This window comes from Mangrovibacterium marinum, assembly GCF_003046625.1.
In the GTDB taxonomy this organism is placed as follows: Bacteria; Bacteroidota; Bacteroidia; order Bacteroidales; family Prolixibacteraceae; genus Mangrovibacterium; species Mangrovibacterium marinum.
In genome coordinates this window covers 171,674-229,344 of the sequence record NZ_QAAD01000005.1, presented here as the reverse complement: position 1 = coordinate 229,344, position 57,671 = coordinate 171,674, and the positions used below count along the sequence as shown (strand labels likewise).

The 57,671-nt window shown below is 44.6% G+C and carries 48 protein-coding genes (2 of these 48 running past the window's edge); 33 read left to right on the top strand and 15 right to left on the bottom strand.

Features of this window, described 5'->3' with window-relative positions:
- Positions 1 to 589: the 3' portion of a PepSY-associated TM helix domain-containing protein gene (locus C8N47_RS06730; RefSeq protein WP_107821773.1), read on the top strand. The gene continues 521 nt to the left of window position 1, outside the view; the window shows 589 of its 1,110 coding nt (coding positions 522–1,110); its start codon lies beyond the left edge, outside the window; its stop codon occupies positions 587 to 589.
- Between the two features lie 58 nt (positions 590 to 647).
- On the opposite strand, the gene C8N47_RS06725 is transcribed toward C8N47_RS06730, so the two are convergent.
- On the bottom strand, positions 648 to 2,846 hold the full coding sequence (locus tag C8N47_RS06725; RefSeq protein WP_107821772.1) for an amino acid permease: 2,199 nt from the start codon (positions 2,844 to 2,846) through the stop codon (positions 648 to 650).
- A gap of 471 nt (positions 2,847 to 3,317) precedes the next feature.
- On the opposite strand from C8N47_RS06725, the gene rpmB reads away from it, so the two are divergent.
- The 3 genes from rpmB to C8N47_RS06705 are packed head-to-tail and all read left to right on the top strand — an operon-like array spanning position 3,318 to position 3,914.
- The gene (gene rpmB / locus C8N47_RS06715; RefSeq protein WP_107821770.1) at positions 3,318 to 3,560 is read left to right on the top strand and encodes a 50S ribosomal protein L28; all 243 of its coding nucleotides are present in this window, start codon (positions 3,318 to 3,320) and stop codon (positions 3,558 to 3,560) included.
- Positions 3,561 to 3,571: 11 nt separating this feature from the next.
- Positions 3,572 to 3,754 (top strand): 50S ribosomal protein L33, encoded by a 183-nt coding sequence (gene rpmG / locus C8N47_RS06710; RefSeq protein ID WP_107821769.1) that lies wholly within the window; start codon positions 3,572 to 3,574, stop codon positions 3,752 to 3,754.
- A 7-nt stretch (positions 3,755 to 3,761) separates the two neighbouring features.
- Positions 3,762 to 3,914 carry a DUF4295 domain-containing protein gene (locus C8N47_RS06705; RefSeq protein WP_107821768.1) on the top strand — a complete coding sequence of 51 codons (153 nt, stop codon included), beginning with the start codon at positions 3,762 to 3,764 and terminating at the stop codon, positions 3,912 to 3,914.
- 124 nt (positions 3,915 to 4,038) lie between these two features.
- Here C8N47_RS06705 and C8N47_RS06700 read toward each other — a convergent pair whose 3' ends face one another.
- Together C8N47_RS06700 and C8N47_RS06695 are read right to left on the bottom strand one after the other, a co-directional pair.
- Positions 4,039 to 4,803, bottom strand: coding sequence for a TIGR03915 family putative DNA repair protein (locus C8N47_RS06700; RefSeq protein WP_107821767.1), 765 nt, complete (start codon positions 4,801 to 4,803; stop codon positions 4,039 to 4,041).
- Positions 4,804 to 4,806: 3 nt separating this feature from the next.
- Positions 4,807 to 6,114 (bottom strand): putative DNA modification/repair radical SAM protein, encoded by a 1,308-nt coding sequence (locus tag C8N47_RS06695; RefSeq protein WP_107821766.1) that lies wholly within the window; start codon positions 6,112 to 6,114, stop codon positions 4,807 to 4,809.
- Positions 6,115 to 6,230: 116 nt separating this feature from the next.
- Between C8N47_RS06695 and C8N47_RS06690 the strand changes: the two genes are divergently transcribed.
- The 3 genes from C8N47_RS06690 to rimO all read left to right on the top strand — a co-directional run bounded on the left by C8N47_RS06690 (position 6,231) and on the right by rimO (position 9,504).
- Positions 6,231 to 6,998 (top strand): XRE family transcriptional regulator, encoded by a 768-nt coding sequence (locus tag C8N47_RS06690; RefSeq protein ID WP_107821765.1) that lies wholly within the window; start codon positions 6,231 to 6,233, stop codon positions 6,996 to 6,998.
- A gap of 150 nt (positions 6,999 to 7,148) precedes the next feature.
- The gene (ftsY, locus tag C8N47_RS06685) at positions 7,149 to 8,045 is read left to right on the top strand and encodes a signal recognition particle-docking protein FtsY (protein ID WP_245915679.1); all 897 of its coding nucleotides are present in this window, start codon (positions 7,149 to 7,151) and stop codon (positions 8,043 to 8,045) included.
- Positions 8,046 to 8,208: 163 nt separating this feature from the next.
- Positions 8,209 to 9,504, top strand: a complete 1,296-nt coding sequence (gene rimO, locus C8N47_RS06680) for a 30S ribosomal protein S12 methylthiotransferase RimO (RefSeq protein WP_107821763.1) — start codon at positions 8,209 to 8,211, stop codon at positions 9,502 to 9,504.
- Positions 9,505 to 9,612: 108 nt separating this feature from the next.
- Here the strand turns inward: rimO and C8N47_RS06675 are convergent, their stop codons facing one another.
- Entirely contained in the window at positions 9,613 to 10,620 is a 1,008-nt protein-coding gene (locus C8N47_RS06675) for an alpha/beta hydrolase (protein WP_146161450.1), read from the bottom strand.
- Between the two features lie 261 nt (positions 10,621 to 10,881).
- Here C8N47_RS06675 and C8N47_RS06670 point away from each other — a divergent pair, with 261 nt between their 5' ends.
- From C8N47_RS06670 to C8N47_RS06655, 4 genes are all read left to right on the top strand, one after another.
- A complete protein-coding gene (locus tag C8N47_RS06670; RefSeq protein WP_107821761.1) occupies positions 10,882 to 13,608 on the top strand; it encodes a 2-oxoglutarate dehydrogenase E1 component in 2,727 nt (908 codons plus the stop codon).
- Positions 13,609 to 13,624: 16 nt separating this feature from the next.
- On the top strand, positions 13,625 to 14,863 hold the full coding sequence (odhB, locus tag C8N47_RS06665; protein ID WP_107821760.1) for a 2-oxoglutarate dehydrogenase complex dihydrolipoyllysine-residue succinyltransferase: 1,239 nt from the start codon (positions 13,625 to 13,627) through the stop codon (positions 14,861 to 14,863).
- Between the two features lie 165 nt (positions 14,864 to 15,028).
- Positions 15,029 to 16,123, top strand: coding sequence for a sensor histidine kinase (locus C8N47_RS06660; protein ID WP_107821759.1), 1,095 nt, complete (start codon positions 15,029 to 15,031; stop codon positions 16,121 to 16,123).
- Positions 16,104 to 16,832: a LytR/AlgR family response regulator transcription factor gene (locus C8N47_RS06655; RefSeq protein WP_107821758.1), complete on the top strand. Its 729-nt coding sequence runs from the start codon at positions 16,104 to 16,106 to the stop codon at positions 16,830 to 16,832. Before C8N47_RS06660 ends, C8N47_RS06655 begins: the two co-directional genes overlap by 20 nt.
- A 4-nt stretch (positions 16,833 to 16,836) precedes the next feature.
- Here the strand turns inward: C8N47_RS06655 and bamG are convergent, their stop codons facing one another.
- Both bamG and C8N47_RS06645 read right to left on the bottom strand, forming a co-directional pair.
- Positions 16,837 to 18,108, bottom strand: a complete 1,272-nt coding sequence (gene bamG / locus C8N47_RS06650) for a BamG family beta-barrel-assembly machinery protein (protein WP_170111317.1) — start codon at positions 18,106 to 18,108, stop codon at positions 16,837 to 16,839.
- Positions 18,098 to 19,441, bottom strand: a complete 1,344-nt coding sequence (locus C8N47_RS06645; RefSeq protein WP_107821756.1) for a DUF4270 family protein — start codon at positions 19,439 to 19,441, stop codon at positions 18,098 to 18,100. The genes bamG and C8N47_RS06645 overlap by 11 nt, the downstream gene beginning before the upstream one ends.
- A gap of 412 nt (positions 19,442 to 19,853) precedes the next feature.
- Between C8N47_RS06645 and C8N47_RS06640 the strand changes: the two genes are divergently transcribed.
- Genes C8N47_RS06640 through C8N47_RS06630 form a run of 3 tightly spaced genes read left to right on the top strand, consistent with a single transcriptional unit; the run spans position 19,854 to position 22,187 of the window.
- Positions 19,854 to 20,873, top strand: coding sequence for a Kelch repeat-containing protein (locus C8N47_RS06640; protein ID WP_170111316.1), 1,020 nt, complete (start codon positions 19,854 to 19,856; stop codon positions 20,871 to 20,873).
- Between the two features lie 37 nt (positions 20,874 to 20,910).
- Positions 20,911 to 21,210, top strand: coding sequence for a DUF4907 domain-containing protein (locus C8N47_RS06635; RefSeq protein ID WP_170111315.1), 300 nt, complete (start codon positions 20,911 to 20,913; stop codon positions 21,208 to 21,210).
- 11 nt (positions 21,211 to 21,221) lie between these two features.
- The gene (locus C8N47_RS06630; protein ID WP_107821753.1) at positions 21,222 to 22,187 is read left to right on the top strand and encodes a D-2-hydroxyacid dehydrogenase; all 966 of its coding nucleotides are present in this window, start codon (positions 21,222 to 21,224) and stop codon (positions 22,185 to 22,187) included.
- Positions 22,188 to 22,211: 24 nt separating this feature from the next.
- Here the strand turns inward: C8N47_RS06630 and C8N47_RS06625 are convergent, their stop codons facing one another.
- On the bottom strand, positions 22,212 to 22,421 hold the full coding sequence (locus C8N47_RS06625; RefSeq protein ID WP_107821752.1) for a hypothetical protein: 210 nt from the start codon (positions 22,419 to 22,421) through the stop codon (positions 22,212 to 22,214).
- 271 nt (positions 22,422 to 22,692) lie between these two features.
- Between C8N47_RS06625 and C8N47_RS06620 the strand changes: the two genes are divergently transcribed.
- The 5 genes from C8N47_RS06620 (at position 22,693) to C8N47_RS06600 (ending at position 26,606) form a co-directional block, all read left to right on the top strand.
- Positions 22,693 to 23,283 (top strand): thioredoxin family protein, encoded by a 591-nt coding sequence (locus tag C8N47_RS06620; protein WP_107821751.1) that lies wholly within the window; start codon positions 22,693 to 22,695, stop codon positions 23,281 to 23,283.
- A gap of 106 nt (positions 23,284 to 23,389) precedes the next feature.
- Positions 23,390 to 23,968 (top strand): porin family protein, encoded by a 579-nt coding sequence (locus tag C8N47_RS06615; RefSeq protein WP_107821750.1) that lies wholly within the window; start codon positions 23,390 to 23,392, stop codon positions 23,966 to 23,968.
- Positions 23,969 to 24,034: 66 nt separating this feature from the next.
- Complete coding sequence (locus C8N47_RS06610; protein ID WP_146161449.1) at positions 24,035 to 24,559, top strand: hypothetical protein; 525 nt, start codon at positions 24,035 to 24,037, stop codon at positions 24,557 to 24,559.
- A 71-nt stretch (positions 24,560 to 24,630) separates the two neighbouring features.
- Positions 24,631 to 25,794: a pyridoxal phosphate-dependent aminotransferase gene (locus C8N47_RS06605; RefSeq protein ID WP_107821748.1), complete on the top strand. Its 1,164-nt coding sequence runs from the start codon at positions 24,631 to 24,633 to the stop codon at positions 25,792 to 25,794.
- 341 nt (positions 25,795 to 26,135) lie between these two features.
- A complete protein-coding gene (locus tag C8N47_RS06600) occupies positions 26,136 to 26,606 on the top strand; it encodes a hypothetical protein (RefSeq protein WP_146161448.1) in 471 nt (156 codons plus the stop codon).
- Between the two features lie 60 nt (positions 26,607 to 26,666).
- Here C8N47_RS06600 and C8N47_RS06595 read toward each other — a convergent pair whose 3' ends face one another.
- The gene (locus tag C8N47_RS06595; RefSeq protein ID WP_170111314.1) at positions 26,667 to 26,846 is read right to left on the bottom strand and encodes a hypothetical protein; all 180 of its coding nucleotides are present in this window, start codon (positions 26,844 to 26,846) and stop codon (positions 26,667 to 26,669) included.
- A gap of 240 nt (positions 26,847 to 27,086) precedes the next feature.
- Here C8N47_RS06595 and secA point away from each other — a divergent pair, with 240 nt between their 5' ends.
- Together secA and lgt are read left to right on the top strand one after the other, a co-directional pair.
- Positions 27,087 to 30,395: a preprotein translocase subunit SecA gene (gene secA / locus C8N47_RS06590; protein ID WP_107821745.1), complete on the top strand. Its 3,309-nt coding sequence runs from the start codon at positions 27,087 to 27,089 to the stop codon at positions 30,393 to 30,395.
- An 83-nt stretch (positions 30,396 to 30,478) separates the two neighbouring features.
- Entirely contained in the window at positions 30,479 to 31,300 is an 822-nt protein-coding gene (gene lgt, locus C8N47_RS06585; RefSeq protein ID WP_107821744.1) for a prolipoprotein diacylglyceryl transferase, read from the top strand.
- Between the two features lie 17 nt (positions 31,301 to 31,317).
- Here lgt and C8N47_RS06580 read toward each other — a convergent pair whose 3' ends face one another.
- Both C8N47_RS06580 and C8N47_RS06575 read right to left on the bottom strand, forming a co-directional pair.
- Positions 31,318 to 32,364 carry a DUF6340 family protein gene (locus tag C8N47_RS06580; RefSeq protein WP_146161447.1) on the bottom strand — a complete coding sequence of 349 codons (1,047 nt, stop codon included), beginning with the start codon at positions 32,362 to 32,364 and terminating at the stop codon, positions 31,318 to 31,320.
- A gap of 51 nt (positions 32,365 to 32,415) precedes the next feature.
- Positions 32,416 to 34,482: a hypothetical protein gene (locus C8N47_RS06575; RefSeq protein ID WP_107821742.1), complete on the bottom strand. Its 2,067-nt coding sequence runs from the start codon at positions 34,480 to 34,482 to the stop codon at positions 32,416 to 32,418.
- A 185-nt stretch (positions 34,483 to 34,667) separates the two neighbouring features.
- On the opposite strand from C8N47_RS06575, the gene C8N47_RS06570 reads away from it, so the two are divergent.
- Positions 34,668 to 37,541 carry a TolB-like translocation protein gene (locus C8N47_RS06570; protein ID WP_107821741.1) on the top strand — a complete coding sequence of 958 codons (2,874 nt, stop codon included), beginning with the start codon at positions 34,668 to 34,670 and terminating at the stop codon, positions 37,539 to 37,541.
- Here the strand turns inward: C8N47_RS06570 and C8N47_RS06565 are convergent.
- Positions 37,515 to 38,558 (bottom strand): metallophosphoesterase, encoded by a 1,044-nt coding sequence (locus C8N47_RS06565; RefSeq protein WP_170111313.1) that lies wholly within the window; start codon positions 38,556 to 38,558, stop codon positions 37,515 to 37,517. The genes C8N47_RS06570 and C8N47_RS06565 overlap by 27 nt on opposite strands.
- Positions 38,559 to 39,582: 1,024 nt before the next feature.
- On the opposite strand from C8N47_RS06565, the gene C8N47_RS06560 reads away from it, so the two are divergent.
- The 10 genes from C8N47_RS06560 (at position 39,583) to C8N47_RS06515 (ending at position 48,485) form a co-directional block, all read left to right on the top strand.
- Positions 39,583 to 40,029 (top strand): helix-turn-helix domain-containing protein, encoded by a 447-nt coding sequence (locus tag C8N47_RS06560; RefSeq protein WP_107821739.1) that lies wholly within the window; start codon positions 39,583 to 39,585, stop codon positions 40,027 to 40,029.
- Positions 40,030 to 40,066: 37 nt separating this feature from the next.
- Positions 40,067 to 40,846, top strand: coding sequence for a dihydroorotate dehydrogenase electron transfer subunit (locus C8N47_RS06555; RefSeq protein ID WP_107821738.1), 780 nt, complete (start codon positions 40,067 to 40,069; stop codon positions 40,844 to 40,846).
- Complete coding sequence (locus C8N47_RS06550) at positions 40,834 to 41,745, top strand: dihydroorotate dehydrogenase (RefSeq protein ID WP_107821737.1); 912 nt, start codon at positions 40,834 to 40,836, stop codon at positions 41,743 to 41,745. Before C8N47_RS06555 ends, C8N47_RS06550 begins: the two co-directional genes overlap by 13 nt.
- 20 nt (positions 41,746 to 41,765) lie before the next feature.
- Entirely contained in the window at positions 41,766 to 43,070 is a 1,305-nt protein-coding gene (locus C8N47_RS06545; RefSeq protein ID WP_170111312.1) for a serine hydrolase domain-containing protein, read from the top strand.
- A gap of 75 nt (positions 43,071 to 43,145) precedes the next feature.
- On the top strand, positions 43,146 to 43,604 hold the full coding sequence (locus C8N47_RS06540) for a hypothetical protein (RefSeq protein ID WP_107821735.1): 459 nt from the start codon (positions 43,146 to 43,148) through the stop codon (positions 43,602 to 43,604).
- 178 nt (positions 43,605 to 43,782) lie between these two features.
- Positions 43,783 to 45,081 carry a dihydrolipoamide acetyltransferase family protein gene (locus C8N47_RS06535; RefSeq protein WP_107821734.1) on the top strand — a complete coding sequence of 433 codons (1,299 nt, stop codon included), beginning with the start codon at positions 43,783 to 43,785 and terminating at the stop codon, positions 45,079 to 45,081.
- A gap of 7 nt (positions 45,082 to 45,088) precedes the next feature.
- Entirely contained in the window at positions 45,089 to 47,134 is a 2,046-nt protein-coding gene (locus C8N47_RS06530) for an alpha-ketoacid dehydrogenase subunit alpha/beta (protein ID WP_107821733.1), read from the top strand.
- A gap of 10 nt (positions 47,135 to 47,144) precedes the next feature.
- A complete protein-coding gene (locus C8N47_RS06525; protein WP_107821732.1) occupies positions 47,145 to 47,654 on the top strand; it encodes a flavodoxin in 510 nt (169 codons plus the stop codon).
- 81 nt (positions 47,655 to 47,735) lie between these two features.
- Positions 47,736 to 48,206, top strand: coding sequence for a methylglyoxal synthase (locus C8N47_RS06520; protein ID WP_107821731.1), 471 nt, complete (start codon positions 47,736 to 47,738; stop codon positions 48,204 to 48,206).
- A 99-nt stretch (positions 48,207 to 48,305) separates the two neighbouring features.
- Positions 48,306 to 48,485 carry a hypothetical protein gene (locus C8N47_RS06515; protein WP_107821730.1) on the top strand — a complete coding sequence of 60 codons (180 nt, stop codon included), beginning with the start codon at positions 48,306 to 48,308 and terminating at the stop codon, positions 48,483 to 48,485.
- A 403-nt stretch (positions 48,486 to 48,888) separates the two neighbouring features.
- Here the strand turns inward: C8N47_RS06515 and C8N47_RS06510 are convergent, their stop codons facing one another.
- Both C8N47_RS06510 and gyrA read right to left on the bottom strand, forming a co-directional pair.
- Positions 48,889 to 50,070 (bottom strand): tetratricopeptide repeat protein, encoded by a 1,182-nt coding sequence (locus C8N47_RS06510; RefSeq protein ID WP_170111311.1) that lies wholly within the window; start codon positions 50,068 to 50,070, stop codon positions 48,889 to 48,891.
- 78 nt (positions 50,071 to 50,148) lie between these two features.
- Positions 50,149 to 52,647, bottom strand: coding sequence for a DNA gyrase subunit A (gyrA, locus tag C8N47_RS06505; protein WP_107821728.1), 2,499 nt, complete (start codon positions 52,645 to 52,647; stop codon positions 50,149 to 50,151).
- A gap of 279 nt (positions 52,648 to 52,926) precedes the next feature.
- Here gyrA and C8N47_RS06500 point away from each other — a divergent pair, with 279 nt between their 5' ends.
- On the top strand, positions 52,927 to 55,449 hold the full coding sequence (locus C8N47_RS06500) for an ATP-dependent Clp protease ATP-binding subunit (RefSeq protein WP_107821727.1): 2,523 nt from the start codon (positions 52,927 to 52,929) through the stop codon (positions 55,447 to 55,449).
- Positions 55,450 to 55,562: 113 nt separating this feature from the next.
- On the opposite strand, the gene C8N47_RS06495 is transcribed toward C8N47_RS06500, so the two are convergent.
- Positions 55,563 to 56,609, bottom strand: coding sequence for a mechanosensitive ion channel family protein (locus C8N47_RS06495; protein ID WP_107821726.1), 1,047 nt, complete (start codon positions 56,607 to 56,609; stop codon positions 55,563 to 55,565).
- Positions 56,610 to 56,669: 60 nt separating this feature from the next.
- Positions 56,670 to 57,671, bottom strand: partial view of a SpoIIE family protein phosphatase gene (locus tag C8N47_RS06490; protein ID WP_107821725.1) — the 3' portion only. The gene runs 888 nt beyond the window's last position; 1,002 of the gene's 1,890 nt are visible here — the last part of the coding sequence; its start codon lies off the right edge, out of view; it ends in the stop codon at positions 56,670 to 56,672.

Genomic DNA, 57,671 nt, shown 5'->3' with positions numbered 1-57,671 from the left:
GGGTCGTTTCAAGCTCTTCTGGGATTTGCACAATGTCCTGGGGCTTTACTCGTTCATTTTTTTGCTTCTCGCCTCGCTAACGGGCATGATGTGGTCGTTTAACTGGTATCGAAATACGGTTTTCAAAGCCCTTGGTGTCGAGGTAAATAATAGGAGTGGGCACCGGGCAGCCCGTGCAGGAAGCAAGCTCGCTGAGCCGGAAATAAGCAGTATGCATTGGCAAACAGCCCTAAACGAGCTGAAGCAAGCAAATCCTGATTTTCGCTCAATTCGCGTACAGGAGGGCAAAGCCAGCGTTAGGCTGGAAAGTCATCCTACGAGCCGGGCCAGCGATCAGTACCAATTTAACAACGATGATGGCCAGCTGACAAAAGTTGTTCGATACAGCGAGTCGGCAAAAACGGCTAAAATATGGGGCTGGATTTACGATCTTCACCTGGGGAAATACTTCGGAATCTGGTCGAAAATACTGGTTTTTGTGAGTTGTCTGTTTGGGGCATCGTTACCAATAACCGGTTATGTTTTATACATTAAGCGTTTGGTTAAACGAAAGGGCAGGAGACGACCACTCGTTTTAGCCGCTGAATGATTTTTTAACAAGATGGACTGACAGAATATTGAAGAACAGGGAAATGCGAAGAGAAACATCAGGCCAGAATGTTTTCTGCTCCCGAGTCGCGGATAAACAGACAAGTTGTACTGGTATCTTCTACCATATCTTCCATAAAGTCGAAACTCGGCTCGGGTGTAAGACCAAAAATATTGAGGTCGGCCTCGGGAGCATCTTTTGCAAAATCGATAAAGCTTCCGATGTGTACCGTTATCTCTGTTTTGGGCAAGCGCGCCAGGTCAATCAATTCGGACATAAACTGAAAAGCCTGCTTTTCCTGTTCTTCATTTTCAACAACCATGATTAGCCGTATTCGGGCATTCCAGTTCATTTTTAGCTTGTAAGCAATTAAGATCGACAGGTCCAGATTCCCAATATCCCAGGTGATTTTCCAGTGCGGCGCTCGGTTACGAATCCAAACATTGATCAGCTGTCGTTGGCCCACACCTGTTTTATTGTTCGGGTAATAAATTAAAATGCCCAGTTGTAATCTTGACGACTCGCGGATAACCTGGCGGTAATCCTGCTCAAAGAAGTCTTTGTCCAAAATATTCAGAAAGACAATATTGGGCTTGAAAAAGGATCCCTGGTAGGCTTGATTAGCCAAGTTTACCCCCTCGGCAAATTTCGAGGTTTGAATAACAGCCCAGCTGGAAAAAACACCTTTACGATAAAAAGCTTTGGATAACTCGTTGATTTTAGACCGGAATAAATCGTCATTTTCGCCCTCGCTTATTCCCAGTAATTTAATCGATCCTTTAGGAAAGCTAATGTTAACCAGAAAGGAGAAAATTCCTTTCACCGCGGTAGGGTCGCTGACCGGGACGAGCAGGTTGGGTTTCCAGGCACGTTCCTGCCGAAAAGAAAGCATTGCAGTGTGTTTGGCGGCCCACTCGGCAAAGGATATGAAGAGGCCGCTTCGCACATCTTCGAAGGGAGTAATTAATTTTCGCTGCGACAATATGCCGTAAAAAAGAATAACAAGCGCTATGGATACCAGACTTATAGATGGATTGATGATAAACATGGCGAGTACCGAGCTTAGCAAGCCCGACCATGGAATCCAGTGCGAAACAATGAACAAAGGCCTGAAACTGATCAGGCCAAGTTTTTGTTCTACAATCACCACCAGGTTAATCATCGCATAGGTAATCAAAAAGAACATGGTAACCAGGGGAGCCACAGCATTCAAATTGCGGAGCAGCATTGTTATAAAAACGATGATGCCCGTTACAAACATGGAATTTTGCGGTTGGCCGGCGCTGTTTTGCTTTTTCAACCAGTCACTCCCGGGCAGAACAGCATGACTGCCCATAGCATAAAGTATGCGGGAAGCCCCCACCATGGAGGCCAAAGCCGATGAAAATGTTGCTCCCAGGATACCCGCAATTACCAGTGGTGGAAAAAACGATTTTTCGATGATGATGTTGTAGTTGCTCAGTAGTTCCTGTTCGCTGGCCGATCGGCCAATCCAATAGGCTAAACCGATATAGATCACAAAGCTGATTGCAATGGCCCACAGGGTGCCAATAGGAATGCTTTTGCGGGGATTTTTCAATTCTCCCGACATATTGGCTCCGGCCATAATACCGGTTGCCGCCGGGAAAAACACAGCAAATACAATCCAAAAATCGGAGCCCGAAAATTGATTTTCACTCGATCCTCTGAATGTTCCCCAACGCAATGTTTCTGCAGCGGAATAGTGCATCGAGCCATCATAAGCAGCGATCACAACAACCACCAGCGAGGCAACGATAACAGCCATAATCAGATATTGCGTACGGATGGCCAGATCGGCGCTTTTGTACGATATGCCATAAATCACAGCGAAAACAATAAGATCGACCGCAAATGCCGGGTGGTCAGGGTAAATAGAGAGCCAACCTTCGCGAAAACCAAAAATATACATGGTAATTGCCAGTCCCTGCGAAATGTACAGCGGTATTCCCAGGCTGCCGCCAACCTCGAGCCCGAGTGATTGCGAAATGATTGCATAAGCACCACCTGCTCCGATCCGGATATTGGTGGTGATTGATGACATCGACAGAGCTGTAGTTAAGGTGATGGTGAACGAAAGAATGATGATGATCCAGGCCCCCAGCAATCCGGCGTTGCCAACCACCCACCCGAGCCGTAAATACATGATGACCCCAAGTATGGTGAGCAGTGTTGGGGTGAAAACCCCTCCAAAGGTGCCGAATTTTTTAACTTTATATTCTTGCTCTTCTTTTTGCATCCCCGAAAATGTGTTGTTTTAACCTTCCATAAAAGCAAACGGCTAGGGAAGACTGTCTTTCACTAAAATAGCGTATTCGTGGTAGACGTAAAATAGCCTAAAACATATTTAAAAGCAGTCGAACTGAGGCGCTTTTCAATGCACAAAAAAGCTGTCTTCAAGTCCCTCAATCGCCAGGATGAACATAGCTCGCTGCAGGATTGGTTAAACATTGATTTTTCAGTGCTGACAATCTCCCGGAAATTCAATAATCCGGAAGACGGGATTTCCAAAAAATTTGTTGCCCCGGATGCTATTCATCCTAATTTTTCGCATTTTTACCAACAAATTGAGGCACTGATAAGCCAGCTTTCGGAAATAGTTGCAAAAAAGCTGAAAAAAAATAAGGTAACAGTTTGATTATTTCAGGAAAAAGCGCTTATTTTGCGAACTGTTTGAAAAACGTGTGTGATTCTGTAAAAAATAAAGACAATGTCAAGAATTTGTCAAATAACCGGAAAAAAAGCAATGGTGGGAAACAATGTTTCTCACTCGAATAGAAAGACCAAACGTCGGTTTAACCCGAACTTGTTCAATAAAAAATTCTACCTTCCCGAAGAGGATCGTTGGGTTACGTTGACTGTATCGGCTGCCGGATTGCGTACCATTAACAAAAATGGATTGAGTGCAGCATTGAAAAATGCTCAGGAAAAAGGTTTGATCAAAACTATTTAACACCTTAGAAAATGGCAAAAAAAGGAAATAGAGTTCAGGTTATCTTGGAATGTACTGAGCAAAAAGAATCCGGAGTTCCGGGTGCTTCTCGCTATATTACAACTAAGAACCGTAAGAATACAGCAGAACGTTTGGAGTTGAAAAAATACAACCCATTCTTGAAAAAAGTAACTGTTCACCGCGAAATTAAATAATTAAGATATGGCTAAGAAAGCAGTTGCATCATTGCAAAAAGGAGCTGGTAAAGGTTATGCAAAAGTAATCAAGATGACAAAGTCATCTAAATCCGGCGCATACACATTTCAAGAAGGTATCGTTCCTAACGAAATGGTTAAAGACTATTTTAAGAAGTAATATATACTTTGCTTTAAAAGGAAAGCTCTCACTTAGTGGGAGCTTTTTTTATTCCCCGATCGATTAATGGAGTAGATAGCCATCGGAAGACAATGACGCTCGCGATGCCGTGATGGATCGAACACTAGTGTTTCTCGGGAAGGAATTTCCAATACCGCCGGGGCATCTGCTGGCGTTGCAGCTTCGAATTTTTCCGTTCCTCAATATTGATGTGTGTAAAGTAGTTCTTCCACAGCGCCTGATAGCTGGCTTCCTCCTCTTGGATCAGACTTTCGGAAAGTTTGCCATCATAAGTCGAAAAGCTTTTTTCACTCAGTGTAATTTCTGATACATTTTCCAGATTGTAGAAGAAGCCGTAATCCCGCTTTAAGTCGTAAATCAGCCATTTTTGATCGGCAAAACGTTCCCGAAAGTGCTTAATGGCATAAGGCAGCACATCAAATTGCGGCTCGATTGGCGCAAAGTAAACATCATCGCGCGTTTGCTGAAACCGCACAAACTGCAATACTCGCATAGCCTCCTTCTGCACAAGCCGCTCAATTTTTTTAAGCGCCAGCACATCGGCATCTGCATAGTCCGTATCGATGCGCTTCTGCGCCCCAAAAACTCGCTTCAGGAACCGGAAGAGGCGCATTTCAATGCCTTCGTCCTCCGAAAGAAAAGCCAGCATGGGCAGCTCCCGGTTTCGGGGATGAAGCTTTTTCTGGAGCCCATCCCAAACCCGTTTCGACTTTATCATATCGGTGTCAATCAGTAACCGCTCCGAAAATAAACTCCCCTGAAAAGCATCTTCTTTGCAAATTGTTGTTGGCTCAAGCTTTTGTGCATAACATTCAAAAACTACGGTCAAAAAACCAGCAAACGTCCCGTCGTATAAAATAATTGCCATTGTTTAATGCTTATAATGAAATGATAGTTGCGATGCCGTTTCTACCGGCTCCGGCCAATGAAACAAGCTTAGCTGGCTGTTGTCGGCCTTGCGGTGTTTCGTTTTGCTCTCGTGGATAAGATGAGTGCGCAGAATAGTCGGGTCCCAGTCGCGATGGCGTGCAGGCAGTTCGTTGCATGTAATAAAATATTGCGCACGCTTCATAACAACGCCAATTTTTTTCAGGTGAAGGCTGTTCAGTCGGCGGAAACGTCGTGCATCGACAATCATTCGGGCCGACTGCACGCCAATGCCCGGCACACGCAATATCATTTCGTAGTCGGCCCGGTTGATGTCGATTGGGAACAAGTGCAGATTTCGAATAGCATAAGCCAATTTCGGATCGATTTCCAAATCCAGAAACGGTTGCTCCGGCGAGAGGATTTCGTCGGCCCGAAAGTGATAAAAACGCATCAGCCAATCGCTTTGATACAAGCGGTTCTCACGAACCAGCGGAGGTGTCTTTAAGGCGGGGAGTCGCTTGTCGTATTCATTAACCGGCAAGTAGCCCGAATAATACACCCGCTTTAAGGACTGCTGATTGTATAAGCCCGATGCCAGCGAAAGAATTTGCCGGTCGCTCTCGGGTGTGGCACCTACAATTAGCTGAGTGCTTTGCCCGGCGGGGCTGAAACGCTCGGTATGGCGGTATTTCTTTCGTTCCTCTTTATAAAGTTGAATCTCATTCCGAATTTGATTCATGGGGTGCAGTACCGAATTGAAATCTTTTTCAGGAGCCAGTCGTTGCAACTGCCGTTCAGTTGGGATTTCAATATTCACACTCAGCCGGTCGGCGAAGAGCCCGGCTTGCCTGATCAACTCCGGATCGGAACCCGGAATTGCTTTCAGGTGAATGTAGCCACTGTAGTGCTCTTCCGTTCGCAACTTCTGCGCCACAAGCATTAACCGCTCCATCGTGTAGTCTGCATTCTTGATGATTCCGGAGCTTAGAAAAAGCCCCTCAATATAATTTCGCCGGTAAAATCCGATTGTCAGATCAATAACTTCCTGTACGGTCATGGTGGCTCGGGGGCGATCGTTTGTTCGTCGGTTGATGCAGTAGGCGCAGTCGTAAATGCAGTGGTTGGTCATCAGAATTTTGAGTAGGCTAACACACCGACCGTCGTCGGTAAAGCTGTGGCAGATTCCTGCTGCCGAAGCACTGCCAATCCCTCCGGCATTCGTTCGTTTGTTGCCGCTCGATGCACAGGATACGTCATATTTAGCAGCATCTGCTAATATTTTTAGCTTGTCAAGAACCGATTTATTCATTTTGCGCTATTTTTACCGTATTGAATTTGAAAAATCCGCCTCGAAAATACTAAATATTTTAGCATGGCTAATATGTTTAGCAAAAAAAGAAGAGGTGAACTAAAAATATTAGCGCTATGAATTATCTCCCGGTCAACCTTAAATTTTTGCGTCGCGAGCATGGTCTTACGCAGCAGGATCTGGCAAGCAAGTTGGGCCTGAAACGGTCGCATATTGGCGCTTATGAAGAGGGAAGAGCCAGTCCGAAAATTGCGATGTTGCAGCAAATGGCAGCAACTTTCGAATTGAGTCTCGATCAGTTGATCAGTACTGATTTAAGCGTAAGAAACAGTGCGAAGGGCACGCAGGATACGAGCTTGAGGATTCTTTCGGTCGTTGTGGATTCAGCAAACGAGGAAATGATCTCGCTTGTTCCGGCCAGGGCTTCAGCAGGCTATCTGAATGGCTACGCCGACCCCGAATACATGGAGCAGCTACCGGCCTTCAACATGCCTGTTCCGGAACTTTCGCGCGGAAAAACCTACCGGGTATTTCAACTAAAAGGGGATAGTATGCTGCCTGTGCAGGACGGTTCTTATGTATTTTGCGAGTTTGTTGAGTCGATTGCCGACATGAAAGATGGCCAAACTTATGTGCTGATAACCCGCGACGAAGGACTGGTCTACAAGCGAATTTATCATCAGGAAGAGGGTCGGTTGTTGCTGAAGTCGGATAATCCCGACTATGAAGCCTACCAGGTTGAAATGAATACTGTGCTCGAGATCTGGAAGGCCGACGGGGTGTTGAGCTTCAATTTACCTCGGGCTAATCACCTCGAGATAAGCCGGCTTTCGGATATTTTAGCGGAAATGAAAAACGAAATTCGCCGCCTCGGCAATGGCTGATTGATTTTAAAATCAAAAACTTAGCTTAAGCGTTAATTTCCTTCCTGTTATTCGGCATAATTTTGTAAATTGGCGCCTTCAAAACAAACGTAAAATATGGGTCTTTTCGGATTATTTTCTAAGGCAAAAAAAGAAAGCCTCGATCAGGGTTTGGCGAAAACCAAAGAAAGTGTATTTCAGAAGCTAAGTCGTGCCGTTGTTGGTAAATCAAAGGTTGACGACGAGGTTTTGGATAACCTGGAAGAAGTGCTGATTACTTCGGATGTTGGTGTTGACACAACCCTGAAAATTATTCGCCGGATTGAGGAGCGTGTTGATCGCGATAAATATCTGGGAGTTTCGGAGTTGAACCGCATTTTGAAAGAAGAAATTGCGGCTTTGCTGGAAGAAAATAATACAGTGGACGTTTCCGACTTTGAGCTGCCACAAAGCAACGAGCCTTATGTGATAATGGTTGTCGGTGTAAATGGTGTGGGCAAAACAACCACCATTGGCAAGCTGGCATACAACTTCAAAAAAGCCGGCAAGAAGGTTATTTTGGGTGCTGCCGACACCTTCCGTGCAGCTGCCATCGATCAGCTGGAGGTGTGGGCGAAACGTGTTGATGTGCCTATTGTACGTCAGGATATGGGCTCCGATCCGGCATCGGTTGCTTTCGATACACTGAAGTCGGCCAAAGCCCAGGGAGCCGATGTGGTGATTATTGATACGGCCGGCCGTTTGCACAATAAAATCAACCTGATGAACGAGCTTTCGAAGATCAAAAAAGTGATGCAAAAGGTTGTTCCCGGCGCTCCTGACGAAGTTCTGCTGGTGCTCGACGGCTCTACCGGCCAAAATGCCTTTGAACAAGCCAAGCAATTTACCCTGGCTACCGAAGTTACCGCCCTGGCCCTGACCAAACTCGACGGAACAGCGAAAGGTGGTGTTGTGATTGGTATCAGTGATCAATTTAAGATTCCGGTAAAATATATTGGCATCGGAGAAAAGATGGAGGATTTGCAGATCTTCAACCGCGTTGAATTTGTCGATTCGCTTTTCTCATAATTGCCCCCAAAATCAACCATCCGATAAAATCGCCCCAACACCCCGTTTAAATGTGCGTGTGAGTCCGGAGCAGATGCCGGGTATGCGCATGGTGATGATCAGCTTTGAAAACCAGAGCTGATTTTGATTGTTGTAGAGGACGATAAAAATTTGACATTAAAATATGAAGAGAGGAAAAGTAAACATCATGACACTGGGCTGTTCGAAAAACCTGGTTGATTCGGAAATGTTGCTGAATCAGTTGGATCTGAATGGCTTTAAGGTAGTGCATGATTCGGAGGAGGATGATGCCAATATCGTTATTTTGAACACCTGCGGTTTCATTGCCGATGCGAAGGAAGAATCGGTCAATACCATCCTGAATTTTGCAGACGCCCGCAAAGCCGGGAAGTTGGATAAACTATTGGTAATGGGCTGCTTGTCGGCAAGGTACAAGGACGATTTAACCAAGGAAATTCCGGAAGTAGATAAGTTTTACGGTAAGTTCGACTTCAAGGAAATCATTAAAGATCTGAACGCGAACTTCTACGAGCAAAAAATGTATCATCGGGTAAAAACCACACCGGCACATTTTGCTTACCTGAAGATTAGCGAAGGTTGTAACCGTCATTGCTCATTCTGTGCTATTCCGCAGTTTACCGGCAACCATAAGTCGCGCGACATGGAAAGTTTGGTCCAGGAAGCCAAAGAGCTGGCTGACAATGGCGTAAAAGAACTTTTAGTTATTGCACAGGATTTGTCGTATTACGGAATCGACCGCTACGGCGAGAGCAAGCTGGCTGAACTGATTGACCGGCTGGCGGATGTTGAAGGGCTGGAGTGGATACGCCTGCATTATACATATCCGTCGAAATTCCCGATGGACGTGCTGCGCGTGATGCGCGAGCGCAAAAACGTGGCTAAATACCTGGACATTCCTTTGCAGCACATTACCGATAAAATGTTGGGAATGATGCGTCGCAAAATCAATAAAGAAGAAACGATTCAGTTGATTGATAAAATTCGCGAAGAGGTGCCTGGAATCGCCTTGCGAACCACCTTTTTGGTTGGTCACCCCGGCGAAACCGATGAGGATTTCCAGGAGCTGAAAGCTTTCGTTCAGGAATATCCGTTTGAACGAATGGGCGTTTTTGCTTATTCGAGCGAGGACGATACTTATGCCTTCAAAATGTACAAAGACGACATTCCGCAGGAGGTAAAAGAAGCCCGCGCCGATGAACTGATGGAAATGCAGCAAGCCATTTCGGCTCGTTTTAGCCAGCAGCAAATTGGTAAAGAGTTGCGCGTGTTGGTTGATCGCGAAGAAGAGGATTATTTTGTTGCACGCACGGAGTATGATTCACCTGAAGTAGATTGTGAGGTGCTGATCGATAAATGTAATGACATTCAGGTTGGTAACTTCTACTCAGTGAAGATAAACGATGCAACGGAATTTGATCTGTTTGCTACAAAAATATAAGGGAAACTTCCCCCTTTTTCAGAAAACGGCAAAGCTCTTTGGGTCTTGCCGTTTCTGTTTTATACCGATTGTTTCGGCTGACAACGAGCACGATGTTCTGGCCCAGCATCAGTTGTCTTTCGGTTCGATGTGCAGAATCTGCTCTCCAAACCGGATTGCTGCCGCTTCAACTTCTTTTTGAGCCTTCGAATACATTCCGCAACCAATTACATGTGCCCCGGCATCAAAGGCTTGCTTTTGTTTCAATTCCGCAGCTGTTCCCAGTTCGTCGAACATCCGTAAGGCAGCATCAACACGAACCACCGGATCCTGCTGCTCTTCATCCTGATAATAGTACCCCAGGAAGACAGGTGCCTGAACTTGCTTAAATACTTTATCCTTCATCGTTGCATCAACCAACTGTTGCAAATAAACAATAGCCTCGAGCCGGTAAAAACAATTCCAGTATTTGCACTCTTCATCATCCGCATTGTCGTTGGTGTAGCGATATTTGCCGTGGTAAACCTGCCGTGCAATCTGCAATCCCCATGGTCCGGAGAGCAGAAAAGCAGCCGGGTTATTAATAGCCACATTGGGCGATAGCAGAATCAGTCCGTCCACCAACTCGGGAAAATCAGCAGCCAGTTTCAGCGACAGTGTTCCGCCCGTTGAAGTGCTCATGATAACTACTTTTTTACCCAGAATGTGGGCTATCTGCAGAGCTTCCTTTGCCGATTCATAGAGGCTGTCGGGTACCATATCCAACAACGGTTCGGGCACCTCCAGCCCATGCGAAGCCAAACGGGGGAGATACGCATTCATGCCGAAATAAGCTGCAAAATTCATGTGTGTGGGAAAGCCTTCCATGCGCGAAGCTGAAAAACCATGCAGGTAAAGCAGACACCAGTCGGTTTGTTCGTTTGCGCTGTCGTTAGTCCATACGATCGCGGATTCGTTATCGGGCTTTACTGGCAAGGCGCTTTCGTGGTCGGCAATTGCCTGTTCAATTTCATTTAGCCCATATTCAACTGAGGGCAAATCGGTCGTCATGGCTGGTTTAGGTGGCCGAGGCCCCACAACGTACAGAAATACCAGAAATAGAACCATAGCCAGGAGAATGCGCAGAAATCGTTTCATTGGAAATATTTTTTCAACAGCGAATAAATAACGACACAAAAGTGCTAAAATTATTATTCCCTCGCGTTTTTACAGATTAATGTCAGAAAACAAGAGCACTATTTCGTGTTATTTTGCACGATCAGGGATGAATTGCTGCAAAGAATGAAAAAATCAAATTCGTGGCAGAAATCAACACATTTGTTAAACTTTCAAAACTACCATTTGTTAATCTTTGAGAACTTTTTATAACATAAGGTCGGAATTAGCTAACACTACAAAATGGATAACTATTCTCAAGTAGGAAATCAGGAAATTGCCGCCGTAGATGAACTTTACCAGGATTATCTGAGAGATCCGGAAAGTATCGACGAAAGTTGGAGGCATTTTTTTAAAGGCTTTGAATTAGCACGAAAAAACTATCAAAGCAAGTCGGAATTCTCAGGAAGTGATATTGATAAGGAGTTTGCCATTCTTAATCTGATCCACGGCTACCGCCAGCGTGGCCACTTATTCACGAAGACCAACCCAGTACGTGCCCGCCGGAAGTACAAACCGACCCTGGACATTGAAAATTTTGGCCTGGAGAAAAGTGACCTTGAAAAAGTATTCCAAGCGGGAAATAGCATTGGAATAGGGCCAGCTAAACTGAAGGACATTGTTGCACATCTTGAAGCGACTTATTGTAATTCTATCGGCGTTGAATATATGTACATCCGCCATCCGGAGATTGTTGACTGGATGCAACACAAGATGGAAAGCTCCAAAAACTCGCAACCGTTTACCGATGAAAAGAGGAAACATATCTTTTATCATCTTAAAGTTGCCGTAGGCTTCGAAAGTTACATCCATAAAAAATTTGTCGGACAAAAACGTTTCTCCCTTGAAGGTGCCGAAAGCCTTATTCCGGCGCTGGATGCGGTTATTGAACATGGTGCCGATCTGGGGATCAGTGAGTTTGTCGTCGGCATGGCTCACCGCGGGCGTTTGAATGTACTGAGCAATATCATGAAAAAACCGTATCAGAATATCTTCAAAGAGTTCTACGGAACTGAATACGAAGAAGATATTATGATGGGGGATGTGAAGTACCACCTCGGTTTCGAAAATATAATCCAGACAGACGCCGGGAAAGATGTAAAACTGAGCCTTGTACCGAATCCTTCGCACCTGGAAACGGTAGCCGCCCTGGTCCAGGGAATGTCCCGCTCGCGCATCGATGAACTCTACAACCGCGATTATTCCAAGGTAGCACCAATCGTCATCCATGGTGATGCAGCCATTGCTGCTCAGGGTATTGTGTACGAGGTGACGCAAATGTCGCAACTAAAGGGCTACAAAACCGGTGGCTCAATTCATCTGGTGATTAATAACCAGGTTGGGTTCACCACCAACTACCTGGATGCCCGCTCGAGTACCTATAGTACCGACGTAGCCAAGGTTACGCGTTCTCCGGTTTTTCACGTCAATGGCGACGATGTGGAAGCCTTGATTTACACCATCAAGTTGGCTATGGAATACCGCCAAAAATTCAATTCCGATGTGTTTATCGACATTTTGTGCTACCGCAAATACGGCCACAACGAAGGCGACGAGCCTCGTTTTACGCAACCCTTGTTGTATAAGGCCATTGCAAAACACAAAAATCCGCGCGATATCTATGCCGAAAAGCTTGTTGCGTTAGGAATAATGACGAAAGAACAAGTCAATGAAGAAGTTGTTGCTTTCGATAATTATCTGGACGACATGTATCATGAGTCGGAAAAGATTGAGAAGCTGAAAATCAAAAAATTTCTGGTTCATGAATATGAGAAATATCGTAAACCCGGAAAAATTGATTTTAGCCAGCGGATTGATACCAAAGTTGATCTGGATACCTTGCATCAGCTAGGCGAGAAGTTAACAACCTTACCAACGGACAAAGTCTTCTTTAATAAAGTAAACCGGATTATCTCGGATCGTAAGATGATGCTGTCGGATAATAAACTGGACTGGGCGATGGCGGAGCTCTTGGCTTATGCCAGCCTGCTGGCCGAGGGGCATCGGGTTCGTCTTAGCGGGCAGGACTGCGAACGCGGAACATTTGCTCACCGGCACGCCGCTTTTGTGGTGGAAGATATGGATGAAAAGTATTTCCCGCTAAAAAACATTGCAGAAACACAGGCTCCCTTCCATGTCTATAACTCTCACTTATCGGAGTATGGTGTTATGGGCTTTGAATATGGTTATGCCATGGCGCAGCCCAATGCTCTTACAGTTTGGGAAGCTCAGTTTGGTGACTTTACCAACGTGGCCCAGGTAATCATCGACCAATACATTACTTCGGCCGAAGAAAAATGGGGCTTGATGAATAACCTGGCTTTATTCCTGCCACACGGCTACGAAGGACAAGGTCCCGAACACTCCAGTGCACGGCTGGAGCGTTTCCTGACACTGGCGGCCAACAACAATATGCAGGTCATTGTACCAACAACTCCCGATAATTTGTTTCACCTGTTACGCCGCCATATCCACTGGCAAACTCGTATGCCGCTGATTGTATTTACACCCAAAAGCTTGTTGCGTCATCCAATGGTCAGCTGTACATTGAACGATCTGGCAGAAGGTGGTTTCCGCGAAATCATTGACGATGTCATGGTGAAACCGGCACAGGTTCGTCAGGTTGTATTTACCGCCGGTCGTTTGTATTACGATTTAGTGAAAAAACGTAACGATGTTGGCGACAATACCACGGCCATTGTGCGTATTGAACAGTTGTACCCGCTGCCAACCGACCAGATTGATGCTGTGCTGGACAAGTATAAAAAAGCAACGCGTGTAATCTGGGCTCAGGACGAACCTGAAAACATGGGTGCCTGGCCGTTTCTGCAACGTAAACTGAGACATATTCAGTTTGAATTGGCAGCACGTCCGGAAAGCGGTACGCCGGCCGGAGGTTTGATGAAACAACACAACCTGCGTCTCGAAAAGATTATGAATAAAATATTTGGCGAGGAAGTTCTTGCCTAAAAAAAGATCAGATCCCATGATAATAGAGATTAAGATACCTACCCCTGGTGAATCGATCACCGAGGTTGAGCTAGGTAAATGGCTCGTAGAAGATGGAAGTATCGTCGAAAAGAATGAAGAAGTTGCCGAAATAGAATCCGACAAGGCAACCTTAACACTTGTAGCCGAGGAGTCGGGAAAAATTAGCTTCAACGTACAGGAAGGCGATACCGTAGAAGTGGGGGCGCTGGCCTGCACCATTGATACCGACGCTGCCGGAGCTCCCCCCAAAAAGGCGCCTTCAGCAGCTGTTGAAGAGAAAAAGGAAGCTCCATCGGCGCCAAAAGCGGAAAAAGCAGAAGCAAAAGATCAGCCCAAAATCAAGACAACGGCTGTAGCCAAAGAAATGATGGAAGAACATCATCTCTCGGTTGATGATATTATTTCGGGTTTACAGCGAATTGGTAAAAAGGAAGTTGAAGCGGTAATTCATCAGCCGGCTGCAGAAAAGCAAGCGGTTGTGGGTGGAACCAAAGCTAACTTTTCGAGAGATCTCAAGCGCGAGAACATGACTATGCTCCGGCGGAAGTTGAGCCAGCGCCTGGTGGCTGTAAAAAATGAAACAGCCATGCTGACCACCTTCAACGAGGTGGACATGAGCCCGATTATGGAGCTAAGGAAGAAGTATCAACCAAAATTTGTCGAGAAACATGGATTTAAGCTCGGATTCATGTCTTTCTTTACCAAAGCAGTAGCTGTTGCTGCACAGTTCCATCCGGCGGTTAACTCAATGATTGACGGTGATCAAATTATTGAACCGCAATTTGTTGATGTGGGCATTGCCGTATCAACGCCCAAGGGATTGATGGTTCCCATTGTACGCAATGCCGAGAGTAAAAGTATTCCGGCTATAGAGCTCGAAATAAAGGAACTGGCCGAAAAAGCCCGCAATAAGAAGATCTCGATCGAAGAGCTAACCGGCGGTACATTCACAATTACCAATGGTGGTGTTTTCGGATCCCTGCTTTCAACACCAATTATTAATCCTCCGCAATCGGCCATCCTAGGCATGCACAATATCGTTGATCGCCCGGTGGCGGTAGATGGTCAGGTTGTTATCCGGCCAATGATGTACGTTGCCTTATCTTATGACCACCGGATAATTGACGGCAAAGACTCGGTTGGATTTCTGGTGAAGATCAAAGAGCTGCTCGAAAATCCGCAGTTACTATTAACCGACGGAAAAGCTCCCGAAGAACTTTTACTACAGGTTTAAATAAATGATAATTCGGATTGAGACAGAGCAGGCTAACCTCAGGCGTCCTGCTCTGCCTTTTTAACAGTTTGTCCGGCGCTGCAGAATCTGGTTTGATATCTGATTATTTTATGCCATTTTTGTACGGAAACCGCTCCGTTTAACCGAAATTGACAGGATTCCCGTATGGCGAAAATAAAACAATACAGCCTAGGCCAAAGCCTCTTATACGTCGTGCTTTGGTGTATTATTGCCATTGTATTGCATTATGTTTCCATCGACTTAAGCGGTGTTATGAATAATATTCAATACAGCAAACTACTGGTTCTGCTTGTCGGGAGCTTTTACCTGAATTATTTTGTATTGATCCCCAGACTTCTATCCAAACGAAAAGTAAGGAGCTATGCTGCCTCCCTGGTGGGCACTCTGGCTGTTGTTTTTGGGTTGATTTATTTTTCCGAACTTCCGTTTTATGAGCATCATCCCGTCGTTTTCGACACCAAAACAGAAGCTCTGGGCTACCTGTTTATTCCGCTGCCCAGCCCAATGACTTTAAGTACAGGGATTGTGTTGCTCTGCATCGTATCGTTGGCAGTAAGCACCGGAATCCGGGGAACAAGCGAGTGGTTTAAGCAAGAAAATCAACTGAAAGAAATTGAAAATAAAAAGCTGGTTGCCGAGCTATCCTATCTGAAAGCACAAATCAACCCGCATTTCTTTTTCAATACCTTGAACTCGATTTATGCCCTGGCCCGACAAAAGTCGGACAAAACCCCCGACGTGATCCTGTTGTTGTCGGGTTTAATGCGCTATGTGATTTACGAAGCGAGTGCACCGCGGGTCTATCTGAAAAAGGAAGTCGAGCATATTCGCAACTTTATCGAATTACAGCAAATGCGCCTATCCCAGATTGTGCGCATCGATTACCAGGTGAACGGAAACCCCAAAGGAATCCTGATTGAACCACTCATATTTACCGTGCTGGTCGAAAATGCTTTTAAGCACGGGATTGATTACACGCGGAAAAACACCATCCGGGTCCACTTGGATATTAAAGCAAACGAATTACATTTCCTGGTCTCCAATCCGCTGGTCATGCGCCGGCAGACTAAGATCTCGAAGTTTGAAGATGCCGGAATCGGGCTCGACAATGTTAAAAAGAGACTCGATCTGCTTTACCCCGGACGACATAGCCTTGCAGTTATTGAAAGAGATTCGATATATACGGTTGAACTTAAATTAACACTTGAAAGAGCAAATCATGAAATGCATAATCATTGACGATGAGCCGTTGGCACAACAAATAATTGAAGAATACATCACAAACATTCCATTTTTGACACTGGAACGAAAGTGTAGTTCAGTTTTCGAAGCACTTGAAATTCTTCAAAAAACAAAGATTGATTTAATCTTCCTGGACATTCATTTGCCCAATGTCAATGGGGTTGAGTTTATCAGCAGTCTCGATACCAAGCCGATGTTTATTTTCACAACGGCTTATTCCGAATATGCGCTCGAAGCCTTCGACCTGAATGCCGTGGATTACCTGCTCAAGCCAATTCCGTTTAAGCGCTTTCTGAGGGCGGCCAATAAAGCCTACCAGCTCTATTCGGCAACCAATAAAGTGAAGAAAGAAGAGCCACTGGAAAACAATGAGTCAGAGCAGGATTTCATCATGGTTAAGTCCGACTATAAATCGGTGAAAATTCAGCTCAACCAAGTGTTGTATATCGAAGGATTGAAGGACTATGTGAAGATTTATATACAGAACGAGGACAAGCCGATCATTACGCTCAATTCCCTGAAAAAAATGGCCGACAGTTTACCGTCAAGCCATTTTCTGAGAGTTCATAAGTCGTTTATTATTAATACCAATAAAATCAAATCGGTAACCAAAAACCGCATTATTATTCACGATCGCTGGATTCCGGTAGGGGATAATTACAAGAGCGATTTTCAAAGCTCTGTAATTAACCGGTTTACCTTGTAAGTTCTTAATTGAACTTACGTTGCTGGAACCATAAATCCTTCAGCGAGAAGCCTACGCGCAAACGAATGTAGTTTTCCTGGATCAAGCGGCTGGCAGTTGTGCCATAGCTACCCAGCTCAAAAGCACAGTCGATGCGCGAGCTTTGGTTTCTGATGGGCAAACCAAGCCCGAAAGTAACAACATACTCTTCCAGTTGATTTCCCTTCATTTCGAGGTACGATTTAGCGTATCTCCAGCCAATACGGTAGTTCACCTTTTGGAAGTAACTGTCCATAAAATTTCGGCTGGGCGTAAACTGTAACCCAAGACGCAGATAGGGCGTGTTCTTCAACTCAACACTTTTTACTTTGTAATCATAGTCTGACCATTTCTGAAGTCCGGCATCTACCAGGTACAAAAATTTGTCGCTATTTACAGCAATACCAAAACCAAATTCTTCCGGAATTTTAAAATCTCCGTTGTACTGTGTATCATCATCCATGATGGTACCGCTCGAGTTGTAAGTCTGGTTTTCCTGTTTGGTAACCAACTTTTGCCCGGGATTATAGATCGCACCAAGCGAGATGTTGTAATCCTGTAGTTTGAACTCGTACTGAGCACCAAACTCGAAATAAAAGTTGTGAAAGTAATTGGTGGTTTCGTTGTAGATTGAGGTATTCCCCAAGCCGGATAAATTGTGATATTGCGTTTGCTTCACCGAGCCAAACAGAAACGATGTACGCGCTCCCAAATGCAAATTGGGAAGCAAATCGTAAGTCAGCACTCCCCAGGCACGGCTGATGTCGCCGGTACCAATAATATTCAGCGGATATTTCGAGTCAACAACGCCATCAATACTGGCTGTACTGTTAATCTCGTAACCGGTCGAGCTAAACGGGTTTAAGCCAATACCTGCCGATATTTTTGAATTGATACGAAAACCAAGCGAAAAATAGCTGAAGTTACCCGTATTCAGATTTTGAGTTTCACCTTGCGATTTAAACTGTGAATATTTTCCTTCAACACCAGTGTCAAAAATCACATTCAGACTGTCGATCCCATGGTTCGCGGCCGGGTTCAGCACGTTTACAAAGCTCTGAGAGCTCATCGCCATACCGGCTCCACCCATCGCGGTGTTAACCGCATTAACCTGTGAGCGAAGTTCTCCTAAGCCGTACATCGAGTAGGGGGAACGCGTATTGTTTTGGGCAAGTACCGACAGGCTGCTACCGAAAAACAATAAAGCGATAGTTGAAAGATATTTAGATCGAAAACGATTGTGTTGCTTAGTTGTCATATCTTAAAAAATAGAGGTTCAGTTTTGTTTCAAGTCCGTTGGCACGGCCATCAGCAATAAATAAGTTACTTGCTTCGTAGGTTTGCTCCGTCGATGGAAGACCAATCAGCAGTCCGTTTGTTGTATCGAAATAGTTACCTTCCAACTCAGCTTTCAGATAGTCGCTGATGTTGGCATAATAATAATACTCTCCGGTAACATAGTTCGATACCAGTGTTGCCGATACGGCCATGGTTGCGCCCGTTGTTGTGCTTGTAGCCAAGGCACTGCCCAGGTTATTGCGTCGTCCGGTTTCGTAAAAGTTTAAAGTTGATGGCAAATCCCGGTAGTCGTTATCCAACGAAGGAACTAAAATTAACTCAGCGCGAATGAGCACACTTTCGCCGTAATCGTAAATCGAGTTTAACGACGGAAAATTAACCTTGGTGTATAAGCCGGTTGATCCCTGGATACTGGTGACGTTGCCAGTTTGCGTGGACGAAATTGCCTCGCGCTGATTGTTCAGCATAGCAAAGTTAGTTCCTTCGCGGTCTGCTTGCGCAGCGTTAAAATCGGTATTCTCGGAGCTTACACTAAAGTTGGTTTCTTTTTCGGTAATCGTGGCATTAACCTGGTAGGTGTATAATTTCATCTGTATGCCATCGCTACTGGCGTCGAAACCCAGAATAACGTCGGCCGACGGGTCAGGAGCAATCACAAAACCTTTTAAATAGGTTCTGAAGTCGTCGCTGCTTTTTATTTCAGTTGCGCCATCATATACCATCTGCATAATTTCTTCAGCAAGGGCATCGTCCAAACGTATTTCAATGCTGTCTTTTGACGGTTCCGGCAAAAAGGTCAACGATCCAATCGGATTTTCTTCGTGCGGATAACTGTAGGTATTATATTGTGCACTTAAAGCTTTCGGAATTTCCAACTCATCGGTCAGCCGGTAAATGTTGAATGTTACCAATTGCGTGGTATCACCAACACTGAAGCCCGAATATGGCAACTTGATGGTTAACGAGTCAAGCACGTCGAGCTTTTTTACACCGGTTGTTGATCCGCCGGTTACTATTTGGCTGATATTACTACTCAGATCGAAATTAACGTAATAGTTCATTTCTGTGGTTCCCAGCAACGGATCGGAATGTTTTCCGACAAGGGCTGTCGATGGATTGGAGGTTGCAACAGAGTCTAACACAACGGTTGATAGTGCAATTCGGAAACTATCGGACATAACAACCGTGGTCTCACTGTGAACCAGGTCATCTCCAATTGTGAAACTGCCGGCATCATTTTTACAGGAAGCCATAAAGGCTATGATAACCGCGAAAATCAAGAATTTATTCATATTAACGAGCTCGTATGAAGTTTATGCAAAGGAATATGTTTTTCGGTAAACTCAGCTTGCAAAGCAAAAATTTTGTGATAAGTAACAAAAGGAATATAGATGAAAAGATATTGAATATCTATGAATAGACGGTTTTTATCGACGTAAATGCCGAATCTGCTGAATTTCGACTAATTATTGTTAAGGAATGCTAATTATTTTAACGTTATTGGCGTTGATATAGATAAAAACAGGGTTTGTGTGGATAAAAAACGGTTATATATAGGAAAAAGTCGCCTTCGTCTATCATTTTTTTTTCGCTCTCACTAAGCGTTTATGTTTGCGGCCTAACTGATATAATTTTTTTTTACAGATGATTCGAAAAAATTTCTTTGTAAATAACTGGTCTGCGCGAGTTGCAAAACTCGGGTTGATGCTGGCAATCATAGCTCCAACAATGGTTTCATGTAGTGGCAATGATGATGATGATTTAGTAGGTAACTGGGTTAAATTAGGGGATTTTAGTGGTTCTCCCAGAACGAGTGCAACCGGAACTACATTGAATGATTTAGGATACATTGGCCTGGGATACAACTACACGCAAGACGAGCGCTTGTCGGATTTCTGGACTTATGATGCCGACCGTAATACCTGGGATCAAATCGCTGATTTTCCCGGTAATGCCCGTACAAACGCTGTAAGCTTTGCAGCAGATGGTAAATTGTATGTTGGTAGCGGCTTCGACGGAACAAGCGGTGAGCGTTTGAAAGATTTCTGGGAATACAACCCGACTACTAATCAATGGACAGAAATCGCTGAGCTTCAGTCTGACAATGTAAACAGCCCCAATGTTGATGGTCGCGAGGGAATGACTGCCTTCTCCATCAACGGTGTTGGCTACGTTTTAGGCGGATCTGATGCTGATGGTACAGCTTATAAAGATATGTACGCTTATGATCCTGCAATCGGATCATGGTCTAAAAAAGCGGACTTTGGTGGTTCTAAACGCGCTAATGCAGTAGCATTTGTAATTGGCGATTACGCTTATGTATGTACTGGTATCTCGAATGGTTCTTATCCAAACGATTTCTATCGGTATGATGCAGTACAGGATCGGTGGGAAGAATTGAGAAAAATTTCGGATAACAGCGACGATTCTTACGACGACGATTATGATATCATCCGAACCAATGCGGTAGCATTCACCGCCGACGGTAAAGGTTATATTGCAACTGGTGGCCGTGGTTCATCGGGTAGTGATGTGTGGGAATACGACCCTACGACTGACCTTTGGACTGAAAAGACTAGTTTTGAAGGATCTTCTCGCTACAATGCCGTTGCATTCACAATCGATGGCGTAGGCTATGTATTAACAGGTCAACAAGGTACTACTTCGAACTTTGACGATATGTTCCGCTTTGATCCGAACGCTGAATATGAAGAAAATGATTAAGACTCATCGGGTTAAAATCGATAATAAAATACGTTTAATGGCAATACTCCTGGGTTTCTCAGGAGTATTGTTGTTTTCGTGCAAGCCACAAACAATAGCTCGTGTTGAAACGAAAGCTGTTGACGATGGCTGGGGGTATCAGATTTTAATTAACGATAGCCCCTACATCGATCAGCAATATATTCCGGCTATTTCGGGAAAGCACCGGTTCCAAACCGAGAAAGATGCCCAAAAGACCGGTCGTTTGGTGCTGCAAAAAATGCAAAAAGGCCAACTGCCTCACCTCACCGTTGGCGAACTGGACAGCCTGGGGAGTGTTTACACCGTAACCCCTTAAAAATAGGCCTTATGAAACTTGTTGTACTGGATGGCTATACTTTAAATCCGGGCGATTTATCCTGGAAACCACTGGAATGCTTCGGCGAGCTGGTTATTTTCGACCGCACAAAGCCGGAAGAACTGCTGAGCCGTATCAAGGGTGCTTCAGCAATTTTTACAAATAAGGTAATCATTGACGATTCCGTAATTCGGCACAGCCCGACTCTAAAATATATTGGCGTGATGGCAACGGGCTATAACGTGGTCGATCTGCAAGCTGCCAACAGAGCTGGGATAACCGTGACAAACATTCCCGCCTACAGTACCAACTCGGTCGCTCAGCTGGTTTTCTCCTTTATCCTTCATTTTGCCAACCAGCTTCATCGTCATGCCGCAGATGTGGCCGATGGGGGGTGGACCAACAGTCCGGACTTTTCCTACACATTAAGCCCCCAACAAGAACTTGCCGGCAAGGTGATTGGTATTGTTGGTTTTGGACAAATCGGGCAAAAAGTTGCCCAAATAGCTCAGGCATTCGGCATGCGGGTGATTTTCCAAAACCGATCGGATAAGAGCCACTTAAACCACGACTGGCAACAAGTAGAACTGGATGATTTGCTGACACAGGCTGATTATGTGTCGCTCAATTGCCCGCTAACAGCCGAAAATCATGGTTTTATGAATCTAGAAAAGCTTCTGCGGATGAAAAAAGGAGCAGTTCTGATCAACACAGCGCGCGGAGCATTGGTTGATGAACAAGCTCTGGCCGAAGTACTGAACACCGGCCGCCTTGCCGGAGCGGGCCTGGATGTTTTAACACACGAACCACCCGAGGCCAACAATCCCTTGCCGACAACACGCAATTGCATAATAACACCTCATATTGCCTGGGCAACACAATCAGCCCGCAAAAGATTATTGCATATCCTGACATCCAATTTTGAGGCTTATTTAAATCATAAGCCTCAAAATGTGGTGAATCATCCCTTTTATTAAATCTAAAAAGACGCGGAAGGTCGATTAATCTTCATCATCTTCATAATCATCTTCGTCTTCCTCTCGCTTGTAGTTCCGCAAATCCAGATCGTCGTCATCAAATTCGTCATAAATAGACAAGCGTTTTTTACCACTTCGATCTTTTTTGACACCTTTCGCGGATAAACCTCTCGATTCGTTATTCTCGATGTCAGTTTTTTTGAAGTCTTTTTTCGAGTTCTTAGCAGATTTCATTTTTTAAGCTATTAACTTAGATAACAAAAGATTAAAATGTAATTGATTTGATAAAATTCATGTTTTCAAACTACTAGATTTTTTTTCTATTTTCCAATAGTTTGCCGCTAAAAATGCGTCTTTTCTTCGTTTTCACTCCTATCTTAGCGAAATGTTAACCGATTTCTCTTGCTCAATAAGGCAGGGGCATACAGCCGAAAATCGAAACTTTCGGGCGATATGTAAGAACCCAATCCGGCGCTTTGTTGTTTGTTAATAAAAAAAGTACGTTATGAGTTTTACGTTGACTATTGGACAAGCTGCAAAAAATTTTAAGCTGCCAGCGACAGATGGCCGACAGTACACGCTCGATGATTTTAGCGATGCGCGTTATCTGGTTCTCTTCTTTACCTGTAATCATTGCCCCTATGTTACGGGCAGTGACGAACTGACCAGAGCAACAGCGTTGAAATATCAACCGCTGGGAGTTCGCTTTGTGGCCATTAACTCGAACAGTAAAAATACCTATGCGGAAGACAGTTTTGAGCAGATGGTAAAGCGAATGGAACAGCATAAATTCCCCTGGGTTTATCTTTACGACGAGTCGCAAGAGGTGGCTCTGGCCTACGGAGCTTTGCGCACGCCACATTTTTATGTCTTCGACGAAGCACGAAAACTAGTCTACACCGGCCGGGCAGTAGATAACCCAAAAGATATCGCAAAGGCGACTGTGAACGATCTGGATCGGGCTTTACAGGAACTTGTTGATGGAAAACCGGTGTCGGTTCCGGTCACAAACCCCATTGGCTGCAATGTGAAGTGGGAGGGCAAAGATAAACATTGGATGCCGGCCGATGCCTGCGATCTGATCTGGAACAAATAGGCAGGTACTTTTCCGGCAATCGAACCGTTTATAAATGAAAAGCGCTAATTGGGCGTCGCATTAAACGATTAGCATAAATAGTGAAGTACCAACCAAAGCTGTATTTATGAAGAAAATATTCGGAATATGCTTGTTGTTGATTATTGCTCAGACATCAATGGCCATTTCGCCGGTAAACCTCGGGTTGAAAGCAGGCTATACCTCGTCGAAAATCACCACAAGCTTAGAGCAATTTAACGATGGTTCGGTGAATAAATATTTGGCAGGAGCCTTCGTTCGCGTAAATCTGGGGCGAATTTACATTCAACCCGAAGGTTATTTCTCATCCAAGGGAGGTGTTCTGAAAAATGTTGAAGGTTTTTCAGAGGAATCTTTCGACTTAAATACGATTGATGTGCCGCTTTTACTAGGCTATCAACTGGTCCGTAAATCGTCATTCAATCTGAGAGTGAATGCCGGCCCGGTGTTCTCGTTTATAACTGACACCGATGATTCCGAAACAACAGATCTGTCTCACGAAGCCCTAAAAGATCATTACGTGGGCATTCAGTACGGTGCAGGTATCGATTATTTGTTCCTGTCGCTCGATGCCCGCATGGAGAGTAGTCTGGAAGATATTTATTCATCCGGAGGAGATGAAAAGCTAAAGCTTTTTTCGCTAACGTTGGGAATCAAGTTTTTGTGATCGACAGTTATGTGTATAAACAACTTATTCAAAACATTAACTGCTTTGTTCAAAAGGCCTGTTCTGTTGAAGCCAATTATTTTGGGGTTAATGTTCATTGTTTTTGCAGGCAAGGCAAGCGCTCAAACTAATTCATTATCAGCCTCCGGAGTTGAACAAGACAGAGCACAAGTTAGAGCCGATGAGCAACTGTGGCTCCCCGGTTTGGCATTGCCGTTCTGGGATCAGGGGCAATTGATGTCAAGTTATAGCTCTCTTTCCGAAGAACCGCTGAACTTAAAAGTCGAAGTTCCTTCGGCAGTCGTTGTTCACCACCCTCAAGCGTATGCTGCGCTGGAAAACGATCTTTGGCGCAACCCTTTTCCAGCTGCTTACCGGCTAAATTCAGCGGCTGCTTACCGAATATCGGATAAAATAAGCCTGATGGGAAGTAACTTTTCGGCCAACTCGGTTTTCAGTCTTCATCCCTTTGAAACATCGCCTGAAAAGATGACGATTCAAGGAATTAACTTTCAACTCGAGTATAAAGTATCCGATAAGCTTCGAATCGGTGGCGGTGTGCAATTCTATCAGCAATCCCGGGAATTCTGATTTCTTAATGCCTTATATATGTGCCTGACTGATAAATTCCGTATTTTCGTGAAAAAACCGGAAGTATTAGCATGACAGCTTCACGCGCCAAAGAGATTAAGCCCTTTATTGTAATGGAAGTGCTCGAAAAAGCACAGGAAATGGAAAAACAGGGGATCGATGTAATTCACCTGGAAGTGGGCGAACCTGATTTTGACATCCCCGGCTGTGTGAAGCAAGCTGTTGCCACAGCACTGGATGAAGGCAAAACGCACTACACCCACAGCCTGGGAGATCCCGAGCTTCGGCAGGCCATTGCAGATCATTACCTGAAGGAGTACGCTGTACGCGTTGCCATGGATCAAATCATTGTGACATCGGGCTCTTCGCCGGCCATTCTAATGGCTTTGTCGGTTTTATGCGAGCAAGGCGACGAGGTTATTATTTCCGATCCGGCTTATGCCTGTTATGTCAATTTCATACACTACATCGGTGCCAAAGCGGTGCGCGTTCCGGTATCATCGGCTGATGGATTTCAGTTTCACGGAGAAGACATCCGCGATAAAATCACCGCCCGCACCAAAGCAATCCTGATCAACAGCCCGATGAATCCGACAGGAAACTTGCTGAGCAAAGAATCGCTGGAGATGATGGCTTCCCTCGACGTTCCAATCGTTTCCGATGAAATCTATCATGGTCTGGTTTATGGCGAAAAGGCCCGTAGCATCCTCGAATTTACCGATCAGGCATTTGTGTTGAACGGCTTTTCGAAACGATATGCAATGACCGGTCTGCGATTGGGCTATTTGATTGCGCCGAAAAAATATATTCGCAACCTGCAAAAACTGCAGCAGAACCTTTTTATCTGCGCCAGTTCAACCGCACAAAAAGGTGCAATAGCTGCGCTAACAAAAGGTGGCAGTGCTGTAGAACAGATGGTGCGTGTTTATGATGAGCGCCGAAGATATTTGATTGCTCGCTTACGGCAACTTGGCTTTACCATTCCTGTTGAGCCAACAGGTGCCTTTTATGTATTTGTCGATGCCCGGCACCTGGCTGATGACTCCTATCAACTGGCCTTCGATATTCTTGAAAAGGCCCACCTGGGCTTAACACCGGGAATTGATTTTGGTCCGGGCGGGGAGGGCTACCTGCGTTTTTCCTACGCTAATTCACTCGAACATATTCAGGAAGGACTAAATCGACTGGAGCAGTATTTGCACAATCGGAAAGAGCAGGAGCAATTGTCTTCGTAAACAGCCCGATTTACTGATTAGCAATTGAATAGAGACTAAAACTCGTGCCACTCCTTAAGCCTTTTAATCTCCCGCGCAGACACAGCAATCAATAAAAACATCAACTATCCTTCCGGAGAAACTATCCCGAAAACGTAACAACTGATATCACAGGCAGTACAGCCCGGTCGCTTACAGACTGGTTGCGTCAGTTTACCGTCAATTAGCGGCCATTGGTCGATGTATCGGGTTCATACTGTAATCATTTGGATTTGTCGTCGTCTATTAAAATGTAAGAAACAAGAACAAGCATTTTACGCAGCAACAACAATTTCAGAAGTTAAACATTTAATACAACAGTCATGAAAACCAGATTATTCCAATTCGCTTCAGTCGTTCTGCTAATGACCCTAAGTTTATCACTAAGTGCCGCAGGCGGCAACCGTTCCTTTGAAGACTATACAATCAAACAAATGGAGTACGCCGAGCTTTTTACCGGGGTTGATGCCGCCTGGACATTAACTTACGACAACCAGGAAAGCTCGATTCTAATCTCTTTTAAAAAGAATAAAAACTGTAAAACCTATGTGGTTCGTGGCGACCACTTCGAGGTGGTTTACGAATGTAGTCCGGATGGTTTCGGCGCCCGAATGGTGAAAAAATCAGAACGAATGTTTCCCCAACAGCTAACAGCAGCGGTTTTAAATTCAGAAGAGCTGGCCAAACAACGGATTCTGACCCCGAATCGTGTTGATGATGAGCGTGCTTTGGGTTTGATCGCGGCCTTTTTACCCGACTTGGTTAACCCCAGCTACAGGCATCTGCTGAACTAGTCCCTTTTAATTATTAAACAGTACACGACAAGCCACTTTCTCCCCCGGAAAGTGGCTTTTTCAAATACAGCCACAAACAAAGCCATCGGCCATTCCTTCCAATAACTCCTGTACTTTTTCCTTTTCGCGTTCCGTTCCTTCGCAGTTCTTGCACACCGGCAAGTTAAGGGTTAAGTTGACTCTACAATCCGGATCTACAGGCTCTTCGCAGACAAAGCAGGTGGTTTTAAAATTATTCATCATTTTAAGGAGCATTCAGTTTACTTGGCGAAAATAGCGATTCTTCTGCCAGGATGTAAGCCAACCAGTCGGATTTTATGTCATGAAAAAACGTTCAATATGCTATTCTGTCTTCATTTAGCAAACAGACAACAATGGCATAATTATTATAGAAAAAAAAGAACCTGCAAGTAGTATAGTAACTCAATATAATTACTTTTGTGGGCAGTCAAGTAGATTTATCAGAAAAAATATAATAAAATGGCTTTTGTTAGTAAACTCCTCGGAAAATTTCTGGGGAACAAATCGGATCGGGATATCAAGGAAATCGCGCCGATTCTTGAAAACATCAAAAAGGAATACGCCCGAATTACGCAACTCTCCAATGACGAGCTTAGAGCGGAAGCTGAAAAGCTTAAACAAATCATAAAAGACAGAATTAAGCCCGAAGAACAGGAAATTGCTGAGCTAAAGGCCAAGGCTGAAGAAGTTGGGATTCAGGAAAGTGAGCAGCTTTATCAGCGTGTGGACAAACTGGAAGAGCTAATTGATGAGAAAATTGAAGAGGTTCTCAACGAGATTCTGCCGATTGCCTTCTCCATTGTCAAAGAAACGGCCAAACGATTTACGGAAAACGAAAAAGTTGTTGTTAATGCCTCGGATTTCGATCGCGATTTAGCGGCCTCAAAAGACAATGTGGAGATCGACGGCGAACAAGCCATCTGGTATAACTCGTGGCTGGCCGGTGGTAGCGAAATTACCTGGCAGATGATCCACTACGACGTCCAGTTGATTGGTGGTATTGTATTGCACAGCGGTAAAATTTCGGAAATGGCAACCGGTGAAGGTAAAACCTTGGTGGCAACTTTGCCGGTGTTCCTGAATGCTTTGGCAGGACGGGGCGTGCATGTGGTTACTGTAAACGACTATCTGGCCAAACGTGACTCAGAGTGGATGGGACCTATTTTCGAGTTCCACGGCTTGAGTGTGGACTGTATCGATAAGCACCAACCCAACTCCGACGCCCGTCGTAAAGCTTATAATGCCGACATCACCTACGGAACAAATAACGAATTTGGCTTCGATTATCTACGTGATAATATGGCCATTAATCCGCGCGACCTGGTGCAGCGTAAACATCACTACGCCATCGTCGATGAGGTTGACTCCGTATTGATTGACGACGCCCGTACGCCATTAATCATCTCCGGACCGGTCCCTAAAGGCGACAATCAGAAGTTCGAAGAGCTGATGCCGCGTGTTGAACGATTGGTTTCAGCACAACGAAACTATACCATGCAGTGCCTGACCGATGCCAAACGCCTGTTGACGAAGGCCGATGCAAGCAAAGAAGAAAAAGAAGAAGGTGCCATGCAGCTTTTGCGCGCCCATAAAGGGATGCCCAAAACCAAAGCCCTGATTAAATTCTTAAGCGAAGAGGGCATCAAATCGATCATGCAGAAGACCGAGAATTACTATATGCAGGACAACAGCAAGAATATGCATATTGTAACCGATCCGCTTTTCTTTGTGATTGATGAGAAAATGAATTCGGTTGAATTGACCGACAAAGGAATCGACCTGATCTCGTCGGATGTCGACGATCCGGAGTTCTTCATCTTGCCGGATGTCGGTTCTTCGGTTGCAGAAATTGAAAACAACACAGAGCTGGGCAGTCAGGAAAAAATTGAAAAGAAAGACGAACTGCTCCAAAGCTACGCAGTAAAGTCGGAACGTGTGCACACCATCAACCAGTTGCTGAAAGCTTATGCCATGTTCGAGAAAGACGTGGAATATGTAGTAATCGACAATAAGGTAAAAATTGTTGATGAGCAAACCGGTCGTATTATGGAAGGCCGTCGCTATTCCGATGGCTTACACCAGGCTATCGAAGCTAAAGAACGCGTGAAAGTGGAAGCAGCAACGCAAACTTTTGCAACGGTGACCCTGCAAAACTACTTCCGGATGTATCACAAATTGTCCGGTATGACCGGTACTGCCGAAACGGAAGCAGGAGAATTCTGGGATATCTATAAACTCGACGTTGTCGTGATCCCAACAAACCGGCCAATTGTGCGCAACGACTGGAACGATAAGGTTTACAAGACCAAACGCGAAAAATATAATGCGGTAATTCAGGAAATTGTTGAACTAAACGAAGCCGGTCGGCCGGTGCTTGTTGGTACAACATCGGTTGAGATTTCGGAATTACTGAGCCGTATGCTGAAGTTGCGTGGCATTAAACACAATGTGCTGAATGCGAAATTGCACGCCCGTGAGGCTGAAATTGTAGCCGATGCCGGTAACAAAGGAATGGTTACTATTGCGACCAACATGGCCGGTCGTGGTACCGACATTAAGTTGACCGCCGATGTGAAGCAAGCAGGCGGTTTAGCAATCATTGGTACCGAGCGTCACGACTCGCGACGGGTCGACCGCCAGCTGCGTGGTCGTGCCGGACGCCAGGGTGATCCGGGCTCTTCGCAATTCTTCGTATCGTTGGAAGACGACCTGATGCGCCTGTTTAACTCGGATCGGATTACCGGAATCATGGACCGTTTAGGTTTGGAAGAAGGTGAAGTGATTCAACACTCCATGATCACAAAATCGATCGAACGCGCACAGAAGAAAGTCGAAGAAAACAACTTCGGTATCCGGAAACGCTTGCTCGAATACGATGATGTGATGAACTCGCAACGTGAGGTGATCTACAAAAAACGTCGCCACGCCTTATACGGCGAACGGCTGGAAGTAGATTTGCTGAACATGATGTACGATTCGGTTGAAGCTGTTGTGAACGAATACTACGGAGGCGATTTCGAGGATTTCAACCTGGAGTTGATGCGCCTGATGTCGATCGAGTCGCCAGTCCGTGAAGACGACTTCAAGCAAATGAAGCCGGAAGATATCGTAGAGAAGATCTACCAGACCATGATTGATTCGTACACCCGCAAGGTGGAAACCATTTCGAAACAAGCCTATCCGGTCATCAAAGATGTATATGAGACCAAATCTCACTTGTATCAAAATATTGTAGTTCCTATTTCTGATGGTAAACGCATCTTCCAGATCGTTACAAACCTGGAAAAAGCCTATAATAATCAGGGTAAGGAACTGGTGAAGTCGTATCAAAAGCAAATTGTTCTGGCCACAATTGATGAATCGTGGAAAGAGCAACTTCGCGAAATGGACGACTTAAAGCAATCGGTACAAAACGCGGCTTACGAGCAAAAGGATCCGTTGCTGATTTACAAATTCGAGTCATTCAATCTGTTCAAGCAAATGGTGGAAAAAGTAAATAAGGATATTGTATCAACCTTGATGAAAGGACATATCCCCATTGCTGATCCCAGCCAGGTGCGCGAAGCTGAAGCAGCCCGCAGAACGGACATGAGTAAGTATTCGACCCAAAAGTCGGAACTTCCGGAATCGCGCGAGCAAAGACCGGAGAAAAAGGAAGCTCCTAAAGTTCAGCCGGTTCGCGTTGAAAAGAAAGTTGGGCGAAATGATCCCTGTCCTTGCGGAAGCGGAAAGAAATATAAAAGTTGCCACGGCAAAGGATTAGAATAAGTAGCTTAGGCTACTTATTCTTTTTTAGCTTAATGGCTTAATGGCTTAACCGCCAAAAATAAAAAACCCAAATTCCCCAGTATATGCAGTCTTTTTTAGCTTTTATCCATTGGAATGTCAATCCTGAGATTTTTCACATCGGTTCGCTGTCGGTCAGATGGTATGGCCTTTTATTTGCCACCGGTTTTCTGATCGGCTACAATATTGTAGAAAAGATGTTCAAATTTGAAGGTGCTGATATAAAGTGGTTGGAAAGCCTGTTCATCTACATGCTTGTTGCCACGGTAATTGGCGCTCGTTTGGGGCATGTGTTATTCTATGGCTGGGATTATTATTCGCAGCACCCGGCCGAAATACTGAAAGTTTGGCATGGTGGTTTGGCCAGCCATGGTGGAGCCCTGGGTATTTTTATAGCCTTAATAATCTGGAGTCGCAAAGTTTCAAAGCGTCCGGTATTATGGGTTTTAGATCGGGTAGTGGTGCCAACAGCTTTGGTAGCTGCCATGATTCGTACCGGGAACCTGATGAACTCCGAGATTTACGGGGTTGCTACGAATCTGCCTTGGGGGTTTATTTTTGAACGCAACGGCGAAGAGCTCGCCAAACACCCAACACAGATTTACGAGGCACTCTCGTACCTGATTACGTTTGCTGTTGTGCTATACCTTTTCTTCAAAACCAATTTGCGAAAAAAAGAAGGATTCATCGTTGGCTTGTTCTTTGTCATGGTCTTCTTCTCCCGCTTCATGATTGAGTTCATAAAAGAAGATCAGGAAGCATTCGAAGCTGGTATGGCTCTGAATATGGGGCAGTGGCTAAGCGTTCCCTTTGTGCTGGGCGGCTTATTGCTGATGTTGCGGGCATTAAAAAAGCCGGATGTCAATTATCCGGCTGTGAAATCGTAATATTTCTTGGTCGATCATTACTGATTGAACCGGGCTAAAATCTCCTGACGTTTCTTTAGCGTTAGCAGATAATTTTGGGTTTGCTGCATATATCGGGTAAAGTACGATTTATTGGCCCACTCAATAGCCAGATCAATATCTCCGAGCATCTCGGAAGCTAATGCCAAATTAAATTCAGCCTTGCTTTTTACAGATGTTTTGGCCGATTCGGCATACTGAAGCCAGTAATCGTAAGCTTCCTGCCATTTATTATCGTGGGCTAACAGCGCTATTTGCGAAGCATCGGTGTCGTTAATCACAAAGAAAATCCGGTTTTCCTTCACCCAATTGGGCGAAAGTTTGTCATCGAGCTCCAGAGCGGCCTGAACTCCGGTTTGAATTAAGCACTCCTTGATCAACGGAAGCTGATCAAAAATCTTTTCGGTTGAGTAGCCGCCGTCCCTCCACGAAATCGTGTCGTCAACCACCAATTGCCGGATAATTTCCTGTCGAACCGGGTCATAGATCTTAACCACGACATCGTATTTAGAATCGATACTGGCCGAGGCATAAGCCGCATCACCATTGGAATCATTAAAGGTTTTATAGTCCGTCATAATCTTGTTGAAATAGCGCTCGATTACCAGCAAAGCATCGGTGTCAAACTCTTCGCAAAGGGCCGAAACCTCTGTCCAGTCGAGCTTTTCGGGGACAAGATAAAACTCCTTATGGCGTTCCAGAAAGCGTTGTTCCGGTATAACCACATCATAACGTCCCGACTCAAAAAGCAGCTCTCCCAGCGCCTTTAGGGTCGTATCGGCCGCCAAACTGTCCAACACTACACTATCATATCGAAAACCACGACTAAAGAAAAACTGCTGTAAGCTGTCTTTGTCAAAATCCTGGAAATCAGCCGTAATGCTACGATTTACCAAGGTTAAACTGTGAATATCTTCCGGTAACAGATGCGTTGATGGCTGAGCTGTTTCAATCACCAACGATTTATAGGAAGAAGTACATGAACTAAAGCTGAGCAACAGTGCAAATAGCCAAAATATCAGCTTGTTGTGTTTAAAAAGCTTCATAAACTTCAATTTTTTATCGAATGTGAAAGTTAGAAAAACTTCGATCATTGTTTAGTAGGAACCCCAATATTTTCTCAAAAACCATTCCAGAGCAAGCAAAAAAGCAATGAACAAGGCAAACCATTTAAGTTGAATGAGTTCCCTAAAAACCTGCTGCCTGAATTTTTGCCTCTTGAGATGCTCATCGGCTTGCAATTTTTCAATAATCTCATCGAACCGGGCAGCTTCAGCGAAACAAGCACCTGTTGTCTGCGAAATCTGAAACAGTGTGTTATAGTCGGCTTGCAAATTGGTTTGCTCGAGCTGCAGCTTGTCAACGCGGAACGATCCCTCTTCAACCAACTGCTTCCCGCCATATTCAACAGTAGCATGCAGGGCATAAGTGCCCACTGCCAATTGCCCGATATTCAACTGATAAGCCTGCTCGGTTTTGTCAAAGGTGTAGTCATAATCGGTTCCGTTACGATCCGATATCCGGAGTGCAATATCCGGGCTATTAATCACTTCATAATTCTCATCGAGTAGTTCGGCCGTTATTGTTATTTCTTCGTCCTCCGAATAATTCGGCTGATAATAAACGTTGAAATTATCCTCATTGGGTTTCAGTATCAGATAGTTTATAATTTTTAGAAATAATGGATCGAACACTGCATCCACTCCGCCCTGCACAAAATCGTACAGGCGCCACTTCCAGATTCCTTCCCCGGCAATGAGTGCCGTCTTTGTTCCTTCAACGCGCCCAAGAGCAATCAGCGCACGCGGAAAATCGATCTGCTCAATTCGCTGGCGAGCCAAAATCTGCCAGTTGCCGCTCAGCTCAACATCAGTAAACGGCACCTGCAAGGGCGGCCAGCTTCCAATCCGTTCCGACCAGAAATCCTCGATGCGGAAAAAGTCGAAATCGGCATCGACAACTGCCGACGAATACCCGAAGCTTTTCAGCTCGCCGAAGTGGAAACCAGCACCCAAATTGTTCAAAATTGAATAGTCTGTTTGAGGACCAACAAGCCATAAAACCGGCCGTCCCGACTTGGAGATTTCCTCGAGTGACGGGGTATTCGCAGCTTTTCCACCCGGTAATTGGTTCATAATAATTAAGTCAAAATCCTGCGGATTTATGGGGTCGCCGGGCTGGGTAACTAATTTGTATTCGTAGTTCATTTGCGGCTCCAGAACCCGAATCAGGGCTGCATTATCCGGATTGACCCCCTTACTTAAGATCAATATTTTTTGCTTTTGGTCGATTACTCGGATCGAAAAATCGAAATGGTTATTTGCCGTATTCTGTTCCTGATCAAACGGGTGTATATCGACTCGATAGTTCACAATGCCTGTTTTATCAGCTTTCAATCTGAATGATTCCTGCCGAAAGAAACGATTGTGCTCAATGCTAATGTTGCGCTGATCAAGCAGTTCGCTTCCTTCCCAAACCTGCAATTTCGCCGTCTTGCTGGCTAAGTTACTAAAGGACAAATCAACTTGAAGCGGAAAGTAGTTACCGATAAATGTACTTTGATTATGGCTCACCTTCATAATAGCTGCATCTGTCTGCCGGGTCGTATCACCTACGCCAACGGTATAAACCGGATAGCTCAGCTGCTGGCTGCTGTATACCGGATCGGTCCCGGAGTTAAAGAGGCCATCACCAATAAGAATCATGGCCGAAACCGACGAAGGCTGGTAGTTCTCCTGAACCGACCGGAAGAGTGCGCTGTAGTCGGAGCGTAGCTCGTCGAACTGACGAAGCTCACTTTTTTGTGCCACTTGTCCGAATGTCCAGTGATCGATCCGGCAATCCTCCAAGGCAGACTTTGCTTTATTCATGGTCTCTTCGCAGGTGTTGGCATAGTTTTTCAGAGACTCTGAATTATCGGTTGCGATTATGATTAAAGGATCCTCGTGGATTGTTTGGTAGAGCTGAATGGCCGGCGCCAGCAATAGCGCAATCACGCAAATCAGAGCAACAAGGCGCAGTGCCGCCAACAGCCCGATTTGAAATTTACTGTAGAAGCTTTGTTGCGATTGCGACCAGTAGGTATACCAAACAAGTGCGGCAACAGCTACAACTGCCGGTAGTAAAATGAAGAAAGCGTTTGGGTGTTCAAAATAAAATTTCAATGAGAAATATGTTTTAGATAGTCAAATATAAGCTTAAGCATTCAAATTTTCAGCGACGACCGCCATTATTCTTCCTGATTTCGGGCGGAACGATCAAAAAATTGGAGAGAGCAAGAAATAGTAAACATTAGGGACAGAGCCATTATTTTAATTATATTCAGGCCTCAAATAAATCCGAAGCTTTTATGGGAAGATTGAAATTCAGTCTGTTTTTCCTGATGATACAGTTACTCGTACCTCCGGTTCGCGCACAATATTTCTCAACCGGAACCGATCCGGCTAATATCCGTTGGTTGCAAATCAATACGGAAAACTTTCAACTGATCTTTCCGAACGATTATGAACCCAAAGCACAGCAAGTTGCAGCAATATTGGAAAAGGTGTACCGGTACGGATATCAATCGTTGGGCACAGCCCCCCGCAAAATATCGGTGATCATGCACACCCGTACTGTCAACTCCAATGGAATGGTGGCCTGGGCTCCCCGACGAATGGAGTTATATCCGACACCGCATCAGAAAATCTATGCACAGGACTGGTTGCAGCAGTTGGCCATTCACGAATTTCGACACGTTGTTCAGATGGATAAAATAGCTCAGGAACTTCCTGCAATTTTCAAGATCATACTCGGCGAACAGGCCGCCACTGCTGCGGTTGGGGCATATTTGCCTTTCTGGTTTTTGGAGGGTGATGCCGTTGTTACGGAGACCGCCTTGTCGCAATCCGGCCGTGGTCGTAATCCTTATTTTCTGATGGAAAATAAAGCTCAAGCCGTTGAAAAAGGCTTGTTCAGTTACGACAAAGCAAGCCTGGGATCCTATAAAGATTTTGTTCCTAACCGCTACAAATTTGGCTGGTGGATGACCGGGGGAATACGCGCAAAATACGGAGAACGAACCTGGTCGAATGTTCTGGAACAGATCGCCAGTAAGCCCTTGTCGATTACCCCGGTGAACACTGCCCTGAAGAAGCAGACCGGACACACCAAAGAAGAACTGTATGCCAGTCTATTTGCAAATTATCGCCAAAGGTGGATAGAACAGATTGACAGTGCCAAACTTTCCCGCTCGGTAGCCTTAACGACCAGTTCGCCGTCATACACCCAATACCTCTACCCGCAGCTTGCTGCCGACGGTTCGCTGGTTGCTTATAAACAAAGTCGACATGATATCGGGCGTATCGTGAAAATTGAAAATGGGAGAGAACAGGTCCTTTTTACCCCGGGAACGATACTGGACGAATCGATGTCGCTGGCAGGTTCAAAAATCATCTGGTCGGAGCGAAGAGCCCATTTACGCTGGGATCACGCGGATCGGTCGGTAATTATTTTACGCGATATTGAAAGCTTGAAAATGCACAAATTTACCTACGACGACAACCTATTTGCACCACAAATTTCGCCGGATAGCAACCTCTTTGCAGCTGTCAGGGTTAATGAAACAAACAATTACAACCTCGGCATTTTCAACCTGAACGATGGAAACCTGACAGAAAGCTACACGATCGGCGACAACGATTTCATCTTTAGCCCTTGCTGGAGCCACGATGGCAACCATTTGTTTTGTATTGGCCTGTCTGATCAGGGGAAATACATTGCCCGGATTAATCTGAAAACAGGCAACATCTCCCGTTTGACAGAACCTTCGTATGCCGACATCCGAAATCTTTCGTATTTCGGTAAAACCTTGGTGTATACCTCGGCGGAGTCCGGCATTGATAACATCTATCAGCTGGACCTGAGCAGCCGGTCGGTCCGCCAACTCACCAATGTCGCATTTGGTGCTGATTACGGAATTCTTGCTGATGACACTCTTTTCTTCTCCAATTACACTGCTGATGGCTATCAACTGGTCAAGCTGCCGGCCAATCACTTTTTCAATCAGCCATCGGCAGGTAGTAATCTGGTGTCCAATCACTTGGCTGATTTGCTGGCAAGCCGGGAGAACCTCATCCTGGATTTTAAGGCCTTGCCTGACTCCAATTATCAGGTAAAACGCTACAGTAAACTAGCTCATCTGTTCAATTTTCATAGTTGGGCTCCGGCTTACATCAACACCACTGATTACGAAATCAGGCCCGGTGTTTCCTTTGTCTCACAAAACAAGCTTGGTACAGCTACAGCCAACTTGGGATACGACTACGATTGGTCGGAAAGAATCGGAAAATACCGTGCTAACCTGGAATATTCCGGTTTGTGGCCGATACTCCGGGCTGAAGTGAACTACGGGAAACGCAAATCCAGCTACGGGACAATTCAGCAAAACGGAGATACGACTTATCAGGATTTTTCGTGGAATGAAATGGCTTACGAATTCGAAGCTCGCTTACCGTTAACCTTTAACAGCGGGAAGTATACCCAATTCATCCAGCCCAAAATTGAATATTCCCGAAGAAAAGTTAGCCATGATTCGAGCACCCCCGACGAATTTTTCAGCGGCTATTACCATGGCATAAGCTATCATCTTTATTTGCAAAATACGATCAGGCAAGCCGAGCTCGACTTACAACCACGTTGGGGGCAGGCAGTCGAGCTGGTCTTTAAACAAAACCCCTCGGGGGGCGTCGAAATCGCTAATTTGAAAGCATTCCAAAGCTACCTCTATTTCCCTGGATTCCGCAGAAATCAGGCCCTTCGCATCTATAATGGCTATCAGCAAAAAAATTCCGGCCAATCATCAGATCTATTCTCAAATGTCGTTCGTTTTCCCAGGGGAATACAGCAAATCAAGCATAGCGAGCTTTACACTTTTTCGGCCGACTATCGTTTTCCTTTAGCTTATCCCGATTTTAGCCTGGGCCAATTTGTTTACCTGAAAAGACTCCGGGCATCGTTGTTTTATGATTTTTCGTCCCTGCAACGGAAAAACTATAACGACGATGGCTCGCTTCACAGTATCTATAAGAAGTATTTGACCTCGGTTGGCCTGGAGATAATGGGTGACGGTCATTTCTTACGCCTGCCGGCACCAGTATCCGTGGGGCTGCGATCCATGTATTTGCCCGACTTTAAAGAGACTCGTTTTGAGTTGATGCTATCGGTTCAGTTTAGCGGAATTTGATCGCAAGCTTAAAACCGTAATCTCCGGGTTCATGTCAATCCTCCCCGGGAAACCAACACATCCAAGGCCTTGGTTTACATACAAATATTGGTTGCCAGCCTGGTAAAGTCCCGCCCATAATGGCTGAATAAAGTACATCGGGCTGAAGGTGATACCAGCCACTTTGTAGCCAAATTGTGCGCCATGGGTATGTCCGGAAAGTGTTAACGGAATGCTTGTTTTATAGCGTATTTCATCCGCCCAATGTGCCGGATCGTGTGAAAGCAAAATCCGAAAAGCGTCATCCGGAACATCTTGCATCGACTGCCCAAGATCGGCATATTGCGGAAATGGACGATGCCCCCAGTTCTCAACTCCGATCAAATAAATTGAGGTATCCCCAATTACGACTTGCGCCGATTCATTCTGAAGCAGTTCAAAGCCTGCCTCCCTGATCTTATCTGCAACAGCCTGGTGATTCGCTATTTTGTCGGTCTCGCTGGCCCAGTCCGAATAATCGCCGTAGTCGTGGTTTCCCCATATTGCAAACTTTCCATATTTAGCGGTCATTTTCGCTAAGGCATCTTCAAAACCCAGCATTTCCTGGTAATAGTTATTGACCATATCGCCCGTAAACAGCAGTAAATCGGGCTCAAGTGCATTCACGGCCGCAGCAGTATGCTCCATAAACCGGGCATTAGCGAAACTTCCCAAATGAATGTCAGACACCTGAACGAGTTTAAGCTGATCCAACTCGGGCGGGAGTTCGTTTAGCCAAATTTCCTCCTGATTAACTTGTAATGTATTCTTTCCCTGCGTAATGCCGTGAGCAATACTTAGCAGCATCCCGAAACTAATGAGCGTACCCGAGAGCAAAACAGTATGCGAATAAACTTTGGAGCGAAGGAACCGCAGCGGAAAAGCCAGAATGGTTGCCAGACCAATCAGTGCCTTTGGGAAAAGGTTCATAACCGACAGTGAGATCACAAAATAGAAAAAATCGTAATTCGTACTTTGCCTAATTTTATCAGGATTCATAAAGGCCGCTGCCCAAGTTGAAACGAAAGCAATTGTGACAGCCCAGAAGATGACTGTCACAATTCGTTTTGACCGCTTTGCTGAGACGAGTTGGATAAGCCCCAGATAGGCCAACAACTCGACGAGCAAAATCAACACAAAAAAAATGACTATGCCTGAAGCTGGAATTCCGCGCATACACGTATTTGTTTTAGGTAATTGATCAAATTTACAAATCTTCCGGTATAAATACCTTTAATTGAGCCAATCTTCTCCGGATTAGCCTCTTTGTGTTGAAAAACCAGCCATGCATAAAGTAGGCTATCTTCCGGATATACTGCCTTTTATAATCATTAAACCGCCGATTTAACGCAATTAGATTCTCCTATTTAATCATCTCCGGCCAGCCGACCACCAAAATCGCCCTGTTTTCCGACGAAGCAAACAAGAACTGGTGCGACTAACTCATCGGTTTCATTCAATAGGTCAGGTTTCACAATTCTGCTCGATGACTTCTGCCTATAATGAGGTTCGGCGGATCGTTTCGGATTGACTTTTGTATAAAAACCACTAATTTACATTTATAAACAGGTTGAATCTTGTGCCAATCTCTCTAGGATTTACATTTGTGCACGTAAAAATTGGGCGTTATTTCACATTTGAGTATCTGTTTTTAAATCTGCAAGGGTAGGGGGGTTAACATTTATATATCGGAAATAATTGTCGAAGAATCAACCTTTATTGGCGCGTTATTTTATTTATTGCCAGCATTTTACGATGTTTATATCTAGTTATTTAACGATGTGATCAGTGATATTTGCCAAAATAACGTCCATTTAAGTCCATATCTTATAGTTTATCTCTATTCATCAGTTAGTTGCGACTTTTATATGAAGTGCATTACCTAATTGATTCGGCGGTAAAACAATATCTATCGCAAAATGGTAAGTTACAATGTAAAAATGTAAATCGCCGCTAGTTTACATTTGTGTTTGCAAATCCGATTGGCTTGTTTTATATTTGTAAACACTAAAAATTGACATTTATGAATAATCGGATTCGGCAGTTTATGGATTCAAAAGGTCTTAGTTCATCAGAACTGGCAGACTCAATAGGCGTACAGCGCTCGAATGTTACCCACGTTCTTCAGGGGCGTAATAAGCCTGGATTCTTATTTATAAGCAAACTCCTGGAAACCTACCCGGATGTCAATGCCAAATGGCTAATTACCGGACAGGGGGAAATGCTGATCGGGGAGCCCAAAAAAGAAGTAGTTGACTTATTCGATACGCCAGCAATGGAGGAGCAACCGCCTAATGTCTCAGCTAATACACCGCCAACCGAGCGCCACGAACCGGAGCAGAAGATCAGCACAAGCAGCGAAACCTCCGATGTTCTGAGCACTATACTGGCATCAAGCGGTAAGTCTATCGAGCGGATTGTGGTTTTTTACAACGATCAAACTTTTAAACAATATCTACCGTCAAAGTAATTTTTCTCCTATATTTGCGGGCAAATTGAACATTGGAATGAAAAAAACAGTCCAGGAGCTCTTGCTCGTAGAGAATAAACAGTTAAATCACGATAATTTTCGCTTGGTGCTTCAGGCCGAAAATGAATTACCACCGATTGTCCCGGGGCAATTTGTCAATGTTGAAATCAAAAAGGCTACTGAAATATTTCTTCGACGTCCTTTCTCAATATTGGATGTGGATGCTGAAAAAAAGCAGTTCTCATTGCTTGTTAAAATATTGGGCAGAGGGTCGAAAGTATTGACGACCTACCAGGCTGGTGATAAAATTAGTGTGATATACCCGCTGGGCAATGGTTTTACAATGCCCGAAAGTACCGATAAAGTGTTATTGATTGGTGGTGGCAGTGGTGTAGCACCGATGCTATATATCTCTAAATTATGCGGTTTGCCCCCCGAGCAAGTACATGTCTTGTTAGGCGCTCGCAGTAAGCAAGATCATGTAGACGTAAGTGCCTATCAATCACTCGGTAAATTTCATTTCACCACCGAGGATGGTAGTCTGGGCGAGAAGGGATTTGTGACCAATCACTCGATATACAAAAATGAATTGAGTGGATTCGACAAAATTTACACTTGCGGGCCCAATCCCATGATGAAAGCTGTTGCTAAAGATGCAGCTGCTGCCGGCATATTCTGCGAAGTTTCGCTCGAAAATACAATGGCCTGCGGATTTGGAGTTTGCCTGTGCTGTGTAGAAAAAACAACATCCGGTCATAAATGTGTGTGCACCGATGGTCCAGTATTCAACATTAAAGATTTAACATGGCAGATTTAAGCGTAAACATAAAAGACCTTCTTTTTAAGAATCCGGTGCTGACAGCATCCGGAACATGCGGATTTGGGCAGGAAATTGCCGATTTTGTAGATTTGAGCAAGCTCGGCGGAGTGGTTATGAAAGGTACAACCTTAAAACCACGCGAAGGAAATGACTATCCCCGAATGGCAGAAACCCCCTCTGGGATGCTCAATGCCGTAGGACTGCAAAATAAAGGGGTCGACAATTTTATTCAAAATATTTACCCGACCATTAAGGATGTAGATTCTAATTTCATTGTAAACGTCAACGGCTCCACGATTGAAGACTATATCGCCCTGGCTGAAAAAATTAATGAATTAGATAAAATACCAGCCATTGAGCTGAATATTAGCTGTCCGAACGTAAAAGAAGGTGGTATGGCCTTTGGTGTTAGCTGTGCTTCAGCCCAAGCTGTGGTTAAGGCTGTGCGGGCAGTCTATTCAAAACCGATGATTGTAAAACTCTCGCCCAATGTTACAAACATTGCCGAGATTGCCAAAGCCGTGGAAGACGAAGGAGCCGACAGTGTATCGCTGGTGAATACGTTTCTGGGAATGGCAGTAAATGCCGAAACACGGCGACCGGTTCTCTCGACGATCACCGGAGGTCTTTCGGGGCCAGCTATCAAACCCATTGCTTTGCGGATGGTTTGGCAGGTAGCTCAGGCCGTAAAAGTGCCCGTAGTTGGTATGGGAGGTATCATGAATGCAACCGATGCTATTGAGTTCCTGCTTGCCGGTGCTACAGCAGTCGAGGTCGGAACAGCGATCTTTATTGACCCTACTATTCCGCTGCAAATTGTAGATGGAATTAATGACTATCTGGAACGTCACAACTTTAGTTCAGTTCGTGAAATTATTGGCAGTTTACAAATGTAATTACGATTAACAAAAGTAGAGTGAGATATATTAAGTATCTGTTTATCATCGCAGTACTGGTTTTTAGTTACAGTTCTAAAAGCTATCATGCCCATAAGCAAATACCTCCTTATTATCAGCTTGAACTACAGGGGCTGAATAATCGAATTACGAACGATTTGTCCGATTTCCCGGGTTCTGCTTATATCGAAAAACAAATAAACCGGTTCAGACGGCAATGGGAACTTCAAGGAGTTTCCCTGGCTGTGGTAAAAGACGAAAAATTAGTCTATGCGCAGGGTTTTGGCCTGGCAAATCAACTTGGCGATGTTGTGCAACCGGGATACTTGTTTCGAGTTGCCAGTGTTTCCAAACTCATCACTGCTGTTGCTATTATGAAGTTGGTCGAAGCGAACAAGCTGCAGCTGGACGATCGGGTGTTTGGCCCCGATGCCATCCTGAAAGACTCGATTTTCAATAAAGTCCGCGACAAAAAACTTTACCGGATCACCGTGCGCCAATTGCTGGCTCATTCGGGCGGGTGGTCACAACGCTACGGCGACCCCGCATTTAACTCGTTAACGGTGGCCCGCAAGGTTGGCGATCAGGCTCCGGCAAACATCCGGTCGTACTATAAGTTTATTGCCTCGCGACGACTCTCGTTTCCGCCGGGAACGCAGAGCTCATACTCCAATATGGGCTACATGTTTTTGGAGCAAGTTGTTGCTACGGCCAGTGGACAATCTTATGAAGACTACATTCAGGACAATATTTTAATTCCGAATGGGATTTCGGATATGCATATCGGCAACAGCTATGCGGCGAATAAACGCCCCAATGAAGTTTCCTATTTCGAAGCAGCGGGGAGCAATTTGGTTCCCGAATACAATGGATCCGGACGAATGGTGGCTAAATCCGACGGAGGCAATCCGATTGAACTGCTGGGGGCTGCCGGGGGGTGGATCTGTTCGGCCATTGAGTTAGCCCGCCTGACAACCTTTATCGATGCAGAAGCAGGAGTGCCCGACATTCTCAAAGCTTCGTCGATTGCCGAAATGACCGACAACACTTATGCGCGTGGACCTCTGGGGTGGAAAACAACCCTGAACAACGGCAGCTGGATCAGAACAGGCAGCATGGCCGGAACATCAGCCATGATTAAACGCACAAACGACGGACTAACCTGGGTATTCATCTCCAATACAAGCAGCTGGAAAGGATCCTTACTGTCGAGCGATATCAACCAACTGATGCACAAAATTTGTTCGCGGGTAAAAGAATGGCCCGAGCACGATTTGTTCAATTATTACCCCATCCACAAACTGGAGCTAACAGCTTCGCGCTAATTTTAAATAATTTTAACGTAAAGGTTTTCTCATATTTCCTCAATCTTTCTAATTTTAAAAGAAATTCTGAGGATTATGAGGACTTTATGGATTGTTTGTTTTCTGATTAGTATCGCGTGGGGAACGGAAGCTCAGGAAAAATACGTATTTCACGCTGATTCTTTAAGCTTTCCGATCATCGAAGAATGTCCTCCCAATGAATACCTGAGCATCGATACCCGCATCAAATTAGCCCAGTTTAATCAAATGTATTCCCGCGAGATTAACATGGGGGCCCCAAATTTTCAAACCTCTGTTGAGATTCTCAAACCTGATTTATATTATTCTGTCCAAAAATTATCGAAGTACTTTTGCAAGTGCCTCAAAAAAGGCATCATCAAAAAAGATGAAGCCGAAATTGAATTTCGCAGCATCCTGGATAAATGTATGCTTATCGTCCAGAAAGATACATCCCCGCTGGAAGCCGAATTGAGAGCGACAAGTAATCCGTCGGAAATCGTTGGAATATTTGAAAAAATAGAGATTCAAAACTAAAAATCAGCCCTAACTTCGGGGCAATTAATTCTTCAGTTTTCTCATTTTAAACACAACGAAAAACCTCGGCAGTTAGGAAGGTTTCGAAAGTATCGTGCTGCTTGAACTTTTCTAAAACCTGTGTGTTTTAAGTGGTGAAAATTCCAGATAATAAAGTGTTAAATAAATAGATTGGAAAATGTCAGAATTTAAAATTCAGATGCCCAAGATGGGCGAAAGTGTTCAGGAAGCAACAATCACCAAATGGTTTGTTAAAGAAGGTGATACGGTCGAAGAAGATGATATGCTATTTGAAATCGCAACCGAAAAAGTTGATTCCGAGATTCCTTCACCTGTTGATGGGGTAATAAAAAAGATACTTTTTGACGTCGACTCGATTGTGCCGGTTGGCGATGTTGTAGCCATTATTGAAATCGAAGGAGAAGATGACGGCGACTCATCGGAAGAGGAAACGACCACCAGCCCCGCTGAAACAAAAGAAAATACAGTAGCCGAAGAGAGTTCCCCGGCTGATTTTAAAGAAGCAACACGTTTCTATTCGCCACTCGTTCGCTCGATTGCGAAAGAAGAAAATATCTCATTGGATGAGCTGGAGACCATCGCCGGAAGTGGTGCCGGTGGACGCGTTCAAAAACAAGACGTACTGGACTACCTGACCGGCAAGGGCGCCAAACAAGACGTTCCCGCAGCAGCAAAAGCAGCAACACCGATAGCCGCTGCCGCCCCACAAAAAACGGCAGCGCCGAAAATGAATATCAGCGTTGGTGCCGACGACAAAGTGATTGAGATGGATCGCATCCGCAAAATCATTTCCGAACGTATGGTGCAGTCCGTACAAACAGCGCCGCATGTTACATCCATTGTCGAAATTGACGTAACCAACCTGGTGCTGTGGCGGAATAAAGTAAAAAATGAATTTCAGGAAAAATTTGGTCAGAAACTGACTTTTATGCCTGTATTTATTGAAGCCGCTGCAACTGCGTTACGCGAATTTCCGATGTTGAATGCCTCTGTTGATGGCGACAAAATCATCCTTCGCGGAAAAGTAAACATTGGGGTTGCCGTAGCCAAACCCGACGGGAACCTTATTGTACCTGTTATTAAAGATGCTGATCAAAAGAATCTGGTTGGCTTAACATCAAGCATGAACGACCTGGCCAACCGTGCCCGTGCCAACAAATTAACCCCCGATGAGATTTCAGGCGGAACATTCAGTATCAGCAACTTTGGCACCTTCAAAAACGATATCGGAACCCCAATTATCAACCAGCCTGAAGTGGCAATACTCGCAACGGGTAACATTACCAAAAAACCGGCGGTTCTTGAAACAGCTGCAGGCGATGTAATTGCTATTCGTCATAAAATGTTCCTCTCCATGTCGTATGACCACCGGATTATCGATGGTGCACTGGGTGGCGCATTCCTGAAACGTGTGGCTGAACTCCTTGAACAATTCGACCAAAACCGTAAAATTTAATCCAATCATGAGCAGTATCTATCCTAAAGTTTATACGATAAAAAATGTCGATAAGGAAATCCTGAAGGGCTGGTTGACGACCCTGGTTGTTGGGCGCAAGCTCGACGAACGGGCTCCCAACTACCTGAAGCAGGCCATCGGCTGGTCCTATCATGCTCCCTATGCGGGGCATGATGGCATTCAGTTCGCAATTGGTCAGATTTTTGACCGGGCCACCGATCATCTTTTCCCTTATTATCGCGACATGATGACTTGTTTCTCAGCTGGATTGACGGCCGAAGAAATTATATTGAACGGTATTTCCAAAGCAACTGATGTTGCCGGCGGCGGACGTCACATGTCAAACCACTTTGCCAAGCCCGAGTGGAACATTCACAACGTGTCCAGCTGTACCGGAAACCACGACCTGCATGCCGTAGGAGTGGCCCGAGCCATGAAATTCTATAATCACAAGGGGGTTTCAATTACCTCGCATGGCGAATCGTCAACTTCCGAGGGCTATGTCTACGAAGCCATCAATGGTGCTTCGCGCGAAAAGTTGCCCGTCATTTTTGTTTTGCAGGATAATGGCTACGGTATTTCGGTACCCAAACAGATGCAAACAGCAAACCGCAAGGCAGCCAATAATTTCAGCGGATTTAAAAACCTGCGTATTATTCACTGTAACGGGAAAGACATTTTCGACTCGATGAACGCGATGACTGAAGCTAAAAAGCATGTTCTGGAAAAGGGCGAACCGGTTATCGTTCAGGCGAACTGTGTGCGCATCGAGTCACACTCCAACTCCGACCGCCATGAGCTGTATCGCAGTGAAAATGAGCGCAACTACACGCGCGTCTACGATCCGCTTGCCAAGTTCATTCGAATGCTGATTCGCTACGGGCGATTTAGTCAGGATGAAATTCAGGCGGTTGAAGAGGAAGCCAAGGCTATTGTCAAAGCCGCGCATAAGCAATGTATGAAAGCGCCCGATCCGGATCCGGCGACAATCTACGATTATGTGATGCCTGAAGCTTACGAAGCTGCGAAGTATCCGGCCGGAACACATCAGCACGATGGCGAGCCGCTGAAATTGGTTGATGCTATCAATAAAACCCTGAAAGAAGAGTTCCGGGCGAATCCCGACACCTTTATCTGGGGGCAGGATGTGGCCAATAAAGAAAAAGGAGGCGCATTCAACGTGACCAAAGGCATGCAGCAGGAATTTGGAGATCAACGCGTTTTCAGTGCTCCGATTGCAGAAGATTTTATCGTTGGTACGGCAAACGGAATGAGCCGATTTAACGAAAAAATTCGGCTGGTGATTGAAGGTGCTGAATTTGCTGATTACTTCTGGCCGGCCATGGAGCAATATGTAGACTCAAGCCACGACTACTGGCGTTCTAATGGCCAGTTTGTACCGAATATGACTATTCGTTTGGCGTCGGGTGGCTATATCGGCGGTGGTCTGTACCACTCGCAAAACATCGAAGGAGCATTGGCCACCATACCAGGTGTACGTATTGTTTATCCTTGTTTTGCAGACGATGCCGCAGGTTTGCTTCGTACAGCCATGCGCTCAAGAGGCATGACCGTATTTATGGAGCCCAAAGCACTTTACAACGCACCACAGGCAGCCTCGGCTGTTCCCGACGATTTTGAGGTTCCCTTTGGGAAAGCCCGAATTCGCCGCCCCGGGAAAGACCTGACTTTAATCACCTATGGTAATACATTAATTCACAGCCTAGATGCAGCAAAAGAGCTCGAAAATGACGGAATTGATGTTGAAGTAATCGATCTACGCTCAATCGTTCCACTGGATAAAGACACAATTTTGGAGTCGGTTATGAAGACCAGCAAAGTCCTGGTTGTTCATGAAGATAAAGTATTCGCTGGTTTTGGTTCTGAGGTAGCTTCCACCATCATGGAAGAAGCTTTTGAATATCTGGATGCTCCGGTAAAACGGATTGGTTCGCCATACACACCGGTTGGTTTTAACCGTATTTTGGAGAAGGCAATCCTTCCCAATACCGAAAAAATCGTTGCAGCAGCAAAAGAATTAATTGAATACTAAAAAGACGATCATGAGTAAAACAGGAATATTTTACGCTTTTCACACCAACAAAACAGCCAAAGTAAGCGAAAAAATTATTGAGGCTTTTGGAAAAGACAAGCTAGATGTAATTAATGCAGAGGAGATTAGCGAAGGCGACTTTCTAAAATATGATAATTACATTATCGGGGTGGCAACCTGGTGGGATGGCGAACTTCCAAACTACTGGGACGAATTTGTTCCGGCAATTGAGGATATGGATCTCACCGGGAAGAAATTTGCCATCTACGGCCTGGGTGATCAGAAAGGATACCCCGAGAACTTCAACGATGGAGTCGGTGTTTTTTCCGAGATCATTGAATCCCGAGGTGGTCAAATTGTTGGCTTTACGTCCACCGAAGGCTATAGTTACGAGGCTTCCAGAGCAGACAAAGGTAACGGACAATTCTGTGGTCTGTGTATCGATCAGGAAAACCAGGCCCGCTTAACAAAAGGCCGGGTCGAAAAATGGATCGATAGCCTTAAAAAAGAATTCAGTTAGAAGGATTCAAGATAGAATTCAATTGGAGAGGCACTACATTTTTTGTTGTGCCTCTTTTAATCTCATTTTCAAAATATTACCATGAAAGCAAAGAAAACGATCGCATTGGTTGCACACGATAACCGGAAAAAGGATATGGTAGAGTGGGTGAGCTATAACTGGAAAGAATTAGTTTCGCACCATCTGGTTTGCACGGGCACCACGGGGCGGCTGATCAAAGAAACAATCGATCAAATGTGTAAGATTAACGATGAGGTGCCTCCAGCCATAGAGCGCTTAAAATCAGGACCATTGGGTGGCGACCAGCAATTGGGTGCTGCAATTTGTGAGGGTAAAGTTGACCTGCTGGTTTTCTTCTGGGACCCGATGCAGGCTCAGCCTCACGACGTAGATGTTAAAGCACTGCTGCGTATTGCAACCGTATATAATATTCCCACGGCCATAACTCGGTCAAGCGCCGATTTCATGGTCTCTTCTCACTTGTTTCATGACGATTATAAGCCGCTTCTGAAGGATTACACCGGATACATCAAACGGGATGTTGAAATCTGATGTCGACCAAGTGTTCACAATTTCATAAGAATGGCATAATCATAAGGAGATCTTACGATCTAACACATAGTTGTAAATTTGATTGAAAGTTTTACTGCTATGGAACAAGAAAAGTTACGCAAAATGATTAAGGCGATGTATCTGCTGAAAAGCATTATCGCCAAGAAAAATGATGATGACGGAGTATTTCGGCACAAATCAAAATCAGTGATGATGAATGATATTCAGGATATCATTAATTTGGGACTCGAAGAGTTTTATATGCTTCGAATGAATTAGTGGATTTTTGTCGTGAGCTAAAGATCCAGCATCCGACAATGCATCATGAAAGATCAAGTTTTTAGCACGATATTCTACAAACCATAATTAACACAAAATGCTTGGCCTAATTATCTGTCACTGATCAGCTGTGCGGAAATATCGAAAAAAATTCACCAGCATTTAATGTCAAAAACAGGATGAGGCATAATGAATTGTCACTCAATGCTATACGCTGTCGAATTTTGGGTCAGATCCAATTTACACCAATCAATTCTTCGAAGTCTCAAAAAAGCTCAATTTCAATCAGTAAGTGACCAGGAGAAGCAAGGCATTTTAGAAAATCAGCTTGTCTTATAGTTGATATTATGTTATTTTTATCAATTAAAAAAAGGGAGAACGAAGTCTCCCTTTTTATCGATCGCTATTTAAGATCTTCAAGTTTTTTATTAACCTCGTCGAATTTGTCCATCATTTTCAAACGATAGTACAATTGCTTTAACGACTCCAATGCGTAAGTGTCTTCCGCATTTACTTCAGATGCTTTTTCCATATAAGGAATTGCTTTCTTAAATTCTTCGTCAGCTTTGTTTTTTTCCAATTCGTACTGGTCTGGTTTGTTTGTCGGTACAGCATTTGCTACATCCAACTGCTTAACACCTTTGTTGTAATAAATTGCGCCAAGGTTATAGTAAGCATCAAAATAATCGGGTTTCAATTCCAGTGCTTTTTCGTACGATTTTACGGCTTTTTCTGTGTTGCCCAATTTATCATTCAACGCCCCCTGAGCAAAATAGAAAGATGCATTTTCCGGATCCTGCTCAATGGCCAAATCCAGGTATTTCATGGCATCGTCGGTTTTATTGGCAGTCATATAGATGTTAATCATCTGAACCAGAATAGAACTGGCTTCCGGATATTTTTCGAAACCTTCCTGCAAAGTCGTCAATGCATTAACCGTATCCTGCTGGTTTGTATAACAGGCTGAAATCAGTTCGTAAGTACGTGCGCCGTTATAATCATATTCAGCAGCCTCTTTGTAGTACTTAATCGCTTTGTCATAATTTTCGGCATTATAAGCTGCCAGACCAGCATTGAAAATAATTACGGTATCAACAGCTGCTGCATCATCTTTCATCAATGGCAGATTTTCGATATCCAGGATGTTTTCAAATGATTCCAACGCCAGATTGTAGTTGTCGTCGCTGAATGCTTTAACCGCTTGGTCAGTGAAGTCGTTGATCAACAGAGTCAGGTTGATTTTCACACCATTGCTACCCTTCCCTTTTTCATCCAGTTCAATGGCTTTTTTGTACGAATCCAAAGCTGTTTTCAATGGATCGTCAGCCAATTTCTTGATATTTTCGTCCTTCGACTTGTAGATTGCATGGTAGATTTCACCACGAACTTCCCATGTTCTTGGCCAGGGAATTGATTTCTCTGCTTTTGGATTATTTGGATCAATCGCTTCTTTGATCGCTTCAAGAGCCTTGTCTAATTTGCCACTGTCTTTTAAGGTTGATGCGCTCGAGACTTTACCCTTCTGAGCATAAGAACCCGCGACTGCGGTGAATAAGACGGCCAACATTAAGATTGTCTTCTTCATCATCATAGTTAATTTAAGATACTTTTTTGCTACAAATTTAATTTTTATAAGCTTGCATCCAAATGCAAGCGAAATTCTTTATTCTTCTGTTCCAGTGACTTCGGCACCTTCAACATCGTCGTTGTTATTCTCATCTTCTTCGAATTCCACGCGGGCAACAGATGCAATTGCATCTTCATTGCGAAGGTTGATCAGGCGCACTCCTTGCGTAGCACGTCCCATCACACGAATTTCAGCAATCGGCACACGAATAGTAATACCATTCTGTGTGATAATCATCAGGTCGTTGGTGTCGTTAACACTTTTGATTGCAATCAGGTTTCCTGTTTTTTCGGTTACGCTGATTGTTTTAACACCTTTTCCACCACGGTTTGTAATCCGGTAGTCTTCGATGCTGGAACGCTTTCCGTAACCTTTCTCGGAAACAACAAGTACGTCTTCTGATTGATTTTCTACAGAGATCATGCCAATAACCTCATCTTGCTCACTACCAAGGCTTATACCCCGAACGCCGGAGGCTGTACGCCCAATGGCCCGAACGGTTTGTTCATGGAAACGAATCGCTTTGCCCGATTTCACCGCAATCATCAATTCGTGATTACCATTGGTCAAGCGCGCTTCCAGCAACTGATCTCCATCGCGAACTGTAATGGCATTAATTCCGTTTTGGCGCGGCCGCGAGTAGGCTTCGAGCGAAGTCTTTTTAATCGTACCTTTCTTCGTACAAAGAATGATATAGTTATTATTAATGTACTCGGCATCGTCCAGACGTTTTACATTGATGTAAGCCAACACCTGATCGTCTTGCTCAATGTTCAATAAGTTCTGAATTGCACGTCCTTTGCTTGTTTTGGTTCCCTCGGGGATTTCGTAAACCTTCAGCCAGAAGCACTTCCCTTTTTCGGTGAAGAGCAGCAGGGTGTTGTGCATGGTGGCGATGAATAAATGTTCCAAAAAGTCTTCATCGCGGGTTGTACTTCCTTTGGAGCCAACACCTCCCCGTCCCTGGGTTTTGAATTCAGAAAGTGGAGTTCGCTTAATATAGCCCAAATGCGAAATGGTGATCACCATCTCTTCGTCGGCATAAAAATCCTCCGGGTTAAATTCTTCAGCGTTCGGAATAATCTCTGTTTTCCGCTCGTCGCCGTATTGTGCTTTAACGGCAACTAATTCATCTTTAATGATCTGCATACGAAGATCTTCATTGGCCAAAATTTCTCGGCAATGCTCAATAAATTTCATGATATCTTCGTATTCCTGATGCAGCTTATCTTGCTCAAGACCAGTTAGCTGACGCAAACGCATCTCTACAATTGCTCGAGCCTGAATTTCGGACAGGCTGAAGCGGGCAATTAAGCTTTCACGAGCTTCATCCGGCGTTTTCGATCCGCGAATGATGGCAATTACTTCATCAATATTGTCCGAAGCAATAATTAAACCTTCCAGGATGTGTGCTCTTTTTTCGGCCTGTTCCAATTCGTACTGTGTACGACGCACAACAACCTCGTGACGGTGATCAACAAAGTAGCGAATAAGATCTTTCAGATTCAGCAACTTAGGACGACCATTTACCAGAGCAATATTGTTTACGCTGAACGAAGTCTGAAGCTGTGTATATTTATAAAGCTTATTCAGAACAACATTCGAGATCTCGTCTTTTTTAACATCAACAACGATACGCATCCCTTCGCGATCCGATTCGTCATTCACGTTCGAGATACCTTCAATTTTTTTATCATTAACAAGCTCGGCGATTTTTATGATCAGCTCGGCTTTATTTACCAAGTATGGGATTTCGGTCACCACTATTCGCTCGCGACCGTTTCCATGCGTCTCGATATGAGCCTTACCACGCAGCACAATACGGCCACGGCCGGTTTCAAAGGCTTCTTCTACGCCTTTATAACCATAAATAATACCTCCTGTCGGAAAATCGGGTGCCTTGATAATCGGAATTAGCTCGGCAATTTCAATCTCTTTATTATCGATGTATGCCGTAATTGCATCAATCGTATCCGACAGGTTGTGCGGTGGCATATTGGTTGCCATCCCCACCGCAATACCGGATGCTCCGTTAACCAACAGGTTGGGAATCCGCGTAGGCAACACCGTTGGCTCACTCAGCGATTCGTCAAAGTTAGGCTGAAAATCAACCGTATTTTTATCGATATCACTCAATGTTTCCTCTGCGATTTTGGCCATACGGGCTTCCGTATAACGCATGGCAGCAGGGCTGTCGCCATCAACCGAACCGTAGTTACCCTGGCCGTCAACCAAGGGATAGCGCAAGGACCAATCCTGCGCCATACGCACCATAGTCATGTAAACCGAAGAGTCTCCATGGGGGTGATACTTACCAAGCACCTCCCCTACAATTCTTGCAGACTTCTTATATGATCGGTTCGAGAAAACTCCTAACTCACTCATTCCGAATAAAACACGGCGATGCACCGGTTTTAGACCATCGCGAACATCTGGAAGAGCACGAGAAACAATCACCGACATGGAATAGTCGATGTAAGCAGTTTTCATCTGCTCTTCAATATTAATCTTAATAATTCTTTCGCCTTCAGTCATTTAATACTCCTTTCAAAGATTTTTTTACTTCTAAAAAAACGACTTACAAAAATAAAAAAATACTCTTAAAACGGCAGTCCCGGAAGGCTTTTTCCCCGGCGAATCGAAATTAAATTTCAACAGGCAGATGTTTAAAAAATCAATAAGTCGAACACTTCCAGAACCTACCTTTTGCCTATTTTTAAACTGAGAAATGCTATTTTTACAAATCATCTGAAACAACCTTTCAGATTTAGCATTGTTACAGAAAAAACCGTTAATTACTTTAACTTAATAGATATGGATTCTCAATTTTCTCCACGTATAAAGGATGTACTTTCCTACAGTCGCGAAGAGGCGATTCGCTTAGGAAACGAACAGATTGGGCTGGAGCATATTTTTCTGGGAATTTTAAGAGATGGCGAAGGAGTTGCTATTGACATTTTAACAACATTAGGCGTTAATTTATCAGAGATCAAAATAGCTGTTGAAAGCGAACTACGAACAGACAAAGAAATTGATCCTCAGGCTTCGGTGCAGCTCTTAAAATCGGCAGAAAAGGCTTTAAAGCTGGTTTACCTGGAAGCCCGGGCTTTAAACAGCCAGACAATCAACACCGGACATTTACTGCTTGCAATTTTAAAAGATAAGGATAGTCAGATCTCCATGATTTTGAGCGAATATCATATCAACTATTATATTCTCAAATCGAGACTGGAAGACTACAAAGAACCGCAGGCAAAATCGGATTTCGGAGATGAGGAAGATGAAGAAACCGACGATCCGTTTTCAAAATCCTCCTCCTCGAACCCGGGGATGCATAAAAAACCGGGCAATGCCAAGTCCGAAACACCTGTTTTGGACAACTTTGGGATTGACATCACCAAGGCTGCCGAAGAAAATAACCTGGATCCCATTGTTGGTCGCGACAAAGAGATTGAGCGATTGGCACAGATCCTGTCCCGACGTAAAAAAAACAACCCGATTCTGATAGGTGAACCCGGTGTCGGTAAATCCGCTATTGCCGAAGGACTTGCCCTTCGTATTGTACAGAAAAAAGTGTCGCGGGTTTTGTTTGACAAACGCGTTGTAAGCCTGGATATTGCGTCAATCGTTGCAGGAACCAAATACCGCGGGCAATTCGAGGAACGTATGAAAGCGATTTTGAATGAGCTTTCGAAGGTTAGCAATGTAATTTTGTTTATTGACGAAATTCACACCATTGTTGGTGCAGGAGGTGCTACCGGATCGCTTGATGCAGCCAATATGCTGAAACCCGCATTGGCTCGGGGCGAAGTACAATGTATTGGTGCAACAACCCTGGACGAATATCGCCAGCAAATTGAAAAAGATGGTGCCCTGGAGCGTCGGTTCCAGAAGGTGATGGTTGAACCTACTTCCGTTGACGAGACAATCCAGATTTTAAATAACATTAAAGAGCGCTACGAAGATCACCACAACGTGGTATACACCTCCGAGGCTATTGAAGCCTGCGTAAAACTGACTTCGCGCTATATTACCGACCGCTTTTTGCCCGATAAAGCAATTGATGCATTGGACGAATCCGGATCGCGGGTGCATATTTCAAATATCAATGTTCCGGATCGAATTGTAAAGCTGGAGCAAAAAATAGAAACCACGCGCGAGGAGAAAATCAAAGCGGTAAAAAGCCAAAACTTTGAACTCGCGGCATCATTCCGCGACAAGGAAAAAAATCTGATCCAATTGCTCGATCAGGAAAAAGAGTCTTGGGAAAAAGAGCTACTGAGTCATCGCGAAGAAGTTTCGGAAGAGAAAGTTGCCGAGGTTGTCGCCATGATGTCCGGGGTTCCGGTACAGCGTATTGCTCAGGCCGAAGGCAAACGCCTGATGAACATGGGCGAGAAACTGAAAGGATCGGTTGTTGGCCAGGATGAAGCGATTAAAAAGATTGTGAAAGCCATTCAGCGCAACCGCGCAGGACTGAAAGACCCCAATAAGCCAATCGGGACATTCATTTTCCTGGGACCAACCGGTGTTGGGAAAACACAGTTAGCCAAAGTTATCGCGAAATACTTGTTCGATAGTGTCGACTCGCTGATTCGCATCGACATGAGTGAATATATGGAAAAATTCGCCGTTTCGCGCCTGGTTGGAGCGCCTCCGGGATACATTGGCTACGAGGAAGGTGGCCAGCTGACCGAGAAAGTGCGACGCAAACCTTATTCAGTCATCCTGCTCGATGAAATTGAAAAAGCGCATCCCGATGTATTTCACCTAATGCTGCAAGTGTTGGACGAAGGGCGCCTGACCGATAGCCTGGGCCGAAATATCGATTTCAAGAATACCATCATCATCATGACCTCGAACATTGGCTCACGGCAACTGAAAGAGTTCGGTACCGGCATCGGATTCTCGACTCCTAAAACAGCTGCTGAAGAAACCGATCATGCCCGGTATGTGATTGAAAAAGCATTGAAACGAGCTTTTGCTCCTGAGTTTCTGAACCGGATCGATGACGTAATCATGTTCAATACGCTATCCAAGGAAGATATCTTCAAGATTATCGACATCGAACTGAAAGGACTATATGAACGAGTGGCCTCGCTGAACTACAAGCTAAAAATATCGAAACCGGCTAAAGAATTTATCGCCGAAAAAGGCTATGATTCCCAATACGGAGCGAGACCATTGAAGCGGGCAATACAAAAATACCTGGAGGACGAAATGGCGGAAGTCATTATTAAAGCCTCGATTACCGAAGGTGACACCATCTCAATCGGCTTCGACAAGAAGAATGAAAAGATCACGGTTAAGATTCTGGGTACCAAAGAAAATGTATAAGTTTCCCTTTAGTAAAATAAAAGAGCCGGTTTATGCCGGCTTTTTTGTTTTACGGAAACACCAATAGCCCATAAAGAACGCTATCGCAGATTACAATTGGCTATTTCCGGCTATTATCTCTTGCCAGGAGACGTACTATCCGGTAAAACAACCCGGGTACGCGGAAGGTGTTGCGGATATTTTTCCTGCACAAAACGAATCAACTCTTCCCTTACCTTAACGCGAAGATCCCAGGCCGCGGGAGAATTTGCAGCACTCATCAAAGCGCGAATCTCCATGGTCATTTCCTTTGAGTCGGTTACCTGCAACACATTCACCTGACCGTCCCACTCCGGAGTCCGCTCCAAAATACGCGTTAGCTCCTCGCGCATGGCATCCACAGGAAAGCCATAATCGACATAGATAAAAACGGTGCCCAAAATTTCGGCAGTAGTTCTTGTCCAGTTTTGGAAGGGCTTGTCAATAAAATAAGTAATTGGCACAATCAACCGTCGTTTATCCCAAATTCGCACAACCACATAGGTCAGGGTTATCTCTTCAATCCAGCCCCACTCTCCTTCCACAATCACCACATCGTCGAGCCGGATTGGCTGCGTAAATGCAATCTGAATGCCCGCCAAAAACAGGGCAATACTACGTTGAGCTGCAAAACCAATAATGATACCGGCAATACCCGCACTAGCCAGTAAACTCATACCAACCTGTCGAATCCGGGGAAAGCTCAAGAGCGATACTGCAAAGGCAAACAGCAGCACCACAATAATCAGAATCCGTTCTATAACAACCAGCTGCGTTTGTATCTTACGGGCTTTCAGGTTATTGACAGCGCTAATATCGTATTTGGCCATGGTCATCATGCGAAAGCTTTTAATCAAAACAATCAAGATCCAACAAATAACAATATTAAATGATATCGACTGCAGGATGTGAAGATCGACAAAGCTATACTCCAGCAGTCCTTGGGGAAATCCGACCGATGCAATACTTAAAATTATTAACAGACCAAGTGGTATCCCCAACCGACCTAAAAGTTTCTGCCACACACGTTCGTAAGCATCATTCCGCGCCATTGCCTTCAATTTTTTCAGGATAAAGACAGCAAGCAAGATACCGACAATTACACTAACAATCACAAATAGAGGTGTTTTCAAATCATTCATAGTGATAGTATTTCTGTTTTTCAATTCCGAAAACAATTGACCGCAAAACACAGGCTAACACTAGCTTCTTTTATAATCGATAATCATCAGACTAATATCATCGGACTGGGCAGCATTGCCTTTAAATGCTCTTAAACAATCCAGAATGTATTGAGTTGACGCTTTTGCCGGTAAGTCTGGCATATCAGCAATACAATTTCGGAGATTCTCAATGCCAAACAATTCATCCTGCTCGTTCCGACAATCGGTTACACCATCCGTATAGAGTACCAGACGATCTCCGGCTTTCAATATTCCGGTATCGCCGCCATACGATTTGGATGAATAAACACCAATTGGTAATCCGTGCGTTTTGTCCAGCGCATGAACCTTGCCACCTCTGGTGATAACATACGGATAATTGTGCGCAGCATTACAGTAACTCAACTCGCCCGTTTCAACATCCAGTATCCCCAGAAATAAGGTCAAGAAATGCTGATTCGAGTTTTGAAGGCTTAATTCATCATTTACTTTTTCTACGATCTGACTTGCTTTCAGCCCCTTCGATTTTCCTTTAATCAGCGTATGTGCAACAGCCATAAAAAGGGCGGCAGGAATGCCTTTCCCGGAAACATCGCCCATCGTGAATAGCAAATGATTGGAGTCGACATAAAAATAATCGTACAAATCACCCCCGATCGACTCAGCCGGATCGAGTATCGCGTACAAATCAATTTCGGGACGCCGGGGATCTTTTATAAACTCAGTCGGGATGATAGCTGTTTGTATCTCTTTGGCTGATTTTAAATCTTTTTCAATCTTGCGCTTGTCCTTTTTACTCTGCGTTTGTTCGTTCAGATGCTTGCTGTAATTCTGTTGTAAATCGTGCAAGCTGGACGACAGCAGATCAATTTCGTTCTTCTGAGTCGTAACCAGTAATTCGCCGGAACTTACCCGCTTAATAGATTTGGCAATGGCTGCTAAAGGCGACAACATCCGCCGGAATAATAAAAAGATGATCCCAATGATTACAATCAGGCAGACTAACGAAATAATGACAACATTTCGGAATAAACCGTCGAG

What these genes read in the sequence shown, in the direction of transcription:
- C8N47_RS06535 (WP_107821734.1), top strand. Translation starts at nt 43,783, where the DNA reads ATGTCAGAATTTAAAATTCAGATGCCCAAGATGGGCGAAAGTGTTCAG.
- rimO (WP_107821763.1), top strand. Translation starts at nt 8,209, where the DNA reads ATGAAGAGAGGAAAAGTAAACATCATGACACTGGGCTGTTCGAAAAAC.
- C8N47_RS06560 (WP_107821739.1), top strand. Translation starts at nt 39,583, where the DNA reads ATGAATAATCGGATTCGGCAGTTTATGGATTCAAAAGGTCTTAGTTCA.
- C8N47_RS06600 (WP_146161448.1), top strand. Translation starts at nt 26,136, where the DNA reads ATGAAAACCAGATTATTCCAATTCGCTTCAGTCGTTCTGCTAATGACC.
- C8N47_RS06620 (WP_107821751.1), top strand. Translation starts at nt 22,693, where the DNA reads ATGAGTTTTACGTTGACTATTGGACAAGCTGCAAAAAATTTTAAGCTG.
- gyrA (WP_107821728.1), bottom strand. Translation starts at nt 52,647, where the DNA reads ATGACTGAAGGCGAAAGAATTATTAAGATTAATATTGAAGAGCAGATG.
- C8N47_RS06705 (WP_107821768.1), top strand. Translation starts at nt 3,762, where the DNA reads ATGGCTAAGAAAGCAGTTGCATCATTGCAAAAAGGAGCTGGTAAAGGT.
- C8N47_RS06605 (WP_107821748.1), top strand. Translation starts at nt 24,631, where the DNA reads ATGACAGCTTCACGCGCCAAAGAGATTAAGCCCTTTATTGTAATGGAA.
- C8N47_RS06540 (WP_107821735.1), top strand. Translation starts at nt 43,146, where the DNA reads ATGAGGACTTTATGGATTGTTTGTTTTCTGATTAGTATCGCGTGGGGA.
- C8N47_RS06675 (WP_146161450.1), bottom strand. Translation starts at nt 10,620, where the DNA reads ATGAAACGATTTCTGCGCATTCTCCTGGCTATGGTTCTATTTCTGGTA.
- C8N47_RS06515 (WP_107821730.1), top strand. Translation starts at nt 48,306, where the DNA reads ATGGAACAAGAAAAGTTACGCAAAATGATTAAGGCGATGTATCTGCTG.
- C8N47_RS06520 (WP_107821731.1), top strand. Translation starts at nt 47,736, where the DNA reads ATGAAAGCAAAGAAAACGATCGCATTGGTTGCACACGATAACCGGAAA.
- C8N47_RS06495 (WP_107821726.1), bottom strand. Translation starts at nt 56,609, where the DNA reads ATGAATGATTTGAAAACACCTCTATTTGTGATTGTTAGTGTAATTGTC.
- C8N47_RS06635 (WP_170111315.1), top strand. Translation starts at nt 20,911, where the DNA reads ATGGCAATACTCCTGGGTTTCTCAGGAGTATTGTTGTTTTCGTGCAAG.
- C8N47_RS06510 (WP_170111311.1), bottom strand. Translation starts at nt 50,070, where the DNA reads ATGAAGAAGACAATCTTAATGTTGGCCGTCTTATTCACCGCAGTCGCG.
- bamG (WP_170111317.1), bottom strand. Translation starts at nt 18,108, where the DNA reads ATGACAACTAAGCAACACAATCGTTTTCGATCTAAATATCTTTCAACT.
- C8N47_RS06565 (WP_170111313.1), bottom strand. Translation starts at nt 38,558, where the DNA reads ATGAATCCTGATAAAATTAGGCAAAGTACGAATTACGATTTTTTCTAT.
- C8N47_RS06655 (WP_107821758.1), top strand. Translation starts at nt 16,104, where the DNA reads ATGAAATGCATAATCATTGACGATGAGCCGTTGGCACAACAAATAATT.
- C8N47_RS06700 (WP_107821767.1), bottom strand. Translation starts at nt 4,803, where the DNA reads ATGGCAATTATTTTATACGACGGGACGTTTGCTGGTTTTTTGACCGTA.
- C8N47_RS06695 (WP_107821766.1), bottom strand. Translation starts at nt 6,114, where the DNA reads ATGAATAAATCGGTTCTTGACAAGCTAAAAATATTAGCAGATGCTGCT.
- rpmB (WP_107821770.1), top strand. Translation starts at nt 3,318, where the DNA reads ATGTCAAGAATTTGTCAAATAACCGGAAAAAAAGCAATGGTGGGAAAC.
- C8N47_RS06615 (WP_107821750.1), top strand. Translation starts at nt 23,390, where the DNA reads ATGAAGAAAATATTCGGAATATGCTTGTTGTTGATTATTGCTCAGACA.
- C8N47_RS06525 (WP_107821732.1), top strand. Translation starts at nt 47,145, where the DNA reads ATGAGTAAAACAGGAATATTTTACGCTTTTCACACCAACAAAACAGCC.
- odhB (WP_107821760.1), top strand. Translation starts at nt 13,625, where the DNA reads ATGATAATAGAGATTAAGATACCTACCCCTGGTGAATCGATCACCGAG.
- C8N47_RS06530 (WP_107821733.1), top strand. Translation starts at nt 45,089, where the DNA reads ATGAGCAGTATCTATCCTAAAGTTTATACGATAAAAAATGTCGATAAG.
- rpmG (WP_107821769.1), top strand. Translation starts at nt 3,572, where the DNA reads ATGGCAAAAAAAGGAAATAGAGTTCAGGTTATCTTGGAATGTACTGAG.
- C8N47_RS06660 (WP_107821759.1), top strand. Translation starts at nt 15,029, where the DNA reads ATGGCGAAAATAAAACAATACAGCCTAGGCCAAAGCCTCTTATACGTC.
- lgt (WP_107821744.1), top strand. Translation starts at nt 30,479, where the DNA reads ATGCAGTCTTTTTTAGCTTTTATCCATTGGAATGTCAATCCTGAGATT.
- C8N47_RS06725 (WP_107821772.1), bottom strand. Translation starts at nt 2,846, where the DNA reads ATGCAAAAAGAAGAGCAAGAATATAAAGTTAAAAAATTCGGCACCTTT.
- C8N47_RS06640 (WP_170111316.1), top strand. Translation starts at nt 19,854, where the DNA reads ATGCTGGCAATCATAGCTCCAACAATGGTTTCATGTAGTGGCAATGAT.
- C8N47_RS06550 (WP_107821737.1), top strand. Translation starts at nt 40,834, where the DNA reads ATGGCAGATTTAAGCGTAAACATAAAAGACCTTCTTTTTAAGAATCCG.
- secA (WP_107821745.1), top strand. Translation starts at nt 27,087, where the DNA reads ATGGCTTTTGTTAGTAAACTCCTCGGAAAATTTCTGGGGAACAAATCG.
- C8N47_RS06500 (WP_107821727.1), top strand. Translation starts at nt 52,927, where the DNA reads ATGGATTCTCAATTTTCTCCACGTATAAAGGATGTACTTTCCTACAGT.
- C8N47_RS06595 (WP_170111314.1), bottom strand. Translation starts at nt 26,846, where the DNA reads ATGAATAATTTTAAAACCACCTGCTTTGTCTGCGAAGAGCCTGTAGAT.
- C8N47_RS06670 (WP_107821761.1), top strand. Translation starts at nt 10,882, where the DNA reads ATGGATAACTATTCTCAAGTAGGAAATCAGGAAATTGCCGCCGTAGAT.
- C8N47_RS06630 (WP_107821753.1), top strand. Translation starts at nt 21,222, where the DNA reads ATGAAACTTGTTGTACTGGATGGCTATACTTTAAATCCGGGCGATTTA.
- C8N47_RS06570 (WP_107821741.1), top strand. Translation starts at nt 34,668, where the DNA reads ATGGGAAGATTGAAATTCAGTCTGTTTTTCCTGATGATACAGTTACTC.
- C8N47_RS06555 (WP_107821738.1), top strand. Translation starts at nt 40,067, where the DNA reads ATGAAAAAAACAGTCCAGGAGCTCTTGCTCGTAGAGAATAAACAGTTA.
- C8N47_RS06580 (WP_146161447.1), bottom strand. Translation starts at nt 32,364, where the DNA reads ATGAAGCTTTTTAAACACAACAAGCTGATATTTTGGCTATTTGCACTG.
- C8N47_RS06625 (WP_107821752.1), bottom strand. Translation starts at nt 22,421, where the DNA reads ATGAAATCTGCTAAGAACTCGAAAAAAGACTTCAAAAAAACTGACATC.
- C8N47_RS06645 (WP_107821756.1), bottom strand. Translation starts at nt 19,441, where the DNA reads ATGAATAAATTCTTGATTTTCGCGGTTATCATAGCCTTTATGGCTTCC.
- C8N47_RS06690 (WP_107821765.1), top strand. Translation starts at nt 6,231, where the DNA reads ATGAATTATCTCCCGGTCAACCTTAAATTTTTGCGTCGCGAGCATGGT.